The sequence below is a fragment of the Streptomyces sp. NPDC093065 genome (genome assembly GCF_044754585.1).
Classification (GTDB): domain Bacteria; phylum Actinomycetota; class Actinomycetes; order Streptomycetales; family Streptomycetaceae; genus Streptomyces.
Genome location: NZ_JBIVPJ010000001.1, coordinates 167,391 through 225,061, shown reverse-complemented (window position 1 = coordinate 225,061; position 57,671 = coordinate 167,391). Strand labels below are relative to the sequence as shown.

Annotated in this window: 44 protein-coding genes, 2 tRNA genes and 1 pseudogene (2 of these 47 cut by a window edge); 32 read left to right on the top strand and 15 right to left on the bottom strand. The window is 70.8% G+C overall.

The genetic code is table 11. The features are described 5' to 3' along the window. Positions 1-1,400, bottom strand: partial view of an aminopeptidase N gene (gene pepN / locus ACIQFU_RS00935; RefSeq protein ID WP_402547987.1) — the 5' portion only. The gene continues 1,174 nt to the left of window position 1, outside the view; the window shows 1,400 of its 2,574 coding nt (coding positions 1-1,400); its start codon is at positions 1,398-1,400; its stop codon lies off the left edge, out of view. A 174-nt stretch (positions 1,401-1,574) separates the two neighbouring features. On the opposite strand from pepN, the gene ACIQFU_RS00930 reads away from it, so the two are divergent. Next, positions 1,575-2,213: a DsbA family protein gene (locus ACIQFU_RS00930; RefSeq protein ID WP_402547986.1), complete on the top strand. Its 639-nt coding sequence runs from the start codon at positions 1,575-1,577 to the stop codon at positions 2,211-2,213. 76 nt (positions 2,214-2,289) lie between these two features. Here the strand turns inward: ACIQFU_RS00930 and ACIQFU_RS00925 are convergent, their stop codons facing one another. The 8 genes from ACIQFU_RS00925 to ACIQFU_RS00890 form a co-directional block, all read right to left on the bottom strand. Beyond that, positions 2,290-3,177, bottom strand: a complete 888-nt coding sequence (locus ACIQFU_RS00925; protein ID WP_402547984.1) for a TauD/TfdA dioxygenase family protein — start codon at positions 3,175-3,177, stop codon at positions 2,290-2,292. 29 nt (positions 3,178-3,206) lie between these two features. Next, complete coding sequence (locus ACIQFU_RS00920; RefSeq protein WP_402547983.1) at positions 3,207-4,586, bottom strand: LLM class flavin-dependent oxidoreductase; 1,380 nt, start codon at positions 4,584-4,586, stop codon at positions 3,207-3,209. Next, positions 4,586-5,317, bottom strand: a complete 732-nt coding sequence (locus ACIQFU_RS00915; protein ID WP_402547981.1) for an ABC transporter ATP-binding protein — start codon at positions 5,315-5,317, stop codon at positions 4,586-4,588. The genes ACIQFU_RS00920 and ACIQFU_RS00915 overlap by 1 nt, the downstream gene beginning before the upstream one ends. After that, entirely contained in the window at positions 5,293-6,138 is an 846-nt protein-coding gene (locus ACIQFU_RS00910; protein ID WP_402547980.1) for an ABC transporter permease, read from the bottom strand. Before ACIQFU_RS00910 ends, ACIQFU_RS00915 begins: the two co-directional genes overlap by 25 nt. Positions 6,139-6,143: 5 nt before the next feature. Next, entirely contained in the window at positions 6,144-7,208 is a 1,065-nt protein-coding gene (locus ACIQFU_RS00905; RefSeq protein WP_402547978.1) for an ABC transporter substrate-binding protein, read from the bottom strand. Between the two features lie 260 nt (positions 7,209-7,468). Beyond that, positions 7,469-8,668: an ROK family protein gene (locus ACIQFU_RS00900; RefSeq protein WP_402547977.1), complete on the bottom strand. Its 1,200-nt coding sequence runs from the start codon at positions 8,666-8,668 to the stop codon at positions 7,469-7,471. 425 nt (positions 8,669-9,093) lie between these two features. Next, positions 9,094-9,735, bottom strand: coding sequence for a superoxide dismutase (locus ACIQFU_RS00895; RefSeq protein WP_402547976.1), 642 nt, complete (start codon positions 9,733-9,735; stop codon positions 9,094-9,096). A gap of 151 nt (positions 9,736-9,886) precedes the next feature. Further along, entirely contained in the window at positions 9,887-11,272 is a 1,386-nt protein-coding gene (locus ACIQFU_RS00890; RefSeq protein WP_402547974.1) for an amino acid permease, read from the bottom strand. A 354-nt stretch (positions 11,273-11,626) separates the two neighbouring features. Between ACIQFU_RS00890 and ACIQFU_RS00885 the strand changes: the two genes are divergently transcribed. The 3 genes from ACIQFU_RS00885 (at position 11,627) to ACIQFU_RS00875 (ending at position 13,976) form a co-directional block, all read left to right on the top strand. Next, complete coding sequence (locus ACIQFU_RS00885) at positions 11,627-12,211, top strand: biotin transporter BioY (RefSeq protein ID WP_402547973.1); 585 nt, start codon at positions 11,627-11,629, stop codon at positions 12,209-12,211. A 258-nt stretch (positions 12,212-12,469) separates the two neighbouring features. Then, positions 12,470-12,955, top strand: coding sequence for a ribose-5-phosphate isomerase (locus tag ACIQFU_RS00880; RefSeq protein ID WP_402547972.1), 486 nt, complete (start codon positions 12,470-12,472; stop codon positions 12,953-12,955). A gap of 202 nt (positions 12,956-13,157) precedes the next feature. After that, the gene (locus tag ACIQFU_RS00875; RefSeq protein WP_402547971.1) at positions 13,158-13,976 is read left to right on the top strand and encodes an Fpg/Nei family DNA glycosylase; all 819 of its coding nucleotides are present in this window, start codon (positions 13,158-13,160) and stop codon (positions 13,974-13,976) included. A 10-nt stretch (positions 13,977-13,986) separates the two neighbouring features. Here ACIQFU_RS00875 and ACIQFU_RS00870 read toward each other — a convergent pair whose 3' ends face one another. Further along, complete coding sequence (locus ACIQFU_RS00870; RefSeq protein ID WP_402547969.1) at positions 13,987-15,270, bottom strand: GNAT family N-acetyltransferase; 1,284 nt, start codon at positions 15,268-15,270, stop codon at positions 13,987-13,989. A gap of 162 nt (positions 15,271-15,432) precedes the next feature. On the opposite strand from ACIQFU_RS00870, the gene ACIQFU_RS00865 reads away from it, so the two are divergent. Beyond that, complete coding sequence (locus tag ACIQFU_RS00865; RefSeq protein ID WP_402547968.1) at positions 15,433-16,620, top strand: PP2C family protein-serine/threonine phosphatase; 1,188 nt, start codon at positions 15,433-15,435, stop codon at positions 16,618-16,620. Between the two features lie 31 nt (positions 16,621-16,651). Beyond that, positions 16,652-17,119 carry an HD domain-containing protein gene (locus ACIQFU_RS00860; protein ID WP_402547967.1) on the top strand — a complete coding sequence of 156 codons (468 nt, stop codon included), beginning with the start codon at positions 16,652-16,654 and terminating at the stop codon, positions 17,117-17,119. A gap of 10 nt (positions 17,120-17,129) precedes the next feature. On the opposite strand, the gene ACIQFU_RS00855 is transcribed toward ACIQFU_RS00860, so the two are convergent. Then, a complete protein-coding gene (locus ACIQFU_RS00855) occupies positions 17,130-18,302 on the bottom strand; it encodes an acyltransferase family protein (RefSeq protein WP_402547965.1) in 1,173 nt (390 codons plus the stop codon). Positions 18,303-19,002: 700 nt separating this feature from the next. On the opposite strand from ACIQFU_RS00855, the gene ACIQFU_RS00850 reads away from it, so the two are divergent. From ACIQFU_RS00850 to ACIQFU_RS00840, 3 genes are all read left to right on the top strand, one after another. Next, positions 19,003-19,197: a hypothetical protein gene (locus ACIQFU_RS00850; RefSeq protein ID WP_402547964.1), complete on the top strand. Its 195-nt coding sequence runs from the start codon at positions 19,003-19,005 to the stop codon at positions 19,195-19,197. Between the two features lie 261 nt (positions 19,198-19,458). Continuing rightward, a complete protein-coding gene (locus ACIQFU_RS00845; RefSeq protein ID WP_402547962.1) occupies positions 19,459-19,920 on the top strand; it encodes a hypothetical protein in 462 nt (153 codons plus the stop codon). Between the two features lie 84 nt (positions 19,921-20,004). Further along, complete coding sequence (locus tag ACIQFU_RS00840; RefSeq protein ID WP_402547961.1) at positions 20,005-20,337, top strand: hypothetical protein; 333 nt, start codon at positions 20,005-20,007, stop codon at positions 20,335-20,337. 25 nt (positions 20,338-20,362) lie between these two features. Here the strand turns inward: ACIQFU_RS00840 and ACIQFU_RS00835 are convergent. After that, a tRNA-Gly gene (locus tag ACIQFU_RS00835) sits at positions 20,363-20,436 on the bottom strand. A 163-nt stretch (positions 20,437-20,599) separates the two neighbouring features. Here ACIQFU_RS00835 and ACIQFU_RS00830 point away from each other — a divergent pair. From ACIQFU_RS00830 to clpX, 5 genes are all read left to right on the top strand, one after another. Then, positions 20,600-20,676 (top strand) — tRNA-Pro (locus tag ACIQFU_RS00830). A 215-nt stretch (positions 20,677-20,891) separates the two neighbouring features. Further along, a complete protein-coding gene (gene tig, locus ACIQFU_RS00825; RefSeq protein ID WP_402547959.1) occupies positions 20,892-22,298 on the top strand; it encodes a trigger factor in 1,407 nt (468 codons plus the stop codon). Between the two features lie 360 nt (positions 22,299-22,658). After that, on the top strand, positions 22,659-23,264 hold the full coding sequence (locus ACIQFU_RS00820) for an ATP-dependent Clp protease proteolytic subunit (protein ID WP_051005918.1): 606 nt from the start codon (positions 22,659-22,661) through the stop codon (positions 23,262-23,264). 50 nt (positions 23,265-23,314) lie between these two features. Continuing rightward, a complete protein-coding gene (locus tag ACIQFU_RS00815; protein WP_402547957.1) occupies positions 23,315-24,028 on the top strand; it encodes an ATP-dependent Clp protease proteolytic subunit in 714 nt (237 codons plus the stop codon). A 191-nt stretch (positions 24,029-24,219) separates the two neighbouring features. After that, positions 24,220-25,506, top strand: a complete 1,287-nt coding sequence (gene clpX / locus ACIQFU_RS00810; protein WP_164251065.1) for an ATP-dependent Clp protease ATP-binding subunit ClpX — start codon at positions 24,220-24,222, stop codon at positions 25,504-25,506. A gap of 73 nt (positions 25,507-25,579) precedes the next feature. Here the strand turns inward: clpX and ACIQFU_RS00805 are convergent, their stop codons facing one another. After that, positions 25,580-26,551 carry a hypothetical protein gene (locus ACIQFU_RS00805; RefSeq protein ID WP_402547955.1) on the bottom strand — a complete coding sequence of 324 codons (972 nt, stop codon included), beginning with the start codon at positions 26,549-26,551 and terminating at the stop codon, positions 25,580-25,582. Between the two features lie 138 nt (positions 26,552-26,689). On the opposite strand from ACIQFU_RS00805, the gene ACIQFU_RS00800 reads away from it, so the two are divergent. The 18 genes and pseudogenes from ACIQFU_RS00800 (at position 26,690) to ACIQFU_RS00715 (ending at position 52,272) form a co-directional block, all read left to right on the top strand. Further along, positions 26,690-29,314, top strand: a complete 2,625-nt coding sequence (locus ACIQFU_RS00800; protein WP_402547954.1) for a valine--tRNA ligase — start codon at positions 26,690-26,692, stop codon at positions 29,312-29,314. Between the two features lie 290 nt (positions 29,315-29,604). Further along, entirely contained in the window at positions 29,605-31,128 is a 1,524-nt protein-coding gene (locus tag ACIQFU_RS00795) for a bifunctional folylpolyglutamate synthase/dihydrofolate synthase (RefSeq protein ID WP_402547952.1), read from the top strand. A gap of 6 nt (positions 31,129-31,134) precedes the next feature. After that, a complete protein-coding gene (locus ACIQFU_RS00790) occupies positions 31,135-31,500 on the top strand; it encodes a DUF4233 domain-containing protein (RefSeq protein WP_402547951.1) in 366 nt (121 codons plus the stop codon). Between the two features lie 121 nt (positions 31,501-31,621). Continuing rightward, positions 31,622-32,035, top strand: a complete 414-nt coding sequence (gene ndk, locus ACIQFU_RS00785; RefSeq protein ID WP_402547949.1) for a nucleoside-diphosphate kinase — start codon at positions 31,622-31,624, stop codon at positions 32,033-32,035. A gap of 319 nt (positions 32,036-32,354) precedes the next feature. Further along, entirely contained in the window at positions 32,355-33,374 is a 1,020-nt protein-coding gene (locus ACIQFU_RS00780) for a rod shape-determining protein (RefSeq protein WP_059302343.1), read from the top strand. A gap of 200 nt (positions 33,375-33,574) precedes the next feature. Next, positions 33,575-34,633, top strand: coding sequence for a rod shape-determining protein MreC (gene mreC / locus ACIQFU_RS00775; RefSeq protein ID WP_402547947.1), 1,059 nt, complete (start codon positions 33,575-33,577; stop codon positions 34,631-34,633). A gap of 13 nt (positions 34,634-34,646) precedes the next feature. After that, on the top strand, positions 34,647-35,318 hold the full coding sequence (mreD, locus tag ACIQFU_RS00770) for a rod shape-determining protein MreD (RefSeq protein ID WP_402547946.1): 672 nt from the start codon (positions 34,647-34,649) through the stop codon (positions 35,316-35,318). A 102-nt stretch (positions 35,319-35,420) separates the two neighbouring features. Beyond that, complete coding sequence (gene mrdA / locus ACIQFU_RS00765; protein WP_402547945.1) at positions 35,421-37,721, top strand: penicillin-binding protein 2; 2,301 nt, start codon at positions 35,421-35,423, stop codon at positions 37,719-37,721. After that, the gene (gene rodA / locus ACIQFU_RS00760) at positions 37,718-38,914 is read left to right on the top strand and encodes a rod shape-determining protein RodA (RefSeq protein ID WP_402547944.1); all 1,197 of its coding nucleotides are present in this window, start codon (positions 37,718-37,720) and stop codon (positions 38,912-38,914) included. Before mrdA ends, rodA begins: the two co-directional genes overlap by 4 nt. Positions 38,915-39,026: 112 nt before the next feature. Next, complete coding sequence (locus ACIQFU_RS00755) at positions 39,027-40,970, top strand: TIGR03960 family B12-binding radical SAM protein (RefSeq protein ID WP_402547943.1); 1,944 nt, start codon at positions 39,027-39,029, stop codon at positions 40,968-40,970. A gap of 60 nt (positions 40,971-41,030) precedes the next feature. Next, positions 41,031-41,267, top strand: a pseudogene (locus ACIQFU_RS00750) (hypothetical protein); the annotation flags it as partial. Positions 41,268-41,460: 193 nt separating this feature from the next. Further along, positions 41,461-42,237: a TIGR03936 family radical SAM-associated protein gene (locus ACIQFU_RS00745; protein ID WP_402547941.1), complete on the top strand. Its 777-nt coding sequence runs from the start codon at positions 41,461-41,463 to the stop codon at positions 42,235-42,237. Positions 42,238-42,509: 272 nt separating this feature from the next. Continuing rightward, entirely contained in the window at positions 42,510-46,460 is a 3,951-nt protein-coding gene (locus ACIQFU_RS00740; RefSeq protein ID WP_402547939.1) for a ribonuclease E/G, read from the top strand. Positions 46,461-46,585: 125 nt separating this feature from the next. Further along, positions 46,586-47,647, top strand: a complete 1,062-nt coding sequence (locus ACIQFU_RS00735) for an iron-containing alcohol dehydrogenase family protein (protein WP_402547937.1) — start codon at positions 46,586-46,588, stop codon at positions 47,645-47,647. Positions 47,648-47,848: 201 nt separating this feature from the next. Next, on the top strand, positions 47,849-48,169 hold the full coding sequence (gene rplU / locus ACIQFU_RS00730; RefSeq protein WP_007449531.1) for a 50S ribosomal protein L21: 321 nt from the start codon (positions 47,849-47,851) through the stop codon (positions 48,167-48,169). Between the two features lie 14 nt (positions 48,170-48,183). Further along, a complete protein-coding gene (gene rpmA / locus ACIQFU_RS00725) occupies positions 48,184-48,438 on the top strand; it encodes a 50S ribosomal protein L27 (RefSeq protein WP_003976205.1) in 255 nt (84 codons plus the stop codon). A 110-nt stretch (positions 48,439-48,548) separates the two neighbouring features. Further along, complete coding sequence (gene obgE, locus ACIQFU_RS00720) at positions 48,549-49,985, top strand: GTPase ObgE (RefSeq protein WP_402547936.1); 1,437 nt, start codon at positions 48,549-48,551, stop codon at positions 49,983-49,985. Positions 49,986-50,232: 247 nt separating this feature from the next. After that, positions 50,233-52,272 (top strand): glycosyltransferase family 4 protein, encoded by a 2,040-nt coding sequence (locus ACIQFU_RS00715; protein WP_402547934.1) that lies wholly within the window; start codon positions 50,233-50,235, stop codon positions 52,270-52,272. 80 nt (positions 52,273-52,352) lie between these two features. On the opposite strand, the gene ACIQFU_RS00710 is transcribed toward ACIQFU_RS00715, so the two are convergent. Both ACIQFU_RS00710 and ACIQFU_RS00705 read right to left on the bottom strand, forming a co-directional pair. Then, a complete protein-coding gene (locus ACIQFU_RS00710) occupies positions 52,353-55,916 on the bottom strand; it encodes a CDP-glycerol glycerophosphotransferase family protein (RefSeq protein WP_402547932.1) in 3,564 nt (1,187 codons plus the stop codon). A gap of 24 nt (positions 55,917-55,940) precedes the next feature. Beyond that, a protein-coding gene (locus ACIQFU_RS00705; protein WP_402547930.1) for a CDP-glycerol glycerophosphotransferase family protein crosses the window boundary here: on the bottom strand, positions 55,941-57,671 show its 3' portion. The gene runs 501 nt beyond the window's last position; only the last 1,731 of its 2,232 coding nucleotides appear in the window; the start codon falls outside the window, past its right edge; the stop codon is at positions 55,941-55,943.

Here is a 57,671-nt window from a genome sequence, read left to right as displayed (position 1 = left end):
AGCAGCACCTGCGGGGTCAGCGAGTTGACGCCGGCCGTCTGGAGCCAGGAGCGCGACCAGGCCGCCATGTCCCGTCCGCTGGTCTCCTCGAGCACCGACAGCAGGTCGCCCAGGCGCGTGTTGCCGTAGGCGTGCCGCTTGAAGTAGCGCCGCGCGCCCTCCAGGAACGCGTCCTGCCCGACGTACGCCACCAGCTGCTTGAGCGCGGAGGCGCCCTTGGCGTAGGTGATGCCGTCGAAGTTCAGCTTGGCGTCCTCCAGGTCACGGATGTCGGCCGTGATCGGGTGCGTGGAGGGCAGCTGGTCGGCGCGGTACGCCCAGGCCTTGCGGCGGTTGGCGAAGGTGATCCAGGCGTCCTTGAACCGGGTGGCGCCGACGTTCGCGAACGCGCCCATGAAGTCGGCGAAGGACTCCTTCAGCCACAGGTCGTCCCACCACTCCATGGTGACCAGGTCGCCGAACCACATGTGCGCCATCTCGTGCAGGATCGTGTTGGCGCGGCCCTCGTACGACGCCCGCGTCACCTTCCCGCGGAAGATGTACTCCTCCCGGAAGGTCACCATCCCGGGGTTCTCCATCGCGCCGAGGTTGTACTCGGGCACGAACGCCTGGTCGTACTTCCCGAAGGGGTACGGGTAGTCGAAGTGGTCGTGGAAGAAGTCCAGGCCCTGCTTGGTGATCAGGAAGACGTCGTCGGCGTCGAAGTGCGGGGCCAGGCCCTTGCGGCACAGGGCGCCGAGCGGGATCTCCAGCCGCGTGCCGTCCTCGAACACGCGCTCGTAGGAGTCGGTCACGTAGTGGTAGGGGCCGGCCACGACACAGGTGATGTACGTCGAGATCGGCTTCGTCTCCGCGAACCGCCACACCCCGTCGACGCGCTCACCGGCGCCGTTGGACCACACCGTCCACTCCTCGGGCGCGCGCACCTCGAAGCGGAAGGGGGCCTTGAGGTCCGGCTGCTCGAAGTTGGCGAAGACCCGGCGGGAGTCGGCCGGCTCGTACTGGGTGTACAGGTACACCTCGCCGTCCTCGGGGTCGACGAAGCGGTGCATTCCCTCGCCGGTGCGGGAGTACGCGCACTGGGCGTCGACCACCAGCTCGTTGTCGGCGGCCAGGTCCTCCAGGACGATCCGGGAGCCGTCGAAGACCTCGCTCGGGTCGAGGTCGCGGCCGTTCAGGGAGACGGCGGTGACGCTCGGCGCGATCAGGTCGGCGAAGCTGCTCGCGCCGGACTCGTTGCAGCGGAAGCGGATCGTGGTGACGGACCGGAACGTGCGCGGGCCCTCGTCCTGGGCGTCACCGACGGCCGAACGCACGTCGAGGGACACCTCGTACCCATCGACGGACAGCAGTGCGGCCCGCTCCCGGGCCTCGTCGCGGGACAGATTCTCACCGGGCACGGGCGGCACTCCCTCGGGTGGTGTTCGGTATGTGAGTGGTGTTGCGGGTGATGTTCAGTATGCGGACAGCACCGATCCTGCCATGCGCCCCTGACGCGTGGCAGCCGGGAATGAGCGGGCCGACCGGTCGGTTGCCCCGAGAAACGGCTACTCGCGCGCCTCAAGAGGAGAGACATGTCCGAGAAGACGCCTGTCGACTTCTGGTTCGACCCGCTGTGCCCCTGGGCCTGGATGACCTCCCGCTGGGTCCTGGAGGTGGAGAAGGTCAGGGACATCGAGGTCCGCTGGCACCTGATGAGCCTGGCCGTCCTCAACGAGGACAAGCTCGACGAGCTGCCCGCGGAGTACCGCGAGATGCTCGAGGTCAAGGCGTGGGGTCCGGTCCGCGTCGTCATCGCGGCCCAGGAGGAGCACGGCGCCGAGGTGCTCGGCGGCCTCTACACGGCGCTCGGCACCCGCATCCACAACCAGGAGGAGGGGCCGGGCAGGGAGACGGTCGCCGCCGCCCTGAAGGACGTCGGTCTGCCCGAGTCCCTCATGGACCACTGGGACGACACCCCTTACGAGCCCCAGCTGCGCGCCTCCCACAAGGAGGGCATCGACAAGGTCGGCCAGGAGGTCGGCACCCCGGTCATCGCCGTGCCCGGCGCCGACGGCGGGCAGCTCGCCTTCTTCGGCCCGGTCGTCACCCCCGCCCCCAAGGGCGAGGAAGCGGCCAAGCTCTGGGACGGCACCCTCGCCGTGGCCTCCGTGCCCGGCTTCTACGAGATCAAGCGGACCCGCACCAAGGGCCCGGACTTCAGCAACCTCTGACCCGGACACGCGCGATTCCCCGCGCCGCCTCCACGGGGCGCGGGGAATCGGGCGGTGCGGCTCCGGTGACGCGGGGTTACGCGGCGACCGGGGTGTAGTGCGAGGCGTCGCCCTCGATGGAGTAGCTCTCCTTGCCCTCGATGCCCACCGGCACGGGACCGGCCAGCGTCACCCGGTGCAGCCGGCGCGGCCGGCCGTCGTAGTTGTCGACGGCGTAGTGCTGGGTGATGCGGTTGTCGAACAGCACCAGCTGGTTCTCCGACCAGCGGTGCCGCAGCACGTTCTCCGGCCGGGTGACATAGGACTGGAGCAGTTCCAGCAGCTTGCGCGACTCGCCGACCGACAGGCCCACGATCCGCTGTGCGAACCCGCCGATGAACAGTCCCCGCTCCCCGGTCAGCGGGTGGACGCGCACCACCGGGTGGGCCGTGCGGTACTTGATCGACGTGAACTGGGACCGCTGGGCGGCCCTCTCGTCGTCGATGTCCTCGTCCGCGACCGCGTAGTCGTTGGTGTGCTCCGCCCACAGTCCGTCGGCCAGCCGGCGCAGCGGCTCCGGCAGGTCGCGGTAGGCGCCCGCCGAGGACGCGATCAGGGTCTCGCCGCCGTACGGCGGGACCGTCAGGCTGCGCAGCGAGGTGGCCTGCGGCGGGTTGAGGACGAAGGTGACGTCGGTGTGCCAGTGGTTGGCGCGGCCCCGCTCGCTGTCCACCGGCAGCACGTTCGGGGCGCCGTTGACGGCGCCGACGGTCGGGTGGGCGGTGGTGAGCTCCCCGAAGGCGCGCACGAAGGCCTGCTGGCCCTCGTCGTCGAGGTTCACGTCGTCGAACACCAGTGCCTTGTGCTCGGCCAGGGCGTCACTCAGCGCGGTGACGGTCGCCCCGTCCAGCGGGCGGGAGATGTCCACGCCGGACACCTTGGCGCCGATACGGGAGGTGATCTTGGTGATCCGCGGCTCGCTCATGGTGAGGTCCTCTCTCGGAAGCGGGTGAGTCAGATACGGGTGAGCGCGGCCGGCGCCCCGGCCGGAGCCGGGTCCCGGTCCGTGGCGTCGGTGACGTACTGGTTGCGGGGCCGGGGCAGGCCGTAGCGCTCGCGCAGCGTCTGCCGCGGCCCGTACGCGGTGCGCAGCAGGCCGCGCTCGCGCAGGATCGGGACGACGTGGTCGACGAAGGCCTCCAGGCCCGACGGCAGCACCGGCGGCATGATGTTGAAGCCGTCGGCGGCGCCCCGCGTGAACCACGACTCGATCTGGTCGGCCACCTGCTCCGGCGTCCCGGTGAACGTCAGATGGCCGCGCCCGCCGCCGAGCCGTCCGATCAGCTGCCGCACGGTCAGGCTCTCGCGCCGGGCCAGCTCCACGACCAGCGTGTAGCGGCTCTTGGCGCCCTCGATGGCGCTCTCCGGCGGCAGGTCGTCCGGCAGCGGACCGTCCAGGTCCAGGGTGCCGGGCTCCAGCCGCAGCAGGTCCGCCAGGCGCCGCACGCCGTGCGTGTGCACGATGTGGTCCTCCAGGACCTGTTCCGCGGCGCGCGCCTCCGCCTCGGTGGAACCGAGCACCGGGACGATGCCCGGCAGCACCTTGAGGTGCTCCGGATCGCGCCCCGCCCGCCGGGTGAGGGACTTGATGTCGGCGTAGAAGGACTGCGCGTCCGCGAGCGTCTGCTGCGCGGTGAACACCGCCTCCGCGTACCGGGCCGCGAAGGCCTTGCCGTCCGCCGAGGACCCGGCCTGCACCAGCAGCGGGTAACCCTGCGGAGTACGCGGTACGTTGAGCGCCCCCTCGACACTGAAGTACGTCCCCTTGTGGCGCGGCGGATGGATGCGTGCGTCGTCGCCCCACACGCCGGCCGCCTTGTCGGCGAGGATCGCGTCGTCCTCCCAGCTGTCCCACAGCTTCAGCGCCACGTCCAGGAACTCGGCGGCTCGGGCGTAGCGTTCGGCGTGCGCGGGTTCGGCGTCCAGACCGAAGTTGCGGGCCGCCTGGGCGCCGGCGGTGGTGACGATGTTCCAGCCGGCCCGGCCGCCGCTGATGACGTCCAGCGAGGCGAACTTGCGGGCCAGGTTGTAAGGCGAGTTGTACGACGTGGAGGCCGTCGCGATCAGCCCGATGTGCTCGGTCGCGGTGGCCAGCGCGGTCAGCAGGGTCAGCGGTTCCAGCGCGCCGGCCGGGCGCTGCGCGAGGTTGCTCCACAGCTGCGGGCCGTCGGCGAGGAACAGCGAGTCGAAGGTGCCCCGTTCGGCGGTCCGGGCCAGCTTCACGTAGTGCGCGAGGCTGACATGGGCGTACGGGTCGCTCTCCGGCAGCCGCCACGACCCCTCGTGGTGGCCGGTGTTCATCAGGAACGCGTTCAGATGGAGCCGGCGGGTCATCAGTGGTCCTCCGTCACGCCCAGGGCGGCCAGCAGCCGCTCCCGGTACTCGCCCAGCAGCGGCTCCCGGTAGGAACGCGGATGGGGGCGGTCGATGGTCAGGTCGAGGCCGATGCGGCCGTTCTCCAGCACCAGCACCCGGTCGGCGAGGACGATCGCCTCGTCCACGTCGTGGGTGACCAGGAGGACCGAGGGCCGGTGCCGCTTCCACAGCTCCCGCAGCAGGTGGTGCATCCTGATCCGGGTCAGGGCGTCCAGCGCGCCGAACGGCTCGTCGGCGAGGAGGAGTTGCGGCTCCCGTACCAGGGCGCGGGCCAGGGCGGCGCGCTGCGCCTCGCCGCCGGACAGCTCCCCGGGCCAGGCGCGTTCGCGGCCTCCCAGGCCGACCTCGGCGAGCGCCTCGCGGCCCCGTTCAGCGGCCTCCTTGCCCTCGGTGCCGAGCAGGACGTTGTCCAGCACCCGCCGCCAGGGCAGCAGCCGGGAGTCCTGGAAGACCACGGACACCCGCTCGGGCGCGGACAACTGCCCCGAGCCCGCGACCCCGTGGTCCAGGCCCGCCACGGCCCGCAGCAGTGTGCTCTTGCCGGACCCGCTGTGCCCCAGCAGCGCCGTGAACTGGCCCGCGGGCAGTTCGAGGTCGATGCCGTCGAGCACCGTACGGTTCTTGAACGACCTGGTCAGACCGTGCAGCCGGACGGCCGGACGGGTCAGCTGCTCAGTGTGCGTCGCCATGACAGCACCCTCCGCTCGATCAGACGGACCACGCTGTCGGAGACCAGACCGAAGACGCCGTAGATCAGCAGGCCGACGAGGATCACGTCCGTCTGGCCGTAGTTCTGGGCCTGGAACATCATGTAGCCGAGACCGCTGGTGGCGTTGATCTGCTCCAGCACCACCAGGCCCAGCCAGGAGCCGGTCACACTGAGCCGCAGCCCCACGAAGAAGCCGGGCAGCGAGCCGGGGATCACCACCTGGCGCACGAACCGCAGCCTCGACAGTCCCTGCACCTCGGCCAGTTCGACGTAGCGGCTGTCGATGCCGGACAGCGCGGCGTGCGTGTTCAGATACATCGGGATGTACACGACGATCGCGATGATGGCGATCTTGAAGGTCTCCCCGATGCCCAGCCACAGGATGAACAGCGGGATCAGACCCAGCGTCGGTATGGCCCGGTTGAGCTGCACCGTTCCGTCGATCAGCGCCTCGCCCACCCGGCTGAGCCCGGCGGCCAGCGCCAGCAGCACTCCGGCGCCGAGCCCGATGGCGAACCCGATCGCCGCCCGGCGCAGCGAGGTGACGACGTCGGTGGCGAGCGTCCCGTCCGACCACAGCCGGCCGGCCGTCTCGGCCACCGTCCAGGGCGCCGGGATCGCACCGGGATCCAGCGCCCCGGCGGCGGAGGCGGCCGTCCACAGGACGACCACCAGCAGCGGACCGGTGAGCCGGGCGGCGGGCCACCGCTTCCCCGGCGAGAGCCGGCGGCGCCGGCGCACCTGACGGGGGTCCTCCTCGACGGTGACCGCGCTCCCGGCGGCCGCGACGGTGGTGGTCACGGCGCTCACCTCCGGTACTCCGCCGTCACGGCGCGCGCCGCGATGGCCTCGAAACGACGGTCGAAGAGCTGCTCGACGTCGAACTCCTTCACGAATCCGCCCTCCGCCAGCAGGTCCGCCGTCTCCTGCTCCCACTTGACCGCCTCGTCCCAGCTCGGCGGGAACAGCGGCTTGTTGGCCAGGTCGGTGACGGCCTCCGCCTGCGCGAGGGTCAGGTTCTGCGTCTTGACGTAGAACTCCCGGTTCCACTCGTCCGGGTGCTCCCACGACCACACCAGGCCCTTGGCCCACTGCGGGATGTAGACGGCGACGGCGGCCGCCTTCGCGCGGTCGTTCAGTACGGACTGCGGCGCCCACAGCAGGCTGAGCAGGTCGACCACGTCGGTCTCGATGGTGTGGGCGCCCTTGGACCCGTACTGCTTCAGATAGGCGGGGGCCTGGCTGTTGGCGAGCGGGGCGATGTCCACCTGGCCGGACTGGAGCGCGGTCAGGAACTGGTTGCTGGTCAGCGGCACCAGCTCCACGTCGTCGTAGGCGAGGCTCGCCTTCTTCAGCGCCCGCAGCAGCACGACACCCTGCGCCTGTCCCTGCGAGAAGGCCAGCTTCCTGCCCTCGAAGTCCGCCACGGTGCGGATGTCGCTGCCGGGCTTCGTCGCGAACAGATAGTTCGGTTTACGGGTGAGGTTGATTGCGACGATTTTCGCCTTGAAACCCTGGTAGTACGCCTGGATCGGGGGAATGCCCGCGTTGTTGGCGAGGTCCAGGGAGTTCGCCCGGAACGCGTTGATGACATCGGGGCCGGCGCCTATGTTCAGCCAGTCCGACACCTCGAAGGGAACCTTCAGCCGGGCCAGCTCGAACTGGATCTGCTGGGTGTCCTGATAGGAAGCGATCTTCAGGCTGGTGCCCTCGGGCACCTTGGTGGCCAGCGGAGCGGTGGCGGCCCCCTTCGTCTCGGCGGCGGCACTGCCGTTCGCGCAGCCGCTGAGCCCGGCGACGGCGGCCGAGGCGCCGACGACCGAGGTGAGGAACAAGCGGCGGTCAATGCCTGTGACAGGCGGAGCGGACATGGGAGAACTCCCTGAACTCATACGGGCGGCACGCGCCGGCGGACAGCGCGAGGGCAGCCGGGAAGGCATCACGGGGTGGAACGGGATGGAATGGAATGAGGCATGCGGAATTCCGGCACAAGGAGGTGCGGGAAGGAGAATTCACACAGCGGGATGCGCGCTCCGGGCGCGCCGGGGCGTCAGCAACAGAAGGTGCGACAGCTCATGAGTTGAATGATTCCGGTCGTCGGCGATCCGTGTCAACATTCGGAGTTTCTGAATTAATTGGCCTCGGGCGAAGCGCCCAGCGGGTCCCGGTACAGCACGTCCAGGACGACCGAGCCGCCCGCGACGGCCAGTACGGAGTCGGGGAAACTCGTCGGGAGGACGCCCGCCGCGCGTTCCGTGCCGACCGCCTCACGCAGGGCGGCCAGGCAGTCCTGGCGGTGCATGGCGCCGATCTCGGTCACCACCACCGTCTCCGGGTTGAGGACGTCCGCCAGCAGCCCCGCCGCCCGCCCGGTGGCCCGCGACCGCTCCCGCAGCAGTGCGGCGGCCACCGGGTCACCGGCGTTCGCCGCGGTGAGCACGTGCCGCGGATTGAGCCCGTCGGTGATGCCGGCCGCACGGGCCCGGCGGCACAGGGTCCGCTCGCTCAACTCCGCCTGGAGGCAGCCGGTACGCCCGCACGCGCAGGGCTCGCTGCCGCCCGGCACCGGAATGTGCGCTATCGCGCCCGCCTGCGAACGCGGCCCGTGGTGCACCTCGTCGTGCGTGGCGAACGCCGCGTCGACCACGTTGCCGACGAACAGGTGCAGCATGCTCCCGCTGCCCCGCGCCCGCCCGAACAGCCGCTCACCGTTGACCAACGCCCGTGCGTGGCCGTCGACATGGACTGGCAGCCCGGTGTGCGCACCGAGCACCTCACGCACCGGCACGTCCCGCCAGCCCAGCAGCCCGTGCTCGACGATCACGCCGGAGTCCCGGTCGACCCAGCCGCCGGCCGCCAGCCCCACCCCGAGCGGGCGGACGTCCCGGACCTCGGCCAGCATCGCCGTCAGCGCCTTCGCCGCGCGGGCCAGCACCCACCGCGGATCGGTGCGCTCGTGCTTCAGCTCCCGCCGCCGCACCACCCGGCCGCGCAGATCGAGCAGCGCGACCGTGGTGTACGGGACGGCCACGTGCAGCCCGCCGACCACGAACCGCGAGTCGTCGAGGTCCAGGGGCACATGCGGCCGGCCGGCCCCCTTCGGCCGCCGGGGCGCCTCGGCCTCGCGGACCAGCCCGAGCCGGGTGAAGCGGGCGCAGTAGTCCGTCACCGACGCCGGGGACAGCCCGGTCAGCCGGGCGATGGTGCTGCGCGCCACGGGCCCGTGCTCCAGCACGGAGCGCAGGACGACACTTGCGCTGGCCCGCCGCCGGTCGCGGTCGGCGCCGCGCGGTACGGGGGAAGCGGGCAGGGTTGCCGCGGGACTGGGCATGGGTGGTTCTCCTCCGGAACGGGTCCGACACTGCGCCGTCTGAACGGATGGAGGCGCGCCGGATCCACTCCGCCCGCCTCACGGATCTGCTGACTCGTTCGCCGCGGGCACCCGGTGGGGCGCCCCCGTCAGCTCACGTGAGGACTGCGACAGGTGGCAGTGCCCTGGCGTCGCAGGTCGACATAGCGACGCGACGTGAAGTTCCGGGCCTGGGCAACCATGTGCTCGAAGCTAGCAAAACGGCACCGCCCTGCCCAGACGGCGACCGACGGGCGAGACGGACGGCGCCGACGGGCGGGACCGGGAGTACCGCCGGGCGATCGGAAGGCCCCCGCGAGTCACGTCCTCGCGGGGGCCTTCCTCATTCCGCCTGCCCGGTGAAGGTTGAGAAGACGATCACGAGGCAGGGCGATCGGGGGCGGCTCTCACGGAGCCAGCAGCAGCCTGTTCGTGCGGGACTTCGCGGCCTCGTAACGCCGGGCGACGTCCTGCCAGTTGACGACGGCCCACATGGCGTCGATGAAGTCGACCTTCTGGTTCTTGTACTGGAGGTAGAAGGCGTGCTCCCAGGCGTCGAAGACCAGGATCGGGGTCGCACCCTGGCCCACGTTGCCCTGGTGGTCGTAGACCTGCTCGACGATCAGCCGGCCGCTCAGCGGCTCGTACGCCAGCACGCCCCAGCCGGAGCCCTGGGTGGTCGCGGCGGCCTTGGTGAGCTGCGCCTTGAAACCGGCGAAGGAGCCGAAGGACTCGGCGATCGCGTCGGCCAGCTCGCCCACGCCGTCCTTGTCCAGGGGCTCGCCGCCGCCGTCACCGGTCATGTTGTGCCAGTAGATCGAGTGCAGGATGTGGCCGGAAAGGTGGAAGGCCAGATTCTTCTCCAGGCCGTTGATCGAGCCCCACGTCTCCTTGTCCCGCGCCTCGGCGAGCTGCTCCAGCGTGTCGTTGGCGCCCTTGACGTACGCCGCGTGGTGCTTGTCGTGGTGCAGCTCGATGATCTCGGGGCTGATCACGGGAGCCAGTGCGGAGTAGTCGTACGGCAGTTCAGGAAGCGTGTAGACGGACATGGCGGATCCCCTCCGACCTCTTATTGCAAAAGGCTTGCAAGTGCACGCTAACAGCAAGAGGCCGGGAAGGGGTGGAGGGGCGTGCCGTGACACGCGAAAGGGCCCCCGCACGCGACCGTGCGGGGGCCCTCGGGAGCGTCGGGCTCCGTGGCTAGCCGAGGCCGGCCCGTCGCCGCTGGCGGACGTAACCCGCGGCCGCCAGGACCAGCGTCATCCCGCCCGTCGAGTAAAGCTGCACCCGCGTGTCCGGCTCGCGCGCCATGAGGACGAACACCGCCGCCATGCCGGCCAGCGCCACCCAGGTCAGCCACGGGAAGCCCCACATGCGTACGACCAGCTTCCCGGGCGCCTCCCGCTCCAGACGGCGGCGCAGCCGCAGCTGCGAGGCGGCGATGAAGATCCAGACGACCAGGATGACCGCGCCGATCATGTTCAGCAGCCAGGAGAAGACGTCGTCCGGCCGCCAGTAGCTGAGCAGCACGCAGCCGAAGCCGAACAGGGAGGAGACCAGCACCGCGACCCGCGGCACCCCGCCCGACACCCGGCCCAGCACCTTCGGGCCCTGGCCCCGCTCGACCAGCGAGTAGCCGATGCGGGAGGCCCCGTAGATGTTGGCGTTCATCGCGCTCAGCAGCGCGACCAGCACCACGATGTTCATGAGCTGACCCGCGCCCGGGATGCCCAGCTCGTCGAGGGCGGCGACGTACGGGCCCTTCTCGACGACCTCGGGGGAGTCCCACGGGACCAGGGTCACGATGACCGCCATCGAGCCGATGTAGAACAGCGCGATGCGCCACATCGCCGTCCGCACGGCGCCCGCCACGCCCTTGACCGGGTTCTCCGACTCGGCGGCCGCGATGGTCACCGTCTCCAGGCCGCCGTAGGCGAACACCGAGGCGAGCAGGCCGATGATCAGGCCGTTGCCGCCGTTCGGCAGGAAGTCGCCCAGGTGGGAGGTGCCCGGGGAGCCGGTACCCGGCAGGACGCCGCAGATCGCCAGCACGCCGAGCACCAGGAACAGCGAGATCGCGCCCACCTTGAGGGCGGCGAACCAGAACTCGAACTCGCCGAAGTTCTTCACGGCGGCCAGGTTCGTCCCGCAGAACACCACCATGAACAGCGCCACCCACGCCCACTCGGGCGTGCCCGGCAGCCAGCCGTGCACGATCTGCGCGGCTCCGATGCCCTCCAGGCCGACGGCCGTGCACAGCAGCACCCAGAACGCCCAGCCCGCGGTGAACCCGGCCCACGGGCCGATCGCCCGCTCGGCGTGCGCGGAGAAGGAGCCGGACGACGGATACGCGGCGGACATCTCGCCCAGCATCCGCATCACCAGCATCACGAGGAGGCCGGAGAGCGTGTAGGCGACGACGATCGAGGGCCCGGCGGCGGCGATTCCGGCCCCGGAACCGACGAACAGCCCGGCGCCGATCACCCCGCCGAGGGCGATCATCGACAGGTGGCGCTGCTTGAGGCCGTGGGAGAGGGAGGCGTCCGCCGGCTGCTGGGGCGCCTTGGCGGTGGTGCTGTTGGACATGGAGCGGCTCGTCCAATGCGTGGGGGGGGCGGGTGGAGGCGGGGGAAGGGGCTGGGCAGGGCAAAAGCGCCCACAGTCTCGGGTCTCGTGTCGCCCGGCGACAGCGACCGCCCACGATGCGGACGGACCGGATACGGAACGCAATCATCCGAATGCAGGGTTCCGTTTGGGGGTGATGCCCGCCTCACCCCCTCGGTGACCGGTGTCACCCGCGACCGGGTGTATCCCGCGCCCTTTGTCGGGAGCCCACCAAGCCGACGAGTCGGCCTTTGTCGAGCGCTGCTGGTGATCGGCTCCAGGCGGCTGGGATAGCGTCGCGGTGTCCCGACATGTCCACACCACCGCGGAGTCCCCATGAGCACCGCTGCCGTCCCCGCCCGACGCTCCGGGCAGGTCCTCGCCGACCTCATCCCCTCCTCCCGAGTCCGGGACGTCGCGCTCGTCGCGGGCGGCGCCGTGCTCACCGGCATCGCGGCCCAGATCGCCGTGCCCGTGCCCGGCTCCCCGGTCCCGGTGACCGGCCAGACCTTCGCGGCACTGCTCGTCGGCACCTCGCTCGGCGCCCGCCGCGGCCTCCTCTCGCTCGCGCTGTACGCCCTGGTCGGCATGGCGGGCGTGCCGTGGTTCGCGGAGGGCGGGTCCGGCACCGCGGCCCCCTCCCTCGGCTACGTCTTCGGCATGCTGCTCGCCGCCACGGCCGTGGGTGCGCTGGCCCGCCGCGGCGCCGACCGCTCGGTGCTGCGCACGGCCGGCACGATGCTGCTCGGCGAGGCGATCATCTACGCCGTCGGCGTGCCGTACCTGGCCCTTGCCGCCGACATGTCCTTCACCGCCGCGATCGCGGCCGGCCTCACCCCGTTCCTGATCGGCGACGCGCTGAAGGCGGCGCTGGCGATGGGCGTCCTGCCCGCCGCCTGGAAGCTGGCCGGCAAGCGGTAGGGCCGCCGGGCCCACCGAAGAGGCTCGCCGGTGCGCGGACAGCGCCCCGGCGAGCCTCTTTCGTGTGCCTGCCACGTGCTACGGGTGCGTGCTTCGCGGGCCGGCGACGGCGCTCCGCGCGGTGATCCGCTGCTTGACGAAGGCGACAGGCCCGTCCAGGCCATGACCCGGAACGCTCGTTCCCCATGTCATCCACGTCTCCTTTCCCAGCCGCCACCCGAGGAGTCCGTCTTCCGGCCCGCGTGTCACACTCGACGCATGCGCGTGTATCTCGGCTCGGACCATGCGGGCTTCGAACTCAAGAACCACCTCGTCGAGTGGCTCAAGGAGGCGGGCCACGAGCCCGTCGACTGCGGCCCGCACATCTACGACGCCCAGGACGACTACCCGCCCTTCTGTCTGCGCGCCGCCGAGCGCACGGCCGCGGACCAGGACGCCCTCGGCATCGTGATCGGCGGCTCCGGCAACGGTGAGCAGATCGCGGCGAACAAGGTGAAGGGCGTGCGCGCCGCGCTGGCCTGGAGCGAGGAGACGGCGTCGCTGGGCCGCCGGCACAACAACGCCAACGTCGTCGCGGTGGGCGCCCGCATGCACACGCAGGACGAGGCGACGAAGTTCGTCGAGACCTTCCTCGCCACCCCGTTCTCCGGCGACGAACGCCACATCCGCCGCATCGACATGCTCACGTCCTACGAGACCACGGGCGACCTCCCGCCGATCCCGGCCCACCACCCGCAGCAGTAGAGCTCCCGATCCGCACGGCCGCCTCCACCGCACCAGACCCCCCGAGCACCGGAGGCGGCACGGGTCCCGCCGGGTCCGGGGCGGAGCCCGGGGAAGAGCGGCGCCTCCCCGGCCCACCGAGTCGGGTGGGCGGGCAGGCGAAGAGAGCAGGGCAACCCCCGCGAAGCGGCACCGAGGGCGAGAACGCGAAAGGACACCGCACGTGCCAGAGGGCCACACGATCCACCGGCTGGCCCGGGACCACACCGCAGCCTTCGCCGGGACGGCAGTCCGCGTCACCAGCCCCCAGGGCAAGTTCACCGACTCCGCCGCCCTCCTCGACGGCACCGTCCTGACCACCGCCGTCGCCCACGGCAAGCACCTCTTCCTCGGCTTCGGCGCGGCCGACGACCCCCACTGGGTCCACATCCACCTCGGCCTCTTCGGCAAGGTCGCCTTCGGCCCCGCCCCCGCGCCCCCGCCCACGGACACCGTCCGCCTGCGCCTCGTCAACGACACCGCGTACGTCGACCTCCGCGGCCCCACCACCTGCGCGCTGATCACCGACCCGGAGAAGCAGGCGATACACGACCGCCTCGGCCCCGACCCGCTGCGTCCGGACGCCGACCCCGCGGCGGCCTACCGCCGGATCTCCCGCAGCCGCACCACCGTCGCCGCCCTGCTCATGGACCAGAAGGTCGTCGCCGGCGTCGGCAACGTCTACCGCGCCGAGGTCCTCTTCCGCCACGGCATCGACCCGTACCGCCCCGGCAAGGACATCACCCCCGCCGAGTGGGACGCGATCTGGCAGGACCTCACCGGCCTCATGCGCGAGGGCGTACGCAACAACCGCATCGACACCGTCCGCCCCGAGCACACCCCCGAGGCGATGGGCCGCCCGCCCCGCGTCGACGACCACGGCGGCGAGGTCTACGTCTACCGCCGGGCCAACCAGCCCTGCCACCTCTGCGGCAGCCCGGTCCGCACCGCCGAGCTCGCCGCCCGCAACCTCTTCTGGTGCCCCACCTGCCAGAAGCGCTAGGAGACCGCGCTCAGAACCCGTGCGGCAGCCACGGCGCCACGTCCGACCCGAACCCCACCGACGCCTCCGCCAGCGCCCCGGCCCGCACCTCGCGCACCCGCCCCGCCGCACCGAGCGAACCGAGGCTCACGCCCCCGAGGTACGCCGCCCCCAACTCCCTTACCGACAGGACGAGATCGGCGGCGTCCGCCGTACGCTCGCAGGACGCCCCCTTCGGGTCGCCGCTCAGCCGCCAACGCCCCTCGTTCCAGGGGCAGAAGGCGTCCTCGACCTCGAACACCACGTCCACCGGCACCCGGTAGGTCCGCGCGGCCAGCGCCGCCCCCACGTCCACCAGCCGTACGTACAACGCGTCCCGCAGCGTCGGCCGGCACCGCCGGATGTCCGACACCTGGTACTGCCACGCCTCGTCGACCGGCCGCCCCCGCACCGCGAGCGCGGAGGTCAGGTCGACGTCGTACAGGAAGCGCCACAACGCCGCCTCGCTCGCCGGGTCCAGGCCGGCCAGGGCGTCCAGGACCACCGTGCCCCCGGGACCCTCCGGCCCCCAGGCCGGCCGCACCCGGAACCGCGCGTACCCGGTGACCTCGCCGCCCCGCCGGGCGAGCACACACTGCAGGGGCGAGGCACCGTCCCGCGCGCTCTCCGGGTCGAGCAGCGCCATCCGCTCCCAGCCGGGCCGCCGGGCCAGCATCCCCGGCCGGGCCGGCACCAGTCGCGCGTACACCGCCTCGCACGCGTCGAGTACGTCGGCGGGCGCCGCGTACCGCACCCGTACGTCATCCGTGCCGGGCGGCACCGACAGCCGGACCCGGCCGGTGTCGATCTCCGCGCCGAGCTCGAAGGTCGCGGCGCCGTAGCCGAACCGGCCGTAGATCCCCGGCTCGGAGGCCGTCAGCACGGCCAGCGGCTCGCCCCAGGACCGTACGTCGTCCAACTGCCGCCGCATCATCGACGTCAGCACGCCCCGGCGCCGGTGCGTGGCGGCGACGCTCACCATCGTCACGCCCGCGGCGGGCACCGGCGCACCGCCCGGCACGGTCATCCGGAAGGCGAACGCCCCCGCCGTACCGACGCACTCCTCGCCCCTCCCGGAGCCCTCCCACACGCCGATCGACCGGTCGACCTGCGTCAGTTCCCGGAACAGCGCCAACTCCTCGGCCGGCCCCGGAATCCCGCCGAAGGCACGGATCAGCGTGCCGTACCACCTGTCCCACTCCTCGTGCCGCAGCACCCTCGGCTCCGCCGTCGTCGTCATGCCGTCGCCGCCGTCATCATCCGTGGATCGTTCCATGCGGCATGCGTACCAGGACCCCAGGGGGCGGGCGAGACAATTTCCGTGGGGTTGCGGCGCGAAGGCCGTTCGTGAAGTTGACTGTGAAGTCCGGCCCCGGACGGGGGACAAGTGGGACCTCCCGTGCCAAGCGGCCGGTCCGATGGATAGGGTCCCGAACTAATGGCAGCAGGACGACAGCGGCGCGCGGCGGCCGAGACGTTCACGGCCCGGTGGAAGAAGCAGTGGCACCGGGCCCGCGTCGGCGTGCGCCGAGCCGCCGTCGACTACTTCCGCGGTGACGGCTCGGACTGGATCGCGCTCGCCGGACTGCTGCTGACGATCCCCGTCATCGCGGCCACCACGATGGCCAACTCCGTGTGGTGCTCGCCCTCCGCGCTGGTCATCCCGATCGTCGCGGGCGGCCTGCTGCTGCGCCCGGCGAGCCTGCTCGGCCTGTACGCGGCGGCGGCCACCGCGCTGATCGTGGAGTCGGTGCAGCTCGGCCCGTACACCGAGGGCCCCTCCCGGGTCACCCCCGGTGTGGTCCTGGTGGTCGCGGCCTGCGGCTTCTTCGGACTGCTCGTCGCCCAGTTCCGCAGCCGGGTCGGCGTGCCCTGGCGGCGCGGCGGCACCATGCTCTTCGACCTGCGCGAACGCATCCGCGTCCAGAGCAAGCTGCCCCAACTGCCCAAGGGCTGGCACCGGGAGATGGCGCTGCGCCCGGCCGGCGGCCAGTCCTTCTCCGGCGACTTCGTCGTCGCGGCCCGCACCAACGGCGGCCGGACCCTGGAGGTTGTCCTCACCGACGTCTCCGGCAAGGGCATGGACGCGGCCTCGCGCGCCCTGCTGCTGTCGGGCGCCTTCGGCGGTCTGCTGGGCAGCCTGCCCCCGCACGCCTTCCTGCCGGCGGCCAACGGCTACCTGCTCCGCCAGGACTGGGACGAGGGCTTCGCCACCTCCATCCACCTCGTCCTGGACCTCGACTCCGGCGACTACGAGCTGTACTCCGCCGGACATCCGCCGGGCCTCCAGCTCAGCGCGGGCACGGGCCGCTGGGAGGAGAAGTCGGCCGAGGGGCCGCTGCTCGGCGTGTACGACGGTGCGCAGTTCGACCAGGTGAAGGGCACCCTGCGTCCCGGAGACGTGCTGATGCTGTTCACGGACGGCCTGGTGGAGACCTCGGACCGGGACATCGCCGAGGGCATCGACCGCCTCACCGGCGAGGCCGACCGCTATGTCGCGGGCGGCTTCCACGGCGCGGCCTGGCACCTGATCGAGGCGGTGGCCAAGGACGTCAACGACGACCGGGCGCTGCTGCTGATCTGCCGGGAGGGCCCGACGGCCCAGTCCGCGACGCCGGCCGGCTGAGCGCCCGCGCCCGCACCGACATACTGGATCCATGCCCCAGGACAACGGTTCGCCCGCCCGGCCGCTCACCCTGGCCGAGGTCGAGGCCACCGCACGCGCCGCCCACGCCGGACAGACCGACAAGGCGGGCCGGCCGTACGCAGAACACCTGCGGGCCGTCGCCGAGGGCGTACGGCAACGCGGCGGCGACGACGAGCAGGTCGCGGCCGCCTGGCTGCACGACGCCGTCGAGGACGACGCGCTGACCGAGCGGTGGCTGGACGAGGCGCCGCTGAGCCGCCGCACCAAGGACATCGTCCTGGCCCTCACCAAACGGGCGGGGGAGCCGCCCGAGGCGTACGCCGCACGGATCCTCGCCACCTCCGGCGCGTCCCTGGTCAAGGAGGCGGACCTGGCGCACAACGCCGACCCCGCGCGGCTCGCCGTCCTCGACGGCGCCACCCGCACACGACTGACCGAGAAGTACGCGCGGATGCGCGCACTTCTCGGTCAGGGGTGACCCACCGGTTCTAGACGGAGACCTTCTCGCCGCTGCCGTTCGGCGCGGCGGGCGCGGTGGACGTCTCGCGTGCCTCGCCCCCGGCCTTGTCGTCGTTCCGCTTCTCCCGGCCCCGGGCGGCGTCGCCGGGATCCCGCTTGAAGGCCCAGTCCATCCTGGGCTCGACCACGTACCGCATGACCCGCTGGACGGGCTTGGTGCACAGGAGGGTGATGGCGGTGGCTCCGAGGACGGTGAGCCCGATCTCGCCCAGGGGCTCGTCCAGGAAGGAGTTCTGGAACCAGCCGGTGTAGCTGCCCTCCTTCACCAGGAAGCCGTGCAGCAGGTAGCCGTAGATCGTGCCGGCGCCCAGGGCCGTGAACCACATGCGGCGGCCGGGCACCCAGGCGAAGAAGCACGCGGTCAGCACCACGGAGCAGCCGAAGAGCGCGAGCGTCAGCACCGGCCCGGACCACCAGGGGCCGCCCGTGTCCTGCACGGCGGCGTTGCGGTAGAACCAGCCGGTCTCCATGCGCGGCACCGACCACCAGCCGATCACCAGCGCCGCCGCGACCACCGGCACGGACCAGATCCGCACCGAGCGGCGCCGTACCAGCTGGAAGTGTTCGGGGCGCAGCACCAGGCCCAGCACGAAGCACGGCAGGAACTGCAGCACGCGCTGCATGTTCAGGTCGTTGCCGACGGTGGGTGTCACGGAGGCCAGCGCGGCGATGCCGAGGGCGATCGGGAGCGGCCAGCGGACTGTCTGCCAGATGGGGGTGGTCAGCCGCCAGACGAACAGCGCGCACAGGAACCACAGGAGGTAGGTCGGGTCCAGCAGGCTGAAGTCGCTCTGCGGGTCCTCGCTGGCGCGGCGGTGCAGCGTGTAGGCGACCTCGAAGACGAGGTACGGGACGGCGACACCGGTGATCAGCCGCTTGACGCGCTTGGGGCTCAGGTCGAAACTGCGCGAGAAGTAGCCGGAGATGACGATGAACGCCGGCATGTGGAACGTGTACAGGACCCGGTAGAGGGTCTCCACGGTCCGGTTCCCGTCCAGGATCTGTCCCCAGGCGTGGCCCACGCCGACGAGCACGATCGCCAGGTACTTGGCGTTGTCGAAGAACGCGTCGCGCTGCCTGCTCGGCCGGGCGCGCGGGGACGACGACTTCCGGTCGCCGTCGGATCGCAGCGAGCTAGTCATGCAACCCCCCGCCGAAAACCCGGCGAGTGGTCACAGGACCTCGCTGCTCTGGTGGGGGACGAGGCAGCGTAGAACATCTGAGGCACCCTAGCGTTCTCCGTGTCTTTCCGTAAAACCCTCGACGTCATTCCTGTATTTCGGGTCTTGAGTACGGTGTGAGTACCGTGCGAGTACCCCCGTAATCGGGGAACTCGGCCTCTGCGGACGCGTGACGGCTCCCACATCCCTGATGTCGGCGCACGCCGGAGCGGTGTCTGGAGCACCCTACTTGTCATGACACATCACGACTAAAGACCGCATAAGGCCGGCGGGCGACTCCGCTGGAATGTCCGCTTCAATATGCTTACGGGGCCGGTGGGTGATCCTGTGATCTCCCTGTGACAACCCTGTCGGCGCACTCCCCGACGTCTCTGCCGATGTGTGCCCGGCGACAATTCGAATTATCTGCGAACGCGTTGTGTGGGCATTGAAACGAAGCGGCCGGAATTCCCCGTACGGGCGGCCTTTCGAAATTCTGTACGGAGTATGGACGCCGGGTGCGCCCGCGTGCGCGGGGGAGTGTGCAGACGCCGGAACCGGCCGGACGATGTGTCACCTGCCGCATGACCGGGCCCGGTTGGTGGCACGATGGTTCTGGCGGGGGTGTGCGGTGCCGCACCTCCGGGCCGGGAGAGCGGACCGACCGAGGGTGTGATCTGTTGTGGCCATTTCGCTGTCAGTGGTGCTGCTGTTGGCGATCATCCTGGTGGTGCTGCTGCGGGGAGGCTCCATCAAGGCGGGGCCGGCGATCGTCGCGGTCCTCTTCGGCTTCTTCCTTGCCTCCACCGGCATGGCCGACGACATCCAGCGCTTCCTGGACTCGATAGCCGACATGGTCAACTCGATCCGGTTCTAGGCCCCGGCACGCACGAAGCGGGCGGCGAGAATCGAACCCCCGTAGCCAGTCTGGAAGATCGCGTGCGCGGATCGGTCTTGTGATGCTCACCGCTACTCACCGCTGTTCCCTGCCGGTCGCCCATCGATCAGGCGCCGGGGGTACGTGCCTTCGCTGCCCGGCCATGTAGGGCCACGCGGTGCGTTGATAATCTCAGCGCGCTCTGACCGGCGTAACCATCTTGGCGTTTCGGCTTAGGGGCTGGTCCTCTGGAGGGGTGACGTGATCAAGCAGGTGTGCAAGGGCGCTGTGATCGTGGCGGCCGTCGTCGCGTTGGCAGGGTGCGGCACTGATTCTGAGGGGGCGAAGTCCTCCTCGTCGCCGGCTCTCTCCCCGACGCCAACAGCGAGCGCTCGTGGAGGTGTCGGCACGCCCAGTACCGAGGGCGCTCCCGATGAGGTTGACGCCACACTCACCGGTACTTGGGGTTCCGAGTCCGCTACTACGCCCTCTGGGCCCGGCGGGTTGTTCGTGCTTCGCATCAAGGGTGTGAAGGTCGAACTGGTGAGCGACCGCTACTGTCAGGGCAAGGTGGCCAAGGAAGATGGCGTGCACGTCATCAGGCTGAAGTGCGATGACGGCAACGCTGACCGGTCTGTGGGACGAGTCTATGGGCTGTCGGAAAAGTCCATGACCGTCGAATGGGAAGGGCTTGGGGCTGACGGCTTCCGGCGGGCCAAGTAGACGTCCGAGCGAAGCGAGCCCTGGTCTTCGCTGGGGTGAACTGATCGGCTTGCACCGCCGGGAGACGACCCAGACCACGGAGCCGTGCGCGTCCGCCCGTCGGTCGCCAAACTCAACAATGGCCAACGGGAGATCAAAGCGGCCACAAGTGTGGCGGGCAAACGCACGGTGTCCATCCCCACGGCCATCGTCCCGGACATCCGCGAGCACCTGAAGCAGTACGCGGAGCCGGGTGCGGACGGTCGTGTGTTCATCGGCGCAAAGGGTGCCACTCCTCGCCGGCACCACTTCAACCAGCTGTGGCGCACCACGTGCACTCTTGCCGACATCAAAAGATCGAAAGGCCAAGGGGCACGCAAGGGACACGACCGGCTGATCGGAGCCCCGGAAAGCGCTCAGGGCCAGGCGGAGGAATGATCCTCTGACCTGGCCCTGAGTCGTTTGGAGCGGGCGACGGGAATCGAACCCGCGTAGCCAGTTTGGAAGACTGGGGCTCTACCATTGAGCTACGCCCGCACGGCACGCGCCGCAGGTCGGTGACCGCGGCACTGCACGCATCGTAGCGGGTCGCCGCCCCTCGCCGCACACCCCTTCCGGTCCGCGCCGGACCTTCACGGACGCTCGGGAAACTCTGCGGCCCCCGGTGCCTGGCGGCATGTACCCTACGTGTCGCACCAGACGGGGTGTGGCGCAGCTTGGTAGCGCGTCCGCTTTGGGAGCGGAAGGCCGTGGGTTCAAATCCCGCCACCCCGACCAGCATCCGTCGATCCGTCCGCCGAGCCGTCCGTCGGTCGCTCCGGCCTCCTCGGCGAGTACGAGTGATCGCCTTTTGGGCCGTGTAGTCGCTGCCGTTACTATGCAAGCTGCACGCCCGTGTGTCTCAGCGTATGAAGTCTCCGGGCGGCGAAATTTGCCGGACACTCTCTGGTTCCGGCAGAACCCAAGAAGTCAGCCACCAAGGAGACCGAACCGTGAAGAGCGCCGTGGAGACCCTGAACCCGACCCGGGTTCGGCTCACTGTCGAGGTGCCCTTCGAGGAGCTCAAGGACAGCCTCGACGCGGCGTACAAGAAGATCAACCAGCAGGTCACGGTGAAGGGCTTCCGCAAGGGCAAGATCCCGGCCCGGGTCATCGACCAGCGGTTCGGCCGCGGTGCGGTTCTGGAGGAGGCGGTCAACGACGCGCTTCCCAAGTTCTACACCGACGCGGTCAACGAGGCCGAGCTGAACCCGCTCGGCCAGCCCGAGGTCGACATCACGGAGCTGAAGGACGGCGAGACGCTGAACTTCACCGCCGAGGTCGACATCCGCCCGGCCATCGAGATCCCGGACTACTCCGGCATCGAGGTCGAGGTCGACGCCGTCGAGGTCACCGACGAGGACGTCGAGAAGTCCGTGGAGCAGCTGCGTGAGCGCTTCGCCTCGACCTCCCCGGTCGAGCGCGCCGCCGCGGAGGGCGACGTGCTCACCATCGACCTGCAGGCCAAGGTCGACGGCGAGGTCCTCGAGGACGGGGTCGCCGACGGCGTCTCCTACACCATCGGCTCCGGCGAGCTGCTGGACGGCATCGACGACGCCGTGAAGGGCCTGGAGGCCGGTGGCGAGGCCACCTTCACCTCCGAGCTCAAGGGCGGCTCGGCGGCCGGCAAGGAGGCCGAGGTCACCGTCAAGGTCACCCAGGTCGCCGCGCGCGAGCTGCCCGAGCTGGACGACGACTTCGCGCAGCTCGCGTCGGAGTTCGACACCCTGGAGGAGCTGCAGGCCGACAGCCGCAAGCGCCTCGCCAACATGAAGCAGTACGACCAGGCCACGCAGGCCCAGGAGCGCGTCCTGGACAAGCTGCTCGAGCTGGTCGAGGTCCCGGTCCCCGAGAAGCTCCTCGAGGACGAGATCAACACCCGCAAGCACAACCTCGAGCACCACCAGCTCGGCCAGATGGGTCTCGACCTGGAGAAGTACCTCGAGCTCCAGGGCAAGACCGCCGAGGAGTTCGAGACCGAGACCCGCGAGGCCGCGGTCAAGGGCATCAAGACGCAGTTCGTCCTCGACGAGCTGGTCAAGCAGGAGAAGCACAACGTCAGCCAGGAAGAGCTGACCGAGCACCTCATGCGCCGCGCCGCCTCCTCCGGCATGTCCCCCGACCAGTTCGCCCAGGCCGTCGTCGAGCAGGGCCAGGTCCCGCTCCTCGTCGGTGAGGTCGCCCGCGGCAAGGCCCTGGCCTCCGTGGTCGAGAAGGCCACGGTCAAGGACACCAACGGCGAGGTCGTCGACCTGGACGACGAGGAGGACGAGGAGACGGAGGCCCCCGAGGCCGCCGCCACCGAGTCCACCGACGCCGGGCAGGCCGACGACAAGGCCGAGGAGAAGACCGAGGGCTGATCCCCTCGCGTCTCCCCAGACGGACGCAGAACGGGCCCCGACACATCAGTGCCGGGGCCCGTTCCGCATACGGTCGGTCAGCACCGCCAGGGGCGCGGGGAACGGCGCGATCAACCACAATGGACCCGCACCCGGCGACGAGCTCGCACCCCAGCGGCGAGATCCCGCATCCGCACCCCCCGCGTACCGCTACGCCCCCGGCGAACACCCGCAGAACCGGGATGGCACCGGAGGGTCACCGCGTTAGGGTCCATGAATACGAGGGCAGGGGAGTCCCCGAAAGCGGCTCCAGCCCCGCAGGGAAACGTGAGACGGCCCGGCGCCGTCGTAAGACGAGCAGGTGGATACGTGACGAATCTGATGCCCTCAGCCGCCGGCGAGCCCTCCATCGGTGGCGGCCTCGGCGACCAGGTCTACAACCGACTGCTCGGCGAGCGGATCATCTTCCTCGGCCAGCCGGTCGACGACGACATCGCCAACAAGATCACCGCGCAGCTGCTGCTCCTTGCCGCCGACCCGGACAAGGACATCTTCCTGTACATCAACAGCCCGGGCGGTTCGATCACGGCCGGTATGGCGATCTACGACACCATGCAGTTCATCAAGAACGACGTGGTGACGATCGCGATGGGTCTCGCGGCCTCCATGGGACAGTTCCTGCTCAGCGCGGGCACCCCCGGCAAGCGCTTCGCGCTGCCGAACGCCGAGATCCTCATCCACCAGCCCTCCGCCGGCCTCGCCGGTTCGGCCTCGGACATCAAGATCCACGCCGAGCGGCTGCTGCACACCAAGAAGCGCATGGCGGAGCTCACCTCTCAGCACACCGGCCAGACGGTCGAGCAGATCACCCGCGACTCGGACCGCGACCGCTGGTTCGACGCGTTCGAGGCCAAGGAGTACGGCCTCATCGACGACGTCATCCCCACGGCCGCCGGCATGCCGGGCGGCGGTGGCACGGGCGCCTGAGCCATCCTCCGCCCCGAGCCGACCGCCTCAGCCCCTTTACAGGAGACACTGTGAACGACTTCCCCGGCAGCGGCCTGTACGACCGCATGCAGGCCACGCAGGACATGCGCGCCGCCGCCTCCCAGGGCCGCTACACCGGCCCGCAGGCCGAGTCCCGCTACGTCATCCCGCGCTTCGTCGAGCGCACCTCGCAGGGCGTGCGCGAGTACGACCCGTACGCGAAGCTCTTCGAGGAGCGCGTGATCTTCCTCGGCGTCCAGATCGACGACGCCTCCGCCAACGACGTCATGGCGCAGTTGCTGTGCCTGGAGTCGATGGACCCCGACCGGGACATCTCGATCTACATCAACAGCCCCGGCGGCTCCTTCACCGCGCTCACGGCCATCTACGACACGATGCAGTACGTGAAGCCGGACATCCAGACGGTGTGCATGGGCCAGGCCGCCTCCGCCGCCGCCGTCCTGCTGGCCGCCGGCACGCCGGGCAAGCGCATGGCGCTGCCGAACGCCCGTGTCCTGATCCACCAGCCGTACAGCGAGACCGGCCGCGGCCAGGTCTCCGACCTGGAGATCGCCGCCAACGAGATCCTGCGGATGCGCTCGCAGCTGGAGGAGATGCTGGCCAAGCACTCCACCACGCCGGTCGAGAAGATCCGCGAGGACATCGAGCGCGACAAGATCCTCACGGCCGAGGACACGCTGGCCTACGGCCTGATCGACCAGATCATCACCACCCGGAAGATGGACAACTCCTCTCTCCGCTAGGCGGGAGGCTGTATCGTCTGCCGCTCCTTGGCACGGTTTGACGCGATTCACGTCAAAGGGAACCGTGCCAAGGGGGGCCCGGACGAGGGGCCCGGCAAGGTACCGTCGGACATAAGGCAGCACCAGGAGTCCGCTGCGCGTTGACGCGACGTCGACGTCCAGGAGTCTCCCAGGCGAAGGGGAAGCACACCGTGGCACGCATCGGTGACGGCGGCGATCTGCTCAAGTGCTCGTTCTGCGGCAAGAGCCAGAAGCAGGTCAAGAAGCTCATCGCAGGGCCCGGTGTGTACATCTGCGACGAGTGCATCGACCTCTGCAACGAGATCATCGAGGAAGAGCTGGCGGAGACCAGCGAGGTCCGCTGGGAGGAACTCCCGAAGCCCCGCGAGATCTACGAGTTCCTCGAGAGCTACGTGGTCGGCCAGGAGGCGGCCAAGAAGGCCCTCTCCGTCGCGGTGTACAACCACTACAAGCGGGTCCAGGCCGGCGAGAACGGCGGCGCCCAAGGGCGCGAGGACGCCATCGAGTTGGCGAAGTCCAACATCCTCCTGCTGGGCCCCACGGGCTCCGGCAAGACCCTCCTCGCCCAGACCCTCGCCCGCATGCTGAACGTCCCGTTCGCGATCGCCGACGCCACGGCGCTCACCGAGGCGGGATACGTCGGCGAGGACGTCGAGAACATCCTGCTGAAGCTGATCCAGGCCGCGGACTACGACGTCAAGAAGGCCGAGACCGGGATCATCTACATCGACGAGATCGACAAGGTCGCGCGGAAGAGTGAAAACCCCTCCATCACCCGCGACGTGTCGGGCGAGGGCGTCCAGCAGGCCCTGCTGAAGATCCTCGAGGGCACCACGGCCTCCGTGCCGCCGCAAGGCGGGCGCAAGCACCCGCACCAGGAGTTCATCCAGATCGACACGACGAACGTCCTGTTCATCGTGGGCGGCGCCTTCTCGGGCCTGGAGAAGATCATCGAGGGCCGGGCCGGCGCCAAGGGCATCGGTTTCGGCGCGACGATCCGCTCCAAGCGGGAGATCGAGTCCAAGGACCAGTTCGAGCAGGTCATGCCGGAGGACCTGGTCAAGTTCGGCATGATCCCCGAGTTCATCGGCCGGCTGCCCGTCATCACCTCGGTCCACAACCTCGACCGCGAGGCGCTCCTCCAGATCCTGGTCGAGCCGCGCAACGCACTCGTCAAGCAGTACGAGCGCCTCTTCGAACTCGACGGCGTGGAGCTGGACTTCGAGCGCGAGGCCCTGGAGGCCATCGCCGACCAGGCCATCCTCCGCCAGACCGGCGCCCGCGGCCTGCGCGCCATCATGGAGGAAGTCCTCCAGGGCGTCATGTACGAGGTCCCGTCCCGCAAGGACGTGGCCCGGGTCGTCATCACCGCCGACGTGGTCCTCTCCAACGTCAACCCGACGCTCATCCCGCGGGATTCGCGGGGGCGGGGCTCCGGCGAGCAGAAGACGGCGTAGCCGCACCGTACGCACACGTGGAAGGGGCCCGGTCACTCGACCGGGCCCCTTACACGTGCGTCACGCGTCCGCGTCAGGCCTTGACGCGAACCTCCTTGCGGAGCTTGGCGGTGATCTCGGCCGCCTCGGCGGGGTCGCTCTTCTTGCCGGCCGCGATGTCCAGGAGGCTCATCGGCATCACGAAGCCGAGCGTGCTGTGGTCACCCCACACGCAGTACGTGATGGTCATCGACTTCGGCTCGTTCGCTCCGCCGTCCGAGTTGTCGACCTTGGCGTCCTGGCACTTGATGATGGCGCCGTCGAGCGAGTCGGGCTTGTACTCCTTCGGCTCGCCCTGCAGGGTGACGTCCTCGTCGCTGCCGCCCTCCTGGCTCTCCTTCTTCATGTTGGCGAACATCGCGTCGACGGCCTTCTCGGGGTCGTCGATGGTGCCGTACACGCCGCCGAACATGAGCTGCTTGCTGGCGAGCGGGTTCTCCTCGTTCTTCGCCGCGTAGGAGGCGCTCACGTCCTTGGGGTCCTTGATCCCCCACGACTCGGCGTCCTTCAGGTCGGCGGCGTCCATGGAGCCGCTGTCGCCCTCGCCCTTGTCGTACTCCCCGAGCACCTTCGCCGGAGTCGTCAGCTTGTGCGGGCCGTCGTCGGCGATGTCCGAGCCGCCGCCGCTTCCGCCGCCGCCGAACACGAAGTACGCGCCCACACCGATCGCCGCCACGACGGCGACCGCGCCGATGATGAGGCCGGTCTTCTTCTTCCCGCCGCCCGGCGCCGGGGGCTGGGGCATGCCGTAGGGCTGCTGGCCGTAGGGCGGCTGCTGGCCGTACGGGGGCTGCTGGCCGTACGGCGGTGTCTGCGGCGGGACGCCGCCCTGCTGGGGCTGCTGCGGGTAGCCGTAGCCCGGCTGCTGCGGGGGAGGCGTCTGCTGGGGGTAGCCGTAGCCGGGCTGGGGAGCCTGCGGCGGCTGCTGGCCGTACGGGCCCGGCTGGCCGTACGGTCCGGGCTGCTGGGGCTGCCCGCCGTACGGGCCCGGCTGGTTGTGACTCATTCCTGGGTTCCCCCTCAGATGCTTTACGTGGTTCTGACATCCTGACTCAGGCCTGGCGTGCGCAGGTCACCGGGGGGCGCACCGTTACAAAGGAAAGGCGTTTCGGGACAGGGCCGTGACGCCCTTAAACTGACCCCCGTGACCGAGAACTCTCAGCAGCCGCAGCCCGCACCCACCACCGAACTGCCGACCCAGTACGCGCCGGCCGAGGTAGAGGGGCAGCTGTACGAGCGCTGGGTGGAACGGGGTTACTTCGAGGCCGACGCGAAGAGCGACAAGCCGCCGTACACCGTCGTCATCCCCCCGCCGAACGTCACGGGCAGCCTGCACCTCGGGCACGCCTTCGAGCACACGCTCATCGACGCCCTCACCCGCCGCAAGCGCATGCAGGGCCACGAGACGCTGTGGCAGCCCGGCATGGACCACGCCGGCATCGCCACGCAGAACGTCCTCGAGCGCGAGCTGGGCAAGGAGGGCAAGTCCCGGCACGACCTGGGCCGGGAGGCCTTCGTCGAGCGCGTCTGGCAGTGGAAGAGCGAGTCCGGCGGGCAGATTTCCGGCCAGATGCGCCGCCTCGGCGACGGCGTCGCCTGGTCCCGTGAGCGCTTCACGATGGACGAGGGCCTCTCCCAGGCCGTCCAGACCATCTTCAAGCGGCTCTACGACGACGAGCTGATCTACCGCGCCGAGCGCATCATCAACTGGTGTCCGCGCTGCCTGACCGCGATCTCCGACATCGAGGTCGAGTACCAGGACGACGACGGCGAGCTGGTCTCCATGAAGTACGGGGAGGGTGACGAGACCATCGTCGTCGCCACCACCCGCGCGGAGACGATGCTCGGCGACACCGCCGTCGCCGTCCACCCCGAGGACGAGCGCTACAAGCACCTGGTCGGCAAGCTGATCAAGCTGCCGCTGACCGACCGCTCCATCCCGGTCGTCGCCGACGAGCACGTCGACCCCGAGTTCGGTACGGGTGCCGTCAAGGTCACCCCGGCCCACGACCCGAACGACTTCGAGATCGGCCGGCGCCACGACCTGCCCGCCATCGCGGTCATGGACGAGCACGCCGTCATCACCGCCCACGGCCCCTTCCAGGGCCTGGACCGCTTGGAGGCCCGCTCCGCCATCGTCGCCGCGCTGCGCGCCGAGGGCCGGATCGTCGCCGAGAAGCGGCCCTACGTCCACAGCGTCGGCCACTGCTCGCGCTGCAAGACCACCGTCGAGCCGCGCCTGTCCATGCAGTGGTGGGTCAAGGTCGGCCCGCTGGCCAAGGCCGCCGGTGACGCGGTCCGCGACGGCAGGGTCAAGATCCACCCGCAGGAGATGGAGAAGCGGTACTTCGACTGGGTCGACAACCTCCACGACTGGTGCATCTCGCGTCAGCTCTGGTGGGGCCACCGCATCCCCGTCTGGTACGGCCCCGAGGGCGAGGTCGTCTGCGTCGGCCCCGACGAGGAGCCGCCCAGCGGCGAGGGCTGGTACCAGGACTCCGACGTCCTGGACACCTGGTTCTCCTCCGGCCTGTGGCCGTTCTCCACGCTCGGCTGGCCCGAGCAGACCGAGTCGCTCGCGAAGTTCTACCCGAACTCCGTCCTGGTCACCGGCTACGACATCCTCTTCTTCTGGGTCGCCCGGATGATGATGTTCGGTCTCTACGCGATGGACGGGACCCCGCCGTTCCACACCATCGCCCTGCACGGCATGGTCCGTGACCAGAACGGCAAGAAGATGTCCAAGTCCTTCGGGAACGTGGTCAACCCGCTGGACTGGATGGACAAGTACGGCTCGGACGCCCTCCGCTTCACCCTCGCGCGCGGCGCCAACCCGGGCGTCGACGTCCCGATCGGCGAGGACTGGGTCCAGGGATCCCGGAACTTCGCCAACAAGATCTGGAACGCGACGCGCTTCGCACTGATGAACGGCGCGACGGTCGAGGGCCCGCTGCCGGACGCGTCGAGGATGTCCTCGACCGACCGGTGGATCCTGTCCCGGCTGAACTCGGTGGTCGCCGAGGTCGACGCGTACTACGAGGACTACCAGTTCGCGAAGCTCTCCGACGCCCTGTTCCACTTCGCCTGGGACGAGGTCTTCGACTGGTACGTCGAGCTGTCCAAGACCACCTTCCAGGCGGGCGGCGAGGCCGCCGAGGTCTCCAAGCGGGTCCTGGGCGAGGTCCTGGACGTGACGCTGCGTCTCCTGCACCCGATCGTGCCCTTCGTCACCGAGACGCTGTGGACGACGCTGACCGGTGGCGAGTCGGTCGTCATCGCCGAGTGGCCGCAGGACTCGGGCTTCCGGGACGCGGACGCCGAGCGGGAGATCGGGACCGTCCAGTCGGTGATCACCGAGGTCCGGCGCTTCCGTGCCGACCAGGGGCTCCAGCCCGGCCAGCGGGTTCCGGCCCGGCTGACCCTCGCGGGCAGCGCGCTCGCGGCGCACGAGGCGGCCGTCCGGCAGCTGCTGCGGCTCCAGCCGGAGGGCGACGGTTTCGCCGCGACGGCGACGCTGCCGGTCGCGGGCGTCGAGGTGGCCCTCGACCTCTCCGGGGTCATCGACTTCGCCGCCGAGCGCAAGCGGCTGGCGAAGGATCTCGCAGCGGCGGAGAAGGAGAAGGCCCAGGCGAACGCCAAGCTTGGCAACGAGGCGTTCCTCGCCAAGGCTCCGGATCACGTCGTGGACAAGATCCGGGGGCGCCTCGCCAAGGCGGACGAGGACATCACCCGCATCGCCACCCAGCTGGAAAGGCTGCCGGAGGCGTAGCCGCCGATACGTCAACGAAGGTCCCCGGAGCATTCTTGCGCCGGGGACCTTCGTTACCTAGGGGCGCGGGGAACTGCGCGACCAGCCACGACGGCGCTGCACTCGCTGCCAGACACAAGCCACCCCGCACCGTCGGTGCCCCGCAGGGCATCGCGCAGCCCGGCGCTGACGGGGTGCCGCCGCGCCCACCCTCCCCCACTCTCGGCTGCGCTCGAGCGGGGGGACCCCCATCGCCCCAGGCGGCACGACTGCCCGCGGTTACGGGGGGCGGGGTACGTAGACTGGTCCCCGTGAGCGACAACCCCGGCGAGAACGACCAGCCCGACCCCTCCGACCTCACCAGCGACTTCGACGAGATCATCGCGGCGGAGACCACCCGCGACCCCGACCTCGCCGTCATCGAGGCCGGCAGCCGCACCCTGCGCACCCAGGGCGGCCCCCCGCAGGCCGACGTCCCCGGGCGCCCCGAGGATCCCGAGGTGGACGCGGCCCTGCGTGCCGTCGAGACGGAGCTGGCGACCCGCTGGGGCGAGACCAAGCTGGAGCCGTCCGTCGCGAGGATCGCCGCGCTGATGGACGTCCTGGGCGAGCCACAGCGCTCGTACCCCTCCATCCACATCACCGGGACCAACGGCAAGACCTCCACCGCCCGCATGATCGAGGCCCTGCTCGGCGCCTTCGAGCTGCGCACCGGGCGGTACACCTCGCCGCACGTGCAGTCGATCACCGAGCGGATCAGCCTGGACGGGGCGCCGATCTCCGCCGAGCGGTTCGTCGAGACGTACGACGACATCAAGCCGTACGTCGAGATGGTCGACGCGCAGCAGGAGTACCGGCTGTCGTTCTTCGAGGTGCTCACCGGCATGGCGTACGCGGCCTTCGCCGACGCGCCCGTGGACGTGGCCGTCGTCGAGGTCGGGATGGGCGGCTCCTGGGACGCCACCAACGTCATCGACGGGGACGTCGCCGTCGTCACCCCCATCGACCTGGACCACACCGACCGGCTCGGCGAGACGCCCGGCGAGATCGCGGTCGAGAAGGCCGGCATCGTCAAGCAGGACGCCACCGTGATCCTGGCCCAGCAGCCGGTGGACGCGGCGCAGGTGATGCTGAAGAAGGCCGTGGACGTCAACGCCACCGTGGCCCGTGAGGGGCTGGAGTTCGGCGTCGTCGCCCGTGAGGTCGCCGTCGGCGGGCAGCTGGTGACGCTGCGCGGGCTCGGCGGCGAGTACACCGAGGTCTACCTGCCCCTGCACGGCGCCCACCAGGCGCACAACGCGGCGGTCGCGCTGGCCGCCGTCGAGGCGTTCTTCGGCGTCGGCGCACAGCGTCCCGATCCGCTGGACGTCGACACCGTGCGCAAGGCCTTCGCCTCCGTCGCCTCGCCGGGGCGGATGGAGGTGGTCCGGCGCTCGCCGACCGTGGTCCTGGACGCCGCGCACAACCCGGCCGGTGCCCGGGTCACCGCCGAGGCGGTGGGGGAGGCCTTCCAGTTCAGCCGGCTCATCGGCGTGGTCGGCACCAGCGGCGACAAGAACGTACGGGGGCTGCTGGAAGCCTTCGAGCCGGTCTTCGCCGAGGTCGTCGTCACCCAGAACTCCAGCCACCGCGCGATGGACGCCGACGAGCTGGCGGCGATCGCCGTCGAGGTCTTCGGCGAGGACCGCGTCCAGGTCGAGCCGCGGCTGCCGGACGCCCTGGAGGCCGCGATCACGCTGGCCGAGGAGGAGGGCGAGTTCGCGGGCGGCGGTGTGCTCGTCACCGGTTCCGTCATCACCGTCGGCGAGGCCCGACTGCTCCTGAGGAGGGGCTGAGAAACCGTGCGTACGCTCTGTGCTTCGACGCTGATCGGCGAGTTCTTCGTGATCGGCTTCGCCGGCCTCGTCGCCATGAAGGACCCGGACCTGTCCATGGCGACGGTGTGGACGGTCAGCGGGATCGCGATGTTCCTCAGCGTGCTGCTGTGCGGGGTCATCACCCGGCCCGGCGGCGTCGCCCTCGGCTGGGCGCTGCAGGTCGCGCTGATCGCCGCCGGTCTCGTCGTGCCGACCATGTACTTCCTGGGCGCGATCTTCGCCGCCCTGTGGTGGGCGTCCGTCCACTACGGGCGGAAGATCGACGAGGCGAAGGCGAGGTTCGCGGCCCAGGCCGAGGCCTCGGCGGCATCCGCGCCCGACCCCGCCTGAAAGCGCCGGACGAGGCCGGCCCCGTCTGACTGACGCTGCGTGACGGGTGTCGCGACACGCCGGGTAACCTCAGTCATCACCCGCACGACCGCACATCTCGCACATCGCCAAGGAGCCCCTCGTGACCCAGCGCAGCCTCGTCCTCCTCAAGCCCGACGCCGTCCGTCGTGGCCTGACCGGCGAGATCATCAGCCGTATCGAGCGCAAGGCCGGCTGGCAGATCACCGCGCTGGAACTGCGCACCCTGGACTCCGAGACGCTGGAGCAGCACTACGGCGAGCACAAGGGCAAGCCGTTCTACGAGCCGCTGGTGGAGTTCATGGCGTCCGGGCCGGTCGTGGCGATGGTCGTCGAGGGCGAGCGGGTCATCGAGGGCGTGCGCGCCCTGGCCGGCCCGACCGACCCGATCGCCGCCGCCCCCGGCTCCATCCGCGGGGACTACGGCGTGATCGTCCGGGAGAACCTGATCCACGCCTCCGACTCCGAGGAGTCCGCCGAGCGCGAGCTGAAGATCTTCTTCCCGGGCCGGGTCTGATCCGTCTCCGGGACACGCCGGAGAAGCTTTTTTTCTGACACCGCGTCAGTCGAATGGACCGGGCACAGCCGGGGCGGTCGCGTAAAAGCGACCGCCCTGTGGCATATGCGCGCCTGTTCGGGGGAACGGATCCCACCGTTGGCCCGTCTCCACAAGCGAGGCGGTGCGCCATCTGCTGACAATGGCGAAGACCCTCGCGCAGTGTTCGCGAAAGCGCGTCTACGATGGAAGCCTCCACGCGTCACTGCACCCACTTCGCCTACCTGAAAAGCCCTCAAAAGCTCCTGGGAAGGCCAGTCGAATCCTGATGGGGAACTCAATGTCGTTCATCGGCCGTGACATGGCTGTCGACCTCGGGACCGCCAACACGCTGGTGTACGTCAGGGGTCGCGGGATCGTACTCAACGAGCCGTCCGTCGTCGCGATCAACACCAACACCGGTGGCATCCTCGCGGTCGGCGCCGAAGCGAAGAAGATGATCGGGCGCACGCCCGGCAACATCGTTGCCGTGCGCCCGCTGAAGGACGGCGTCATCGCCGACTTCGAGATCACCGAGCGGATGCTCCGCTACTTCATCCTGAAGATCCACAAGCGGCGGTATCTGGCTCGGCCGCGGGTCGTCGTCTGTGTGCCCTCGGGCATCACCGGCGTCGAGCGCCGCGCCGTCATCGAGGCGTCGTCCCAGGCCGGCGCCCGACAGGTGCACATCATCGAGGAGCCCATGGCCGCGGCCATCGGCTCCGGCCTGCCGGTCCACGAGGCCACGGGCAACATGGTGGTGGACATCGGCGGCGGCACCACGGAGGTCGCGGTCATCTCGCTCGGCGGCATCGTCACGGCCCAGTCCATCCGCGTCGCGGGTGACGAGCTGGACAACGCGATCATCCAGCACGTGAAGAAGGAGTACAGCCTTCTGCTGGGTGAGCGCACGGCCGAACAGATCAAGATCACGATCGGTTCGGCGTACGACCTCGACTCCGACGAGCACACCGAAATCCGCGGCCGAGACCTCGTCTCCGGGCTGCCCAAGACCGTCGTCATCTCCGCCGGCGAAGTGCGCAAGGCGATCGAAGAGCCGGTCAACGCCATCGTCGACGCCGTCAAGACGACCCTCGACAAGTGCCCGCCGGAGCTGTCCGGCGACATCATGGACCGGGGCATCGTCCTGACCGGCGGCGGCGCGCTGCTGCGCGGGCTCGACGAACGGCTGCGCCGGGAGACCGGGATGCCGATCCACATCGCCGAGGACCCGCTCGACAGCGTGGCGCTCGGCAGCGGCAAGTGCGTCGAGGAGTTCGAGGCGCTCCAGCAGGTGCTGGACGCCTCGCCCCGCAGATGACGTAACACTTCGGTTCCGCCGTACGAGACGATCTCCTCTCGTGCGGCGGATCGTTGATATAGAGGGTTCCGGTACCGGATGCGCGGGAAGCGCGCGATGCGCTGCACACGCCCGACGTACCGAATCACCTGAATTCCTGAACACCGCCACGTACATTCCGAGATTCCCGAATTTCGACGAGGAAGGCACGGCCGCCGCACGTGAGGGACACGAAAGAGAGCCGGCTGCTCCTGGTGCTGCTGATCGCCATCGCGTTCGCACTGATCACGGTGGACATCCGCGGTGGGGAGGACTCACCGGTCGACGGTGCCCGGCAGGCCGCCGCCAACGTCTTCGGTCCGATCGAGAACGGGGTCTCCTCCGCGGTCGACCCGGTCGGCAACGCCGTCTCCGCGATCCGCGACTCCGGCGACCGCCACGACCGGCTCGCCGAACTGGAGACGCAGAACGCGGCCCTGAAGGCGAAGCTCGGCAGCGACGAGCGCGGTCGCAGCCGGCTCAAGCAGTTCGACAAGATGCTCGGACTGGCCGGAGCCGGGCAGTACGGCATCAAGGGCGCCCAGGTCATCGCCATAGGAGCGGCCCAGGGCTTCTCCTGGACGATCACCATCGACGCGGGCGCCAACGACGGCGTGAAGCGCGACATGACCGTCCTCAACGGCGACGGCCTCGTCGGACGCGTGACCACCGTCGGCCCGAACAGCGCCACCGTGCTGCTCGCCAACGACCCCGACTTCACCGTCGGCACCCGGATGGAGTCCGGCGACGAACTCGGCTTCGCCTCCGGCCAGGGCAGCCGCCCCCTGCGCGTCGAACTCCTCAACGGCAAGGCCGACGTCAAGAAGGGCGACCGCCTCGTCACCTTCGGCTCTCAGGCCGACAAGCCGTTCGTGCCCGGCGTCCCCGTCGGCACCATCACCCGCGTCGACCCCAACGGCGGCGACCTGACCCGCATCCTCGACGTCACGCCGTTCGTCAGCTTCACCAAGCTCGACATCGTCGGCGTCGTCGTCCAGGCCCCGGCGAAGGACCCGCGCGACACGGTGCTCCCGGAGAAGAAGCAGCCGAAGCCCACGCCCACCGTCACGGTCACCGTGACCCCCGGGGCCGACCCCGAGGGCGCCCAGAACGACGAGGCCGGGCAGAACGACGCGACCGGCCAGGACGACACGGCCGGGCAGAACGACGCCACCGGCCAGAACGATGCCACCGGCCAGAACGACCAGACCGAGCAGCAGAACGAGCAGACCGAGCCGTAGGAGCCTTCACCCCATGCGCGTCAACCGGATCCTGCTGTCCGTCGCCCTCGTCGTCGTCGCCCTGGTGATCCAGGTGAGCGTCCTCGCCCGCCTCCACCTGCCCGGCGCCGTCCCCGACCTGCTGCTGCTCACCGTCCTCGGCCTCGCCCTGGTCTACGGCCACGTCGGCGGCGCCCTCGTCGGCTTCGGCGCCGGACTCCTCGCCGACCTCGCCCCGCCCGCCGACCACGCCGCCGGCCGCTACGCCCTGGTGCTCTGCGTCATCGGCTACCTCGCCGGCCTCGCCAAACCCGACAACGGGCGGCTCCGCTCGGCCACTGGCCCCATGGTCGTCGTGGTCGCCGCCGCCATCGGCACCACCCTGCTCTACGCCGGCGTCGGCGCCCTCGTCGGGGACACCGCCGCCCGCCATGTCGGCCTGCCCAGCCTGCTGTTCACGGCCGCCCTCTACGACCTGCTGCTCGCGCCCTTCGTCGTCCCCGGCATCATGGCGCTCGCCCGGCGCGCCGAGCACGACCCGCTGGCCGACACCAACTCCGCCGCCCAGAGCCCCGACATCTCCTCCGGCTGGTTCTCCGGAGGCACCGGCCTGCGCATCGGCAGACAGCGCAACGCGCTGCGGGTGAAGACGGCCCGCGCCCGCGTGGCCCGCGCGGGGCGCATCAAGGGGGTCAAGCGGCTGTGACGGCACCCCAGCGGCACACCAGTACACACTTCGTCAGGGGGAGGCAGCAGTGACCCCCCCACCCGTCGCCCACCACCACCCTCGACCGGATGGGCTGCGCCCATGACTAACATCCCCGAGACCGGCCGCAGCACCCGCGTCCAGACCCGGCTCGTCGTCATCCAGATCCTCGTCCTCTCCCTCCTCGCCACCCTCGGCGGCCGACTCTGGTACCTCCAGATCCGCCAGGGCGACGAGTACGCCGCGGAGGCCTCCGGCAACCACGTCCAGCAGGTCGTCCAGCCCGCCACCCGCGGCTCGATCCTGGACGCCCGGGGCGTCGCCCTCGCGGACAACGAGACCCGGCTGGTCGTCTCCGCCTCCCGCACCGAACTGCTGAAGATGAAGGACGACGGCAAGGCCGTCCTCACCAAACTCGCCGGCGTCCTCGGCATGAAGCCCCAGGACGTCATGGACAAGGTCCGGCTCTGCGACGCCAAGACCCCCCAGCCCTGCTGGAACGGCTCGCCCTACCAGCCGATCCCCGTCACCGACGAGGCCACCGTCAAGCAGGCCCTGCAGATCCGCGAGCGCGCCGAGGACTTCCCCGGCATCACCGCCGAACCTATGGCCGTACGCCGCTACGCCGCCCCCGGCAAGTCCAACACCGCCCAGGTCCTCGGCTACCTCTCGCCGGTCACCGACGAGGAACTCCAGAAGGCCCAGGACACCGACTCGCCCTACCTGCGCTCCGACCAGGTCGGCCGCTCCGGACTGGAACGCCAGTACGACAAGGCGCTGCGCGGCGAGGCCGGTGTCACGCGCTACGAGGTCGACAACCTCGGCCGCGTCATCGGCGAGGCCGAGTCCGACGCCGGCACCCCCGGCTCCAACCTCGTCACCAGCATCGACTCCCGGGTCCAGCGGGTCGCCGAGTACGAGCTGAACGAGGCAATGAAGGCCGCCCGCAAGGAGATGGACCGCAACACCAACCGGACCTACGAGGCCGACGCCGGTGCCGTCGTGGTGATGGAGGCCAAGACCGGCCGCGTCGTCGCCATGGCCTCCAACCCCGACTACGACCCCAACGCCTGGGTCGGCGGCATCTCCGCCAAGGACTACAAGAAGCTCACCGGCAAGGAGTCCAACTACCCGCTGCTCAACCGCGCCACCCAGGGCCAGGCCGCCCCCGGCTCCATCTTCAAGGTGGTCTCCTCGGCCGCCGCGGTCGAGGCGGGCTACGACTTCGACGGCAACTACGACTGCTCCAGCGCCTACGACGTCGGCGGCCAGGTCTTCAAGAACTTCGAGTCGGCCAACGAGGGCATGATCAGCATCGGCCGCGCCCTCGAGCTCTCCTGCGACACCGTCTTCTACCGCCTGTCCCACCAGGAGTGGAAGAAGGACGGCGGGATGAACCCCAAGAACCCCCACGACTACTTCTACAAGGCCGCCCACCAGTTCGGCCTCGGCGCCAAGACCGGCATCGACCTGCCCAACGAGGTCACCGGCCGCGTCCCCGACCGCCAGTGGAAGCAGGACTACTGGCAGGCCAACAAGGACGCCTGGTGCAAGTCCGGCAAGAAGGACGGCTCCTACGTCGAGAAGATCGCGTACGAGAACTGCCTCGAAGGCAACAAGATGCGCGCCGGTGACTCCATCAACTACTCCATCGGCCAGGGCGACACCCTCGTCACCCCCATCCAGATGGCCACCATCTACTCAGCCATCTCCAACGGCGGCACCCTCTACGACCCGACCATCGGCAAGGCCGTCGTCAGCCCCGACGGCAAGCAGGTCCAGGAGATCAAGCCCACGTCGCACGGCAAGCTGCCCATAAGCAAGGCCACCCGGGCCAAGATGGACGAGGCCCTCGCCGGCGTCGCCAGCCGCGGTACCGCCGCCTGGCGGTTCGCCCAGGTCGGCTGGCCGCAGGAGAAGATCCCGATGCACGCCAAGACCGGTACCGCCGAGGTCTACGGCAAGCAGACGACGTCCTGGTTCGCGACGTACACCAAGGACTACTCGATCGTCATGACGATCTCCCAGGGCGGCACCGGCTCCGGCGCCTCGGGACCCGCCGTCCGCAACATCTACGACGCGCTCTACGGCGTCTCCGACGACGGCGACATCGACCCGAAGAAGGCCCTGCTGCCCAAGCCCCAGGCGAGCCTCCCGAAGATCAAGACGGACGGCACCATCCTCTCCCCGAAGGTGCCGAAGGACATCGTCAAGGAACTCCAGCCCGACGAGAAGGCCTCCCCGGACGAGGAGTACGCCCCCGTCGAGGAGGGCGACCAGCCGGCGACCGTCCCCAACCAGAACGGGGAGAACCGCGACACCCGCCGCCGGCGACGGCGCGGCGGCGCACGGCGCGGTACCCGGCGCGGCGGCAACGGAAGAAGCCGGGGGGCACGCGCATGACCGGCAACAGCTTCCAGGTCTCCGGATACGGCCCGGAGAAGGCCGGCTGGACCCGCCTCCTCGCCCGGGACTCGATGGCCCGGCGCCTCGACTGGCCGATACTGCTGGCCGCCGTGGCCCTGTCGCTGCTGGGCTCGCTGCTCGTCTACTCCGCGACCCGCAACCGCACCGAACTCAACCAGGGCGACCAGTACTACTTCCTCACCCGGCACCTGCTGAACACCGGCATCGGCCTCGCCCTGATGGTCGGAGTCGTCTGGCTCGGCCACCGCGCCCTGCGCACCGCCGTGCCGGTCCTCTACGGCGCGTCCGTCTTCCTGATCCTGCTGGTGCTCACCCCGCTCGGCTCGACCATCAACGGCGCCCACTCCTGGATCAAGCTCCCCGGCGGCTTCTCCCTGCAGCCCTCGGAGTTCGTGAAGATCACGATCATCCTGGGCATGGCGATGCTGCTGGCCGCACGCGTCGACGCGGGGGACCGGCCCCACCCCGACCACCGCACCGTGCTCCAGGCCCTGGGCCTGGCCACCGTGCCCATGCTGATCGTGATGCTCATGCCCGACCTCGGGTCGGTCATGGTCATGGTCATCATCGTGCTCGGCATCCTGCTCGCCTCCGGAGCCAGCAACCGCTGGATCTTCGGGCTGCTCGGCGCCGGCACCGCCGGAGCCCTCGCCGTGTGGCAGCTCGGCATCCTGGACGACTACCAGATCGCCCGGTTCGCCGCCTTCGCCAACCCCGCCCTCGACCCCGCGGGCGTCGGCTACAACACCAACCAGGCCCGCATCGCCATCGGCTCCGGCGGCCTCACCGGCTCCGGCCTCTTCCACGGCTCGCAGACCACCGGCCGCTTCGTCCCCGAGCAGCAGACCGACTTCGTCTTCACCGTCGCCGGCGAGGAACTGGGCTTCCTCGGCGCGGGCCTCATCATCGCCCTGCTCGGCGTGGTCCTCTGGCGCGCCTGCAGGATCGCCCGCAGCACCCCGGACCTGTACGGGACGGTCGTCGCCGCCGGGATCGTGGCGTGGTTCGCCTTCCAGGCCTTCGAGAACGTCGGCATGACACTCGGCATCATGCCGGTCACCGGCCTGCCCCTGCCCTTCGTGTCCTACGGCGGCTCGTCCATGTTCGCCGTCTGGACGGCGGTGGGGCTGCTCCAGTCGATCACCGTGCAGCGGCCGATGTCGGCGTAGTACGGCGCTCGGGCGTGGCGGTGCGGCACCCGAGGGGCGAGCGGTAAGGGGGACCGTCCCGGCCGGGTTAGGCTGGATGGTCCCCCTTGTCAGCACACAAAGGTCCCGTGAGATGCCTGCCGAAGCCACCCAGGCCGCCGAGTCCGTGTTTCCGCAGCTCGAAGCCCTGCTGCCGCATGTGCAGAAGCCGATCCAGTACGTCGGCGGAGAGCTGAACTCCACGGTCAAGGACTGGGAATCCTGCGACGTCCGCTGGGCCCTGATGTACCCCGACGCCTACGAGGTCGGCCTGCCCAACCAGGGCGTCATGATCCTCTACGAGGTACTCAACGAGCAGCAGGGCGTCCTGGCCGAGCGCACCTACAGCGTCTGGCCGGACCTCGAGGAGCTGATGCGGGAGCACTCCGTCCCGCAGTTCACGGTGGACAGTCACCGCCCGGTCGGCGCCTTCGACGTCTTCGGCCTCTCCTTCTCCACGGAGCTGGGCTACACCAACATGCTCACCGCCCTGGACCTGGCGGGCATCCCGCTGGAGGCGAAGGACCGCGGCATCGACGACCCGATCGTCCTGGCCGGCGGCCACGCCGCCTTCAACCCCGAGCCGATCGCCGACTTCATCGACTGCGCCGTCATCGGCGACGGCGAGCAGGCCGTCCTGGAAGTCACCGCGATCATCCGTGCCTGGAAGGCCGAGGGCCGCCCGGGGGGCCGCGAGGAGCTCCTGCTCCGCCTGTCCAGGACCGGCGGCGTCTACGTCCCCGGCTTCTACGACGTCGAGTACCTGCCCGACGGCCGTATCGCCCGCGTCGTACCCAACCGCTCCGGCGTCCCGTGGCGGGTCAGCAAGCACACCGTCATGGACCTCGACGAGTGGCCCTACCCCAAGCAGCCCCTCGTCCCGCTCGCCGAGACCGTCCACGAGCGCATGTCGGTGGAGATCTTCCGCGGCTGCACCCGGGGCTGCCGCTTCTGCCAGGCCGGCATGATCACCCGCCCGGTCCGCGAGCGTTCCATCACCGGCATCGGCGAGATGGTCGACAAGGGCCTGAAGGCCACGGGCTTCGAGGAGGTCGGCCTGCTCTCCCTCTCCTCCGCCGACCACACGGAGATCGCCGACGTCGCCAAGGGCCTCGCCGACCGGTACGAGGAGGACAAGATCGGCCTGTCCCTCCCCTCCACCCGCGTCGACGCCTTCAACATCGACCTGGCCAACGAGCTGACCCGCAACGGCCGCCGCTCCGGCCTCACCTTCGCCCCGGAGGGCGGCTCCGAGCGCATCCGCAAGGTCATCAACAAGATGGTCTCGGAGGACGACCTCATCCGCACCGTGGCGACCGCCTACGGCAACGGCTGGCGCCAGGTGAAGCTGTACTTCATGTGCGGCCTGCCCACCGAGACCGACGACGACGTCCTGCAGATCGCCGACATGGCCACCCGGGTCATCGCCAAGGGCCGCGAGGTCTCCGGCTCCGGCGACATCCGCTGCACCGTCTCCATCGGCGGCTTCGTCCCCAAGCCCCACACCCCCTTCCAGTGGGCCCCCCAACTGTCGGCGGAGGAGACGGACGCCCGCCTCCAGAAGCTCCGTGACAAGATCCGCGGCGACAAGAAGTACGGCCGCTCCATCGGCTTCCGCTACCACGACGGCAAGCCCGGCATCGTCGAGGGCCTCCTCTCCCGCGGAGACCGCCGCCTCGGCGCCGTCATCCGCGCCGTCTACGACGACGGCGGCCGCTTCGACGGCTGGCGCGAGCACTTCTCCTACGACCGCTGGATGGCCTGCGCCGACAAGGCCCTGGAGCCCACCGGCGTCGACGTCGACTGGTACACCACCCGCGAGCGCGGCTACGAGGAGGTCCTGCCCTGGGACCACCTGGACTCCGGCCTCGACAAGGAGTGGCTCTGGGAGGACTGGCAGGACGCCCTCGACGAGACCGAGGTCGACGACTGCCGCTGGACGCCGTGCTTCGATTGCGGGGTGTGCCCCGCCATGGACACGACAATTCAGGTCGGCCCGACCGGCAAGAAGCTGCTGCCGCTGACCGTGGTCGAGTAGGGGCGCTCGGCGCGACGCCGCGGGATCCGGAAGGGGTTCCGCGGCGTCCTCGTGTTCGTGGTGGATCTGGAGAAGGCGCCCGTGGCGCGGCCGCAGGGGGAACCGGGGCCTGGGGTGGACGCCGAAGGGTGTCTGGCCGTGGCGGTCCGGATTCCGGTGCGGATCGTCGTGCTCGTGCTGGTCGTGCCGGTGCGGGTGGCGTGGGACGCGCTGGTCGTCGTGGGACGGTTCCTGCGGGAGGCCGTGCTGCGGCCCGTCGGACGGGTGCCGGCGCGGCTCGGGCGGGCCGTCTTCGTGTCTCTCCGTACGGCAGGCCCGTGCCGACGTGCGCCGGATGCTGTTCGGGGGGCCCGCCGAGCGGCAGCCGGTGGACCGGAGGGAACCATCCGCCGCCGAGGCACGTACTCTTGGTAGCAGTACGACCGCTCTCACGAAGGACTGAACGACACTGGGCAAGCGACAGCCCGTAGGCCCGCCGCCCGTTCCCGCGGTGCAGCGCATCCGACTGCGTTACACCAAGCGCGGCCGCCTCCGGTTCACCAGCCACCGTGACTTCCAGCGCGCCTTCGAGCGTGCGCTGCGCCGCGCCGAGGTGCCGATGGCGTACTCGGCGGGGTTCACCCCGCACCCGAAGGTGTCGTACGCCAATGCCGCACCCACCGGCACGGGCAGTGAGGCGGAGTACCTGGAGATCGCGCTCACCGAGGCGCGCGACCCGGAGCGGCTGAGGCTGCTCCTCGACGAGTCGCTGCCCGCCGGGCTCGACGTCGTCGACGCGGTCGAGGCCCGGACCTCCGGGCTCGCCGACCGGCTGACGGCCTCCGTGTGGGAGCTGCGGCTGGAAGGTGTGGAGCCCGCCGAGGCCGAGAGGGCCGTCGCGGCCTTCGACGCGGCCCCGGCGGTGGAGGTGCAGCGCCGTACGAAGAACGGCGTCCGCACCTTCGACACCCGCTCCGCCGTCGCGCATCTGGAGTGCGTCACCACGCACGGTTCACCGGCTGATAGGCCGAGCGACCGGCCCTGTGCGATACTGCGGCTGGTTGTTCGGCACGTGACGCCTGCCGTACGACCCGACGACGTCCTGTCCGGTCTTCGCGCCGTGGCCGACCTGGCGCCGCCGGTCCCCGCAGCGGTGACCAGGCTGGCGCAGGGGCTGTTCGATGAAGAGACCGGTGCGGTGACCGACCCGCTCGCGCCCGACCGCGAGGCGGAAGCGCCCGAGCCGCAACCGGCCGCCGCTTCCGCCGCCGCGAAGGCGCCGGCGTAAGGAAGGTTCCGCCAGGGACTACGTCGTAGCGCCGCCCTCGAACTCGGGAGCCACCTGGGTCGGGCAGCGCACCGACCACAAGACTTTCGCCAGGCCGTGCACGACAAGGGGTACGGAACCGGCGAGACAAGACACGGATGAGCTTCCGAGCGGCGCCCGCGCCCCGGACGGCGGCGACCGCGCACCGCGCGAGCCGCGGACGTCACCGGCGGTCGACATGTCGATGCCGGACCAGGCGCGGCGCCCGGGAGCCTGACGGGAGAAACCCCCGCATGCTCGAACCGACCGAATCCAACGAGTCGTCGACCACCTCGACGGACTCCGAGTCGAACACCCCCAGCGACACCCTGCCGCCGCGCCGTCGGCGCAGGGCCGCGTCCCGCCCGGCGGGTCCGCCGTCCGGCGGCTCCGAGGCGCCGGCGGAGACCGTCGCGCCGGCCGAGTCGGCCCCCGCCGAGGTGGCCGAGGTGGCCGAGCCGTCTCCGGAGCCCGCGGCTCCCGCGCGGCCGCGGCGCCGTGCCGTACGTCGCGCCTCCGCGCCCGCCGGGGCTCCCGCGGCGGTGGAGGAGGCCGAGACCGTCGTGCCCGCCACCCCCGCCGCCGAGACGCCGGCGCCGGAGCAGACCGATGAGCCTGCCGAGAGCGCCGCGCCCAAGGGGCGTACCCGGCGTCGTGCCACGCGCAGCGTGACCTCGTCCGCCGAGCCGGCCGCCGCCGCGGCCCCCGAGCCCGTCGAGGCGCCAGCGCCCGCCGCGGAGGAGCCCGAGGCCGAGGCCGAGAGCGCCGCGCCCAAGGGCCGGACCCGGCGTCGTGCCACACGCCGCGTGTCCGCCCCGGCCGAGGCGCCCGTCGAGGCCGCCGCCGAGACCGGCGAGCCCGAGGCCGCCGCGCAGGCCCCCGAGCCCGCGAAGACCACGAAGTCCGCCGCGCCCGCCGTCTCCGCCGCGCCGGCCGAGACCGGGGAGTCCGACGACGCCGCTCCGCGTCGTGCGCGCCGCCGGTCCACCCGTAAGGCCGCATCCGGTTTCGCCGCCCCGGCGCAGACCGCCGCCGCGTCCGACGAGGCGGACGCGCCCAAGCGCCCGTCGCGTCCCGCGGTCGCCGTGTTCCAGGCGCCCGTGTTCGCCGAGCCCCAGTTCCAGACGCCCGAGCGGGCCGCGGCCGAGGCCGCCGCCGAGGCGGCCGGTGCCGAGCCGGCGAAGCCGGACGAGGGGAGCGCGCAGGCCCCGGAGGAGCAGCCCGCCGGCTCGCGCCGCCGCCGCAAGCGCCGGGGTGCCGCCGCCGAGGAGGCCGCCGAGGAGCGGGCCACCGCCGCCGTCACCCGGAGCGAGCCCGAGGCCGAGCCCCAGGCCGCCGACGAGACCGAGGCCGAGGCCGACTCCGACGCGTCGGGCGACGACCACGACGACGCCGAGGGCTACGAGGAGTCCGGCTCGCGCCGTCGCCGTCGCCGGGGCGGCCGTCGTCGCCGCCGGGGCGACGCGGCCGACGGCGACCTGACGGACGGCGAGGTCGAGCACACCGCGGCCGAGCAGGCCGCCCAGGACGCCGAGGACACCGCCGAGCAGGCGGAGGAGGACGCCGAGGAGGGCGAGGAGCCCTCCGGCGAGGGCGGCGGTTCCAGCAGCAGCCGGCGCCGCCGTCGCCGTCGCCGCCGGGCCGGGGACGGCTCCGGCGAGGGCGACTCCTCCACCGACGACCCCGAGCGCACCGTCGTCAAGGTCCGCGAGCCGCGGCCCGCGCGGGAGAAGAGCGAGCCGTCCGACGAGGTGCAGTCCATCAAGGGCTCGACCCGTCTGGAGGCCAAGAAGCAGCGCCGCCGGGAGGGCCGCGAGCAGGGCCGCCGGCGCGTGCCGATCATCACCGAGGCCGAGTTCCTGGCCCGCCGCGAGGCCGTCGAGCGCGTCATGGTCGTCCGCCAGCACGGCGAGCGCACCCAGATCGGCGTCCTGGAGGACGGGGTGCTCGTCGAGCACTACGTCAACAAGGAGCAGGCCACCTCGTACGTCGGCAACGTCTACCTCGGCAAGGTGCAGAACGTGCTGCCGTCGATGGAGGCCGCCTTCATCGACATCGGCAAGGGCCGCAACGCCGTCCTGTACGCCGGTGAGGTCAACTTCGAGGCGCTGGGCATGGCGGGCGGCCCGCGGCGCATCGAGTCCGCCCTCAAGTCCGGCCAGTCGGTCCTCGTGCAGGTCACCAAGGACCCGATCGGCCACAAGGGCGCCCGTCTGACCAGTCAGGTCTCGCTGCCCGGCCGCTACCTGGTCTACGTGCCCGAGGGCTCGATGACCGGCATCAGCCGCAAGCTGCCCGACACCGAGCGTTCCCGCCTGAAGAGCATCCTGAAGAAGATCGTCCCCGAGGACGCGGGCGTCATCGTGCGCACCGCCGCCGAGGGCGCCAGCGAGGACGAGCTGCGCCGCGACGTCGAGCGGCTCCAGGCGCAGTGGGAGGAGATCCAGAAGAAGGCCAAGAGCGGCAGCTCCAGCGCGCCCACGCTGCTGTACGGCGAGCCGGACATGACCGTCCGGGTCGTGCGCGACATCTTCAACGAGGACTTCTCCAAGGTCGTCGTCAGCGGCGACGAGGCCTGGCAGACCATCCACGGGTACGTGTCCCACGTGGCGCCGGACCTCGCCGAGCGGCTGTCCAGGTGGACCAGCGAGGTCGACGTCTTCGCCACGTACCGGATCGACGAGCAGCTCGCCAAGGCGCTGGACCGCAAGGTCTGGCTGCCCAGCGGTGGTTCGCTGGTGATCGACCGGACCGAGGCGATGATCGTCGTCGACGTCAACACCGGCAAGTTCACCGGTCAGGGCGGCAACCTCGAGGAGACGGTCACCAGGAACAACCTGGAGGCGGCCGAGGAGATCGTGCGCCAGCTGAGGCTGCGCGACCTCGGCGGCATCATCGTCATCGACTTCATCGACATGGTGCTGGAGTCCAACCGGGACCTGGTGCTGCGGCGTCTGCTGGAGTGCCTGGGACGGGACCGGACCAAGCACCAGGTGGCCGAGGTGACCTCGCTGGGCCTCGTGCAGATGACCCGCAAGCGGGTCGGCCAGGGTCTGCTGGAGTCGTTCTCGGAGACCTGCGTCCACTGCAACGGCCGCGGTGTCATCGTCCACCTCGACCAGCCCTCGTCGGCCGGTGGCGGCGGCGGTGGCAAGCGCCGCAAGCGGGCGCGGGCCGGGGCCGAGCAGCCGCACGAGCACGAGGCCGTCGCCGGGGTCGAGACCGGCCCGACGCCGGAGCAGGAGGCGGACGCCGAGTCCGAGTCCGAGGTGGCCGCCGAGGTGGCCGAGCCGGTCGCCCTCCCGGCGCCCGACTTCAGCGCGGACGAGGAGCTGTACAGCAGCGCCGCCGAGGCCGAGGCCGCCGCCACGCGCGGTCGCGGCCGGCGCCGTGCGAGCCGTCGGGCGTCCGCCCCGGCGGGTGCGCCCAAGGCCGCGAAGGCCGGGACGGCGAGGACCGAGGAGGCGAAGGCCGAGGCCGCGCCCGCCGAGGAGCCGACGGCCCAGGACGTCACGGTGAAGGAAGAGGTCGAGCGTCCCGTGCGGCGCGAGCCCGCCGCCGAGGTGCTGGCCGAACCCGCCGCCGTCGAGGACGCCGTCTCCGGCGCGCCGGCTCCGGCCGAGTCCCCGGCGCCCGCGTCGGACGAGGCCGCGCCCAAGGGCCGTACCCGCCGCCGGGCCACCCGGAAGGTGTCCGCACCGGCCGGTTCGCCCGAGGGCGCCGAGGCCGCCGTGCTGACGGTCCCGGAGACCGCGGCCACGGTGTCCGGGCAGCAGCCCGAGCCCGAGCAGGCACCGCAGGCCCCGGCCGTCGCCGAGGCCGCCGAGAGCGAGGCCCCGGCCCGTCCGCGGCGCCGCGCGGTGCGCAAGCCCACCACCTCCACCGCGTCCGAGGAGGCGGCCGTCACGGTCGTCCCGTCGGCGGCGGCCGAGGAGGCGCCGGACGCGGGGCCCGAGGCCGAAGAGGCGGCCCCGGCCAAGAAGGCGGCGGCCCGCAAGACGGCCAAGAAGGCGACGGCGAAGAAGGCCGCCGCCAAGAAGACCGCGGCCAAGAAGACGACGACCGCCAAGAAGACCGCGGCCAAGAAGGCGGCCAAGACGACGACCGCCAAGAAGGCCACGGCCAAGAAGACGGCGTCGAAGAAGACCGCGGCGGCCGCCCAGCAGGCACCGTCGTCGGTCACGGCCGCCACCGACGAGGGCTGATCCGGCACCTGTCGCAAAACGTGTGGCCCCGTCCGTCCGGACGGGGCCACACGTTTCCCCGGCCGCCCTCCGGCGCATCATCCAACGACAGCCGGGTGGTCCCGGCGAGGAGAGGAGACGACCACGTGCCGGTACTGACCAGGCTCATCCCCTCGCCACTCGTCGTGGACGTGCGGCCGGGCGCCCTGGACGACCTGGCGAGCGTCCTCGCGGACCAGCGGATCTCGCAGTCCGGGATGCTGGCCGTGGCGATCAGCAACGGCTCGGGGACGCGGCTGCGCAGGCGGCTGGAGCCGTCCCTGCCCGGCGCCGACTGGTTCGAGGTCGGCGGCGGCACGATCGACGACGCGGTGCGGCTGGCCGACGGCATGAAGTCGGGGCGCTACGACGCGGTCGTCGGTCTCGGCGGCGGCAAGGTCATCGACTGCGCCAAGTTCGCCGCGGCACGCGTGGGGCTGCCCATGGTCGCGGTGGCCACCAACCTGTCCCACGACGGCATCTGCTCGCCGGTCTCGATCCTCGACAACGACGCGGGCCGCGGCTCGTACGGCGTGCCGACGCCCATCGCGCTCGTCGTCGACCTCGCGGTGATCCGCGAGGCGCCGATCCGCTTCGTGCGCTCCGGGATCGGCGACGCCGTCTCCAACGTCTCCGCGGTGGCCGACTGGGAGCTGGCCCACCGGGTCACCGGCGAGAAGGTCGACGGCCTCGCCGCCGCCCTCGCCCGGCAGGCCGGGGAGGCCGTGCTGCGCCATCCCGGCGGCTGCGGCGACGACGGGTTCCTGACCGTGCTGACCGAGGGCCTGGTGCTGTCCGGGATCGCCATGACCATCGCCGGGCACACCCGGCCCTCGTCCGGCGCCTGCCACGAGATCAGCCACGCCCTGGACCTGCTGTACCCGGGGCGCGCGGCCAGCCACGGCGAGCAGGTGGGCATCGGCGCGGCCTTCGCGACGTACCTGCGCGGCGACCGGGAGGGCTCCCTGCTGATGGCGGAGACGCTGCGCCGGCACGGGCTGCCGGTGGTGGCCCGGGAGATCGGGTTCGGCGACGACGAGTTCGTACGGGCCGTGGGGTTCGCGCCGCAGACCCGGCCCGGCCGGTACACGATCCTGGAGCACCTCGACCTGTCGCCCGCGCGGGCGGGGGAGGCGTACGCCGAGTACGCCGCGGCGGTCTCCGGTTGACGCCGCAGGCCCGGTTTGACCCCTGTCGTGCGGCCCCGTAATCTTGACCGTCGGCGTGTCGACTGACGCGTCACATCCCCGTAAACCTCTTTCCTTCCGGGTCGTGTGCCCTCGCGGGCTCCGGCCGGGAGAGGCCGTCCGTGTGTCATCGGGCGGCTGGACTGCGGGGGTGCCGTTCCAGAGCGAGAGAGTGAGATCCGCGTGTACGCCATCGTGCGCAGCGGTGGTCGCCAGCACAAGGTTGCTGTCGGCGACATCGTTGAGGTTGACAAGATTTCCACCGCCCAGGTCGGCGACACGGTCGAGCTCTCGACCCTGCTCGTCGTCGACGGCGACGCTGTGACCAGCGACCCGTGGGTGCTGGCCGGCATCAAGGTCCAGGCCGAGGTCGTGGACCACCACAAGGGCCAGAAGATCGACATTCTGCGCTACAAGAACAAGACCGGCTACCGCCGTCGTCAGGGCCACCGCCAGCAGTACACGGCGATCAAGGTCACTGAGATCCCCGCGGCTGCGAAGTAAGGGACTGAGAAGACATGGCACACAAGAAGGGCGCATCGTCCACCCGGAACGGTCGCGACTCGAATGCCCAGCGGCTCGGTGTGAAGCGCTTCGGCGGTCAGGCCGTCAACGCGGGTGAGATCCTGGTCCGCCAGCGTGGCACCCACTTCCACCCGGGCGCCGGTGTCGGCCGCGGTGGCGACGACACGCTGTTCGCCCTGCAGGCCGGTGCGGTGCAGTTCGGCACCCACCGCGGCCGCAAGGTCGTGAACATCGTCCCGGTCGCCTGACCGGACACTTTCGCGAGGCGGGCCTCACTTCCCTCACGGGAAGCGGGTCCGCCTTTCGCGTGTTACCCAAGAGACATTCCCGCAGTAGGCAGTAACTGGAGGCACATCCCATGACCACCTTCGTGGACCGCGTCGAACTGCACGTCGCCGCGGGTAACGGAGGCCACGGCTGTGCCTCCGTCCACCGTGAGAAGTTCAAGCCGCTCGGCGGCCCGGACGGCGGCAACGGCGGCCGCGGCGGCGACGTGATCCTCACCGTGGACCAGTCGGTGACCACGCTCCTCGACTACCACCACTCCCCGCACCGCAAGGCCACCAACGGCAAGCCCGGCGAGGGCGGCAACCGCTCCGGCAAGGACGGCCAGGACCTCGTCCTGCCCGTGCCCGACGGCACCGTCGTCCTCGACAAGGCGGGCAACGTGCTGGCCGACCTCGTCGGTCACGGCACCTCGTACGTCGCCGCGCAGGGCGGCCGGGGCGGCCTCGGCAACGCGGCGCTGGCCTCCGCGCGCCGCAAGGCGCCCGGTTTCGCGCTGCTGGGCGAGCCCGGTGACTTCCAGGACATCCACCTGGAGCTGAAGACCGTCGCCGACGTGGCGCTGGTCGGCTACCCGAGTGCCGGCAAGTCCTCGCTGATCTCCGTGCTGAGCGCGGCCAAGCCGAAGATCGCCGACTACCCCTTCACGACGCTCGTCCCCAACCTGGGCGTGGTGACCGCCGGTTCCACCGTCTACACCGTGGCGGACGTCCCCGGTCTCATCCCGGGCGCCAGCCAGGGCAAGGGCCTCGGCCTGGAGTTCCTGCGGCACGTGGAGCGGTGCAGCGTGCTGGTGCACGTGCTGGACACGGCGACGCTGGAGTCCGAGCGCGACCCGCTCTCCGACCTGGACGTCATCGAGGCCGAGCTGCGCGAGTACGGCGGCCTGGACAACCGGCCCCGGATCGTCGTCCTCAACAAGATCGACGTGCCCGACGGCAAGGACCTCGCCGAGATGGTCCGCCCGGACCTGGAGGCGCGCGGCTACCGGGTCTTCGAGGTGTCGGCCGTGGCGCACATGGGTCTCAAGGAGCTGTCCTTCGCGCTGGCCGAGCTGGTCGCCAAGGCGCGTGCCGCCCGCCCGAAGGAGGAGGCGACGCGCATCGTCATCCGGCCCAAGGCCGTGGACGACGCCGGCTTCACCGTCACCCGCGAGGAGGACGGCCTGTTCCGGGTGCGTGGCGAGAAGCCCGAACGCTGGGTGCGTCAGACCGACTTCAACAACGACGAGGCCGTCGGCTACCTCGCCGACCGGCTCAACCGCCTCGGTGTCGAGGAGCGGTTGGTGAAGGCCGGCGCCCGCGGCGGCGACGGTGTCGCCATCGGCCCCGAGGACAACGCGGTCGTCTTCGACTGGGAGCCGTCGATGTCGGCCGGTGCCGAGATGCTCGGCCGCCGCGGTGAGGACCACCGCTTCGAGGAACCCCGCCCCGCCGCGCAGCGCCGCCGGGACCGCGAGGCCGAACGGGACGAGGCCCAGCAGGAGTTCGACGGCTTCGAGCCGTTCTGACGTCCCTTCGACAGCGCGGCGCGGCCGCCTCCGGGACGGACCGGTGGCGCCGCGCACGGCCGCCCGTGGAACCGCAACCCCGCGGGCGGCATCTTGCTGTGCACAGGGTTGCACAGACGTGTCGGGGGCGTGACCCGTCGTCGAGCGGCTGTGTGTACTTTGTGAGGAGGATGTGGCCACATGTGCGTGGCCAGGGGTGGGGGTTCGGCCTGACCAGCCGTTCCCGGGAGCAGAGAGAAGCCGCAAAGTGAAGATCGCATTCCTCGTTCGGGATCTGTGCCACATGGGGGGCGTGGTCAGCGCCACGCAGAACCTCGCCGGGGCCCTGGCCGAGTGCCACGACGTCGAGATCGTGGCGCTGCGCAAGGTGCGCGACGAGTCGTACTTCCCGCTCGACCCGCGGGTCGGGGTCCGGGCGCTCACCGACATGCGGCCGCACTCCCCGGTGTCCGACGTGGACGACCCGCTGTCCGACAAGTTCCCGCTGATCTACCCGCTCAACGCCGGTGCCAAGACGCCGGTGGTGAGCCGGCTCGCGGAGCTGCGGCTGCTGGAGTACCTCGACACGACCGACGCCGACGTCGTCGTCAGCTCCAGCCCGCGCAACACGATCATGCTGGCGCAGGCGCCCGGTGACTACCTGAAGGTCACCCAGGAACACTCGATGCCCGCCATCTACGCCACGGACATCAAGCAGCGCCTCTTCCCCGCCTACCGCCACCTGGACGCCCTCACCGCGCTCACCCCGGAGGAGGTCGCCGCGCTCGCCCGGCAGGTGCCCGCGGTGCGCAACCGCCTGGCGGTGATGCCCAACTGCGTGCCGGCCTCCACGATCCGCTCCAGCGGCACCAACAAGGTGATCGTCTCCGCCGGTCACCTGACCGACAACAAGAACCACGCCCTGCTGATCGAGGCCTTCGCCGAGGTCCACGCCGAGGCACCGGAGTGGACCCTGCGCATCTACGGCCACGGCGCCGAGAAGAAGAAGCTGCGGGCCCGCATCGAGGAACTGGGGCTGTCCAACAGCATCCTGCTGATGGGCCAGACCTCGCCCGTCACCCCGGAGTTCGGCAAGGCCTCGATCTTCGTCCTGCCCTCCAAGCGGGAGGCGTTCGGCAACGTCCTCGTCGAGGCGATGGCCGCCGGACTGCCCGTCGTCGCCACGGACGCCGACCACGGCCCGCGCAACGTCCTCAGCGACGGCGAGGACGGGCTGATCGTCCCGCGCGGCGACGTGGAGGCGATGGCCGGGGCGATCCGGCGACTGGTCCAGGACGACGAACTGCGCCTGAAGATGGCCGCCGCCGGCATCCGCAACGCCGAGCGCTTCCACGAGCGGGCCAGCCGCGAGCGCTTCGAGGCCATCATCGAGGAGGCCCTCGCCCGCAAGGAGCTGCCCCGCCACGCCACGGCCCGGGTGGACCGGGAAGGCTCGGTCCACGTCGCCGTGGGAGCGCTGCCGCCGAGTGCCGGACGGGCCGACCTCGTCCTGCGCAAGGGCGCCGCCGGCGCCGCGGAGCACCGCTTCCCGTTCTCCGCCGGGGGCGAGGCCGTCGTGCCCTGGGACGCCGGACTGCCGCACGGCACCTGGGAGCTGGCGCTGGCCACCCGCGAGGGCGAGCGCGAGGTGGCGCTGACCACCGACGGCTACGGCTGCGACACCCGGGACCTGCTCGCCGTGGAGCTGCCGCGCACGCAGGGGCCGGCCCTGGCGCTGATGCTGCCGCACCCGCACGAGGACGGCGGACTGCGGCTGCGCAGCGCCCTGCGCGAGGTGCACGCCGAGGTCGGCCCGGTCGGGGTCGACGAGCGGACCATCGCCGTACGCGCCGAGCTGTGGGGCGCGCGGCCCGCCGCGGGAGCCGTCGTGGAGGCCGTGCACCGGCGGGACAAGGAGCGGGTGCTGACCTTCCCGCTGCGCGACGAGGGCGACGGCTGGGTGGCCGCGGACCTCGACTGCGCCGCCCTGGTGCGGAAGCACACCGACGACGACGAGCAGGAGGTCATCTGGGACCTGTCGCTGCGCACGGCGGCCGACGCGCCCCGGGTGCCGCTGGCCAAGCTGGCGACCGACGTCCTCGCGCCGATCAACGTGTTCACCTTCCCCCGCCCGGTGCTCAGCGAGGCCGTGGCGGCGCCGCCCACCGCGCTGACCCGTGCGGTGCGCAAGTCCCGCCGGGCGCTGGGCCGGACGCCCGCCCCGCTGCCGCCCGCCCGCCGGCGCACCGAGCTGCGGCCCTACTTCACGGCCGCGTGCCAGCTCTCGGTCAAGACCGTGCGGCTCTGACCCGGCCGAAGGCGAAAGGGGCGGGGCCCGGAGGATCACCGTCCTCCGGGCCCCGCCCCTTTCGCCTTCGCGGCAGCGGGTCAGCCCTCCCGGGCCTGCTCGATCATCCGGTCGACGACCCGCGCGGACGCGTTGCCGTCGTCCAGGTCGCAGAAGAGGTGGTGGAAGCGGTCGAACCGCTCCTGGTACTTCTCCCGCACCCGGTCGATGTCCCGGATCGCGTCGACCAGCTCCTTGGAGTTGTCGATCAGCGGGCCGGGGGAGTCCTGCTCGAAGTCGAAGTAGAACCCGCGCAGCGTGTCCCGGTAGTGCTCCAGGTCGTACGTGAAGAACAGCATCGGCCGCTTCAGGTGCGCGTAGTCGAACATCACCGACGAGTAGTCCGTGATCATGATGTCCGCGGCGAGGTACAGGTCGGCGATGTCCGGGTACTCCGAGGCGTCCCACACGAAGCCGTTGCCCGCGCCCGGGACCGCGTCCACCACGTTGGAGTGGCGGCGGATCAGCAGCACGTGGTCGTCGCCGAGGCGGCGCTGGGCGTCCTCGAGGTCGATGCGCAGGTCGAACAGGTACTGCCCGGCGCTGTGCGACTGGTCGTCGCGCCAGGTCGGCGCGTACAGGACGATCTTCTTGCCCTCGGGCAGGCCGAGCGCCTGCTTCACCCGCGCCGCGATCGCGTCCCGGTCGGGGGAGTACAGGTAGTCGTTGCGGGGGTAGCCCGCCTCCTGGATCTCGCCGTCGTAGGAGAACGCCCGCTTCAGGATCGGCGTGCTGAAGCGGTTGGAGGACACCAGCAGGCTCCACTGCTTGGCCTCCAGCGCCAGCTTCTCCTGATAGCGCCGGTCGAAGTGCAGCGTGTCGATGTCGTGCCCGATCTTCTTCAGCATCGTGCCGTGCCAGGTCTGCACGATCGACTGGCCCGGGCGGCGCACGATCCAGTCGGGAAGGTGGCCGTTGGTGACGATGTAGCGGCTGGAGGCCAGCGCCTCGTACCACTCCTTGCCCCACATGCGGACCTTCTCGACCCCGTCGGGCAGGTTGACCTGGCCGTCGCGGACCGCCCACAGGTGCTTCAGGTCCGAGCCGCGCCGCACCAGCTCCTCGTACATCGCGCGCGGGCTGTCCGAGAACTGCTTGCCGTTGTAGCTCAGGTAGAAGACCTGGTCCCTGAGCGGCTGCTGGGACAGCGACTCGTACACCGTCCGGCGCAGCTCCTTCTGACGGTACGGACCGCGCTCCAGGTCGCTCAGCTCGGAACGGGCGTTCAGCTGCGGGAAGTCGCCCCAGCGGTTCTCCAGCCAGTAGCGGCGGCCACCGAGTTCGGCCTGGACCGGGAACGAGTCCGCGGCCAGCCGGTCGGTCACGAAGGGGACGTCGGGCACACCCTCCTCGTCGGGCCGCAGGAAGAGGTTCCAGCGGCCGGCACGCAGCGGGACGTCGCCCGCGCCGCCGAGGCGGGAGGGATCGAAGGACACCTCGAAGCGTCCGCCGTCGAGCCACCGGGTCTCGGCGAAGCGCTCCTCGTAGCGGTTGCGCGGCTTGAGCAGGAAGCGGGAGCCGGACAGCCGCGGGTCGGCGTGGCCGGTGAGGGTGATCCGGCCGTCGCGCACCGTGGCGGTGTCGATCACGGCGCGGCGGGTACGGCCGGAGAACTTCAGGAACCCGGTGTGGCCCGCCACCGCGGCCAGCTCCACCAGGTGCGACTGGGTGCCGAGAGAGGTGGGCAGCGCGAACTCCGCGTCGGCCAGGCCCTCCTGCATCACGGTGCCGAAGCGCCGCTCCTTGCCCCGGGCGTCGGTGGCGACCAGCACCGTGGACCAGGTCCGCTTCTCCGGCTGCGCCTTCTCGTCGACGCCCTCGTGGAAGATCAGCGCCACGTCGGCGACCGGCACCTCGACCGAGAAGGTCTGTCCGGCGCCCGCGCGGTCCACGATGACGGGGTAGTCGAGGGTCTCGGCGCCCTTCTGGTTCTTGACCCGCAGGACCACCTGCTCGTCCGCCGCGAGGGGCTCGCGGATCTCACCGGTGACCTTGATCCGGTCGCCCTCCAGGGTGCGGCCGGTGATCAGGGCGCGGACCTTCTCGATCCGCAGCTTCAGCGCCCCGCGCTCCACGGCGGGCAGCATCCGGAAGTCCGGGCTCAGCCAGTGGTACGGCGGGAAGTTGCAGGCCGCGCCGCCGCTGGAGTGGACCGCGTGGCGCCGCACCAGGCCGGAGGCGAAGATGCCGAGGCCCACGTGCCACACGGCCTCCTGCCACTCGCCGCCCTTGCGGAGCCTGGTGGGGTCGATGGTGACCTCCCAGCCCGCCCACTCGTAGTTGTAGCGGTCCTGGCCGGAGTCGGTGGTGACCGCGGGGCGCGGCAGGTTGCGGGCCGGCAGCAGGATGCGGCGGCGGGAGCTGTCCTTGCGCAGCTGGAGCACCTTGACCGAGGACTTGCGCGTCGGCAGGTCGATCTTGTCGATCCAGGCGTTGCCGGACAGCACGAGCTTGCCGCCGGACCAGCTCACCTCCTGCAGCGGGGCGCGCACGTTCAGGTGCTGGTCGATGCGGAGCGCGCCCTTGGGCAGGTGCAGGTCCGCGCCCTCCAGGGAGGGGAAGGAGGCGTACTTGCGTACCAGGCCGCTGACCTCGGGCGTCTCCCGGCGGCGCTGGCCGGCCAGCAGGGCGATCAGCTCGTCCAGCTGGTGCTTGCGCACCAGCAGCCACTGCACGCGCAGCTCGGCCGGGAGGTCCATGACGACCTTGGGGTCGATGCTGTCGAGGAAGCGGTTGGCCGAACGCAGGAACTCGGTCCGGTACTCCTCGTCGCCGTCCGGCACCACGTTGAGGAAGAGCCGCAGGTCGTCGCGGAGGACCCGGGTGTCGTACTCGCGCTTGAGGCGGGCGTAGGTCTCGCCGGACTGTTCGGCGAGGAAGGCGCTGATCTCCATCACGGAGGTGACCCGGTCGCGCACGCCCGCCGGGTCGGTGCGGCGCTGGGTGATCGACGGGGCGGACTCGCCCTCGCGCAGCCGCCAGTAGTAGCAGGGCTCCGAGATGACGTCGACGCTCTCGGCCAGGTAGTGGGCCCGCATGGTGACCGGGGTGTCCTCGTACAGCCGGCCCTCGGGGAAGGCGAAGCCGTTCTTCTCCCAGAAGGTGCGGCGGAAGACCTTGTTGCACGCGATGCGGTCGGCGACGAGCTTGGCGTACCGGGATATGTGGGTGCGCAGCCGGGCCTCACCGGCCAGCATCCGCATCAGCGGCACCTGCCAGGACTTCTCGCCCCTGAGGTGGTAGACGTTGCCGGTCGCGAAGTCCGAGCCGCTCTCGTCGAGGCTGCCGACCATGAGCCGGTAGGCGTCCGGCGGGATCAGGTCGTCGCTGTCGACGAAGGTCAGGAACTCCGACTCGGGCGCCAGGTGGGCCATGCCCGTGTTGCGGGCGGCGCCGAGGCCGCCGTTCTCCTTGCGTATGAGCTTGAAGCGCGGGTCGCGGGAGGCGTACTCCTCGGCGATGGCGGCGGAGCCGTCGGGTGAACCGTCGTCCACCATCAGGACCTCGAAGTCACGGAAGGTCTGTGCCGCGAGCGAGTCCAGACAGGCGGGGAGGTAACGCTCCACGTCGTAGATGGGGACGATGACACTGAGCCGAGGGGCCATGGCTTGGTGGGTCTCCTTTCGGGGTCAGGCCCGCTCGACCAGTTCGAGCGCCTGGGCGGGGGTCGGGGCGTGGTGGCGTTCGTCGAACGGGACGACGGGCGGCAGGCTCTCTTCACCGAGGAAGACGCGTCGCACGACCCGTTCGGCTGCGTGTCCGTCGTCGAATTCACAGAAACGCCGGCGGAAGGTGTCCCGGCGCTTCGCCGTCTCCGGGCTGTCGTACGCGCCGGAGGCGAGCAGCGCCAGCAGCTCCGCCTGCGTCGTGGCCACCGCGCCGGGCGGCTCCTGGAGCAGGTCGAAGTACGTGCCGCGCACCGCGGAGTAGACGTCCCAGTCGGGGACGTAGCTGATGATCGGGCGGTCCAGTACGGCGTAGTCGAACATCGCCGAGGAGTAGTCCGTGATCAGGGCGTCGGCCGCGAGGTACAGCTCCTCCACCCGGGCGTGCCCGGAGACGTCGATGATCCGGCCGGTGCGGCGCAGCTCGTCGACGTGCGGGGAGTTGCCGTAGAAGTAGTGGCCGCGTACCAGCAGGGTCACGTCGGGCCCGAGTTCGCGCGCGAACACCGACAGGTTCAGGGGGGGAGTGAAGCCCGGCTGGTACTCGCGGTGCGTCGGCATGTACAGGAAGGCCTTGGTGCCGTCGGCCAGGCCGAGCCCGGCGCGGGCCGCGCGCACCTCCTCCGAGCCGGCGGTGACGAGCACGTCGTTGCGCGGGTAGCCGGTCTCCAGCGTGGTGTACGAGCAGGGGTAGACCCGCTCCCAGATCACGGTCGAGAACTGGTTGGCGCTGATGCTGTAGTCCCAGCGGTCGCAGCGCTCGAGGAGCTTCTCGAAGTCCATGTCGGTGGAGGCCGGGTACTTCTGCTGGTCCAGACCCATCGTCTTCAGCGGCGTGCCGTGGTGGGTCTGCACGTGGATCTGGCCCTCGCGCTTGACCACGGAGTCCGCGAAGTTCACGTTGTTCACGAGGTACTTGGCGCGGGCCACGGCCGACCAGTACTCGCGTGAGCCGACGCGGACGACCTTCACGCCCTTGGGCACCCCGCTCGCGTTCTCCGCGCGGACCGCCCAGACCCGGCGCATGTGCGGGGCCAGCCGGGCCAGTTCGGCGTCGATGGCGGCGGGGTTGCAGGAGACGCTTCGGTTCCAGTAGGCGGAGAACAGCACCAGGTTGTCGTCCAGCGGCAGTCTGAGCTGCGACTGGTAGAAGGCGCCCATCGCGCCGCGCTTGGACCGGTTGAGCGCGGTGCGGGTGCGGGTCCTGACCCGCTGGCGCAGCTTCACCGCCGCCAGGGCGCTGACCATGGTCGTGTAGGCGTCGCGCTCGAGCATGCCGTACTTGTGGCCGCGTCCGCCGCCCGGGCGGGTGAAGTCCTTCGGCACGCGGGCGCGGTAGTCGGCCGAGGCCCGGTGGAAGAACTCCGCGCGCGCGTCCTGCGGCAGCCGGCCGGGGCGCTCCAGAACGGTCAGGTAGTGGTCGACCATCTTGCGGAACAACGGGGCGCGCCACTTGGCGAGTTCCTCGTGCGCGTCGAGGTAGTCGAAGACCCGCTGGTACTGGTCGAAGACGTCGAAGTGCTTGCGGCTGACGGTCTTGAGGATGTTGCCGCCCTCGCGCCGCTGCCGGTAGTACACGCAGACCCGGTCGAGTACGGCGATCCGCTCGGTGCTGATCAGCGAGCAGAACGTCCAGGGGGCGTCCTCGTAGTAGCCGGGCGGGAAGGTGAGTCCGGTCCGGGTGACGAAGTCGCG

Coding starts and splice junctions, on each gene's coding strand:
- rodA (WP_402547944.1), top strand. CDS start 37,718: ATGACCGGCAACAGCTTCCAGGTCTCCGGATACGGCCCGGAGAAGGCC.
- ACIQFU_RS00820 (WP_051005918.1), top strand. CDS start 22,659: ATGCCCTCAGCCGCCGGCGAGCCCTCCATCGGTGGCGGCCTCGGCGAC.
- ACIQFU_RS00925 (WP_402547984.1), bottom strand. CDS start 3,177: ATGAGCGAGCCGCGGATCACCAAGATCACCTCCCGTATCGGCGCCAAG.
- obgE (WP_402547936.1), top strand. CDS start 48,549: ATGACCACCTTCGTGGACCGCGTCGAACTGCACGTCGCCGCGGGTAAC.
- ACIQFU_RS00740 (WP_402547939.1), top strand. CDS start 42,510: ATGCTCGAACCGACCGAATCCAACGAGTCGTCGACCACCTCGACGGAC.
- ACIQFU_RS00855 (WP_402547965.1), bottom strand. CDS start 18,302: ATGACTAGCTCGCTGCGATCCGACGGCGACCGGAAGTCGTCGTCCCCG.
- ACIQFU_RS00755 (WP_402547943.1), top strand. CDS start 39,027: ATGCCTGCCGAAGCCACCCAGGCCGCCGAGTCCGTGTTTCCGCAGCTC.
- ACIQFU_RS00900 (WP_402547977.1), bottom strand. CDS start 8,668: ATGCCCAGTCCCGCGGCAACCCTGCCCGCTTCCCCCGTACCGCGCGGC.
- ACIQFU_RS00890 (WP_402547974.1), bottom strand. CDS start 11,272: ATGTCCAACAGCACCACCGCCAAGGCGCCCCAGCAGCCGGCGGACGCC.
- ACIQFU_RS00905 (WP_402547978.1), bottom strand. CDS start 7,208: ATGTCCGCTCCGCCTGTCACAGGCATTGACCGCCGCTTGTTCCTCACC.
- mreD (WP_402547946.1), top strand. CDS start 34,647: ATGCGCGTCAACCGGATCCTGCTGTCCGTCGCCCTCGTCGTCGTCGCC.
- ACIQFU_RS00710 (WP_402547932.1), bottom strand. CDS start 55,916: ATGGCCCCTCGGCTCAGTGTCATCGTCCCCATCTACGACGTGGAGCGT.
- ACIQFU_RS00780 (WP_059302343.1), top strand. CDS start 32,355: ATGTCGTTCATCGGCCGTGACATGGCTGTCGACCTCGGGACCGCCAAC.
- rpmA (WP_003976205.1), top strand. CDS start 48,184: ATGGCACACAAGAAGGGCGCATCGTCCACCCGGAACGGTCGCGACTCG.
- ACIQFU_RS00895 (WP_402547976.1), bottom strand. CDS start 9,735: ATGTCCGTCTACACGCTTCCTGAACTGCCGTACGACTACTCCGCACTG.
- ACIQFU_RS00880 (WP_402547972.1), top strand. CDS start 12,470: ATGCGCGTGTATCTCGGCTCGGACCATGCGGGCTTCGAACTCAAGAAC.
- mrdA (WP_402547945.1), top strand. CDS start 35,421: ATGACTAACATCCCCGAGACCGGCCGCAGCACCCGCGTCCAGACCCGG.
- ACIQFU_RS00885 (WP_402547973.1), top strand. CDS start 11,627: ATGAGCACCGCTGCCGTCCCCGCCCGACGCTCCGGGCAGGTCCTCGCC.
- ACIQFU_RS00805 (WP_402547955.1), bottom strand. CDS start 26,551: ATGAGTCACAACCAGCCGGGCCCGTACGGCGGGCAGCCCCAGCAGCCC.
- ACIQFU_RS00930 (WP_402547986.1), top strand. CDS start 1,575: ATGTCCGAGAAGACGCCTGTCGACTTCTGGTTCGACCCGCTGTGCCCC.
- ACIQFU_RS00915 (WP_402547981.1), bottom strand. CDS start 5,317: ATGGCGACGCACACTGAGCAGCTGACCCGTCCGGCCGTCCGGCTGCAC.
- ACIQFU_RS00860 (WP_402547967.1), top strand. CDS start 16,652: ATGCCCCAGGACAACGGTTCGCCCGCCCGGCCGCTCACCCTGGCCGAG.
- ACIQFU_RS00870 (WP_402547969.1), bottom strand. CDS start 15,270: ATGGAACGATCCACGGATGATGACGGCGGCGACGGCATGACGACGACG.
- ACIQFU_RS00865 (WP_402547968.1), top strand. CDS start 15,433: ATGGCAGCAGGACGACAGCGGCGCGCGGCGGCCGAGACGTTCACGGCC.
- ACIQFU_RS00920 (WP_402547983.1), bottom strand. CDS start 4,586: ATGACCCGCCGGCTCCATCTGAACGCGTTCCTGATGAACACCGGCCAC.